At 61.6% G+C, this 57671-nt stretch carries 51 protein-coding genes and 2 pseudogenes (2 of these 53 cut by a window edge); 27 read left to right on the top strand and 26 right to left on the bottom strand.

What is annotated here, in order from left to right; genetic code table 11:
* Both LMTR3_RS28830 and LMTR3_RS28825 read left to right on the top strand, forming a co-directional pair.
* Positions 1-1606: the 3' portion of an ABC transporter ATP-binding protein gene (locus LMTR3_RS28830; RefSeq protein ID WP_065748350.1), read on the top strand. Its footprint begins 2 nt before the window's first position; the window shows 1606 of its 1608 coding nt (coding positions 3-1608); its start codon straddles the left edge of the window (only 1 of its three bases is visible, at position 1); the stop codon is at positions 1604-1606.
* Between the two features lie 30 nt (positions 1607-1636).
* A complete protein-coding gene (locus LMTR3_RS28825; protein WP_065748349.1) occupies positions 1637-2572 on the top strand; it encodes a 2-hydroxyacid dehydrogenase in 936 nt (311 codons plus the stop codon).
* A gap of 367 nt (positions 2573-2939) precedes the next feature.
* Here the strand turns inward: LMTR3_RS28825 and LMTR3_RS28820 are convergent.
* The 5 genes and pseudogenes from LMTR3_RS28820 to LMTR3_RS28800 form a co-directional block, all read right to left on the bottom strand.
* Positions 2940-3615 (bottom strand): annotated as a pseudogene (locus LMTR3_RS28820) (SDR family NAD(P)-dependent oxidoreductase).
* 273 nt (positions 3616-3888) lie between these two features.
* On the bottom strand, positions 3889-6711 hold the full coding sequence (locus LMTR3_RS38985; RefSeq protein WP_065748348.1) for a patatin-like phospholipase family protein: 2823 nt from the start codon (positions 6709-6711) through the stop codon (positions 3889-3891).
* 36 nt (positions 6712-6747) lie between these two features.
* Positions 6748-7434, bottom strand: coding sequence for a hypothetical protein (locus LMTR3_RS28810; RefSeq protein WP_210184735.1), 687 nt, complete (start codon positions 7432-7434; stop codon positions 6748-6750).
* Positions 7435-7740: 306 nt separating this feature from the next.
* Positions 7741-8622 (bottom strand): alpha/beta fold hydrolase, encoded by an 882-nt coding sequence (locus LMTR3_RS28805; RefSeq protein WP_065748346.1) that lies wholly within the window; start codon positions 8620-8622, stop codon positions 7741-7743.
* Positions 8623-8651: 29 nt separating this feature from the next.
* Positions 8652-9701: a hydroxyacid dehydrogenase gene (locus LMTR3_RS28800; RefSeq protein WP_065748345.1), complete on the bottom strand. Its 1050-nt coding sequence runs from the start codon at positions 9699-9701 to the stop codon at positions 8652-8654.
* A 325-nt stretch (positions 9702-10026) separates the two neighbouring features.
* On the opposite strand from LMTR3_RS28800, the gene LMTR3_RS28795 reads away from it, so the two are divergent.
* From LMTR3_RS28795 to LMTR3_RS28785, 3 genes are all read left to right on the top strand, one after another.
* Positions 10027-10611, top strand: coding sequence for a thiamine pyrophosphate-binding protein (locus LMTR3_RS28795; protein WP_065748344.1), 585 nt, complete (start codon positions 10027-10029; stop codon positions 10609-10611).
* Between the two features lie 8 nt (positions 10612-10619).
* A complete protein-coding gene (locus LMTR3_RS28790) occupies positions 10620-11234 on the top strand; it encodes a thiamine pyrophosphate-dependent enzyme (protein WP_065748343.1) in 615 nt (204 codons plus the stop codon).
* Between the two features lie 75 nt (positions 11235-11309).
* Positions 11310-11663 (top strand): VanZ family protein, encoded by a 354-nt coding sequence (locus LMTR3_RS28785; protein WP_065748342.1) that lies wholly within the window; start codon positions 11310-11312, stop codon positions 11661-11663.
* Positions 11664-11722: 59 nt separating this feature from the next.
* On the opposite strand, the gene LMTR3_RS28780 is transcribed toward LMTR3_RS28785, so the two are convergent.
* The 5 genes from LMTR3_RS28780 to LMTR3_RS28760 form a co-directional block, all read right to left on the bottom strand.
* A complete protein-coding gene (locus LMTR3_RS28780) occupies positions 11723-12106 on the bottom strand; it encodes a DUF1236 domain-containing protein (protein ID WP_065748341.1) in 384 nt (127 codons plus the stop codon).
* A gap of 129 nt (positions 12107-12235) precedes the next feature.
* Positions 12236-13123, bottom strand: coding sequence for a 2-hydroxy-3-oxopropionate reductase (locus tag LMTR3_RS28775; protein WP_065748340.1), 888 nt, complete (start codon positions 13121-13123; stop codon positions 12236-12238).
* Between the two features lie 27 nt (positions 13124-13150).
* On the bottom strand, positions 13151-13936 hold the full coding sequence (gene hyi, locus LMTR3_RS28770) for a hydroxypyruvate isomerase (RefSeq protein ID WP_065748339.1): 786 nt from the start codon (positions 13934-13936) through the stop codon (positions 13151-13153).
* Positions 13937-13953: 17 nt separating this feature from the next.
* Complete coding sequence (gene gcl / locus LMTR3_RS28765) at positions 13954-15753, bottom strand: glyoxylate carboligase (RefSeq protein ID WP_065748338.1); 1800 nt, start codon at positions 15751-15753, stop codon at positions 13954-13956.
* Between the two features lie 194 nt (positions 15754-15947).
* The gene (locus LMTR3_RS28760) at positions 15948-16199 is read right to left on the bottom strand and encodes a PepSY domain-containing protein (RefSeq protein WP_065748337.1); all 252 of its coding nucleotides are present in this window, start codon (positions 16197-16199) and stop codon (positions 15948-15950) included.
* Positions 16200-16370: 171 nt separating this feature from the next.
* On the opposite strand from LMTR3_RS28760, the gene LMTR3_RS28755 reads away from it, so the two are divergent.
* Positions 16371-17789 (top strand): APC family permease, encoded by a 1419-nt coding sequence (locus LMTR3_RS28755; RefSeq protein WP_065748336.1) that lies wholly within the window; start codon positions 16371-16373, stop codon positions 17787-17789.
* Positions 17790-17803: 14 nt separating this feature from the next.
* On the opposite strand, the gene LMTR3_RS28750 is transcribed toward LMTR3_RS28755, so the two are convergent.
* From LMTR3_RS28750 to LMTR3_RS28740, 3 genes are all read right to left on the bottom strand, one after another.
* The gene (locus LMTR3_RS28750) at positions 17804-18865 is read right to left on the bottom strand and encodes a ketopantoate reductase family protein (protein WP_065748335.1); all 1062 of its coding nucleotides are present in this window, start codon (positions 18863-18865) and stop codon (positions 17804-17806) included.
* Between the two features lie 141 nt (positions 18866-19006).
* Entirely contained in the window at positions 19007-19852 is an 846-nt protein-coding gene (locus LMTR3_RS28745; RefSeq protein WP_065748334.1) for an IclR family transcriptional regulator, read from the bottom strand.
* A 157-nt stretch (positions 19853-20009) separates the two neighbouring features.
* Positions 20010-22175: an acetate--CoA ligase family protein gene (locus LMTR3_RS28740; RefSeq protein ID WP_065748333.1), complete on the bottom strand. Its 2166-nt coding sequence runs from the start codon at positions 22173-22175 to the stop codon at positions 20010-20012.
* 219 nt (positions 22176-22394) lie between these two features.
* Between LMTR3_RS28740 and LMTR3_RS28735 the strand changes: the two genes are divergently transcribed.
* The 5 genes from LMTR3_RS28735 to LMTR3_RS28715 all read left to right on the top strand — a co-directional run bounded on the left by LMTR3_RS28735 (position 22395) and on the right by LMTR3_RS28715 (position 28212).
* Positions 22395-23090: a GntR family transcriptional regulator gene (locus tag LMTR3_RS28735; RefSeq protein WP_057847679.1), complete on the top strand. Its 696-nt coding sequence runs from the start codon at positions 22395-22397 to the stop codon at positions 23088-23090.
* A 66-nt stretch (positions 23091-23156) separates the two neighbouring features.
* Positions 23157-24887: an oxalyl-CoA decarboxylase gene (gene oxc / locus LMTR3_RS28730; RefSeq protein WP_065748613.1), complete on the top strand. Its 1731-nt coding sequence runs from the start codon at positions 23157-23159 to the stop codon at positions 24885-24887.
* Positions 24888-24946: 59 nt separating this feature from the next.
* Entirely contained in the window at positions 24947-26224 is a 1278-nt protein-coding gene (gene frc, locus LMTR3_RS28725; protein ID WP_065748332.1) for a formyl-CoA transferase, read from the top strand.
* 400 nt (positions 26225-26624) lie between these two features.
* A complete protein-coding gene (locus tag LMTR3_RS39505; RefSeq protein WP_245320031.1) occupies positions 26625-27233 on the top strand; it encodes a hypothetical protein in 609 nt (202 codons plus the stop codon).
* A gap of 202 nt (positions 27234-27435) precedes the next feature.
* Positions 27436-28212 (top strand): response regulator transcription factor, encoded by a 777-nt coding sequence (locus tag LMTR3_RS28715; protein WP_065748331.1) that lies wholly within the window; start codon positions 27436-27438, stop codon positions 28210-28212.
* 32 nt (positions 28213-28244) lie between these two features.
* Here LMTR3_RS28715 and LMTR3_RS28710 read toward each other — a convergent pair whose 3' ends face one another.
* From LMTR3_RS28710 to LMTR3_RS28690, 5 genes are all read right to left on the bottom strand, one after another.
* Positions 28245-29591, bottom strand: coding sequence for an HlyD family type I secretion periplasmic adaptor subunit (locus LMTR3_RS28710; protein WP_502686678.1), 1347 nt, complete (start codon positions 29589-29591; stop codon positions 28245-28247).
* A gap of 212 nt (positions 29592-29803) precedes the next feature.
* Positions 29804-31567, bottom strand: a complete 1764-nt coding sequence (locus LMTR3_RS28705) for a type I secretion system permease/ATPase (protein ID WP_245320029.1) — start codon at positions 31565-31567, stop codon at positions 29804-29806.
* A gap of 148 nt (positions 31568-31715) precedes the next feature.
* Positions 31716-32231, bottom strand: coding sequence for a hypothetical protein (locus LMTR3_RS28700; protein WP_065748329.1), 516 nt, complete (start codon positions 32229-32231; stop codon positions 31716-31718).
* Positions 32232-32500: 269 nt separating this feature from the next.
* The gene (locus tag LMTR3_RS28695) at positions 32501-33742 is read right to left on the bottom strand and encodes a hypothetical protein (RefSeq protein WP_065748328.1); all 1242 of its coding nucleotides are present in this window, start codon (positions 33740-33742) and stop codon (positions 32501-32503) included.
* 290 nt (positions 33743-34032) lie between these two features.
* The gene (locus LMTR3_RS28690) at positions 34033-35244 is read right to left on the bottom strand and encodes an MFS transporter (protein ID WP_065748327.1); all 1212 of its coding nucleotides are present in this window, start codon (positions 35242-35244) and stop codon (positions 34033-34035) included.
* 57 nt (positions 35245-35301) lie between these two features.
* On the opposite strand from LMTR3_RS28690, the gene LMTR3_RS39890 reads away from it, so the two are divergent.
* The 9 genes and pseudogenes from LMTR3_RS39890 to LMTR3_RS28655 all read left to right on the top strand — a co-directional run.
* Positions 35302-35427: a hypothetical protein gene (locus tag LMTR3_RS39890; protein ID WP_283809330.1), complete on the top strand. Its 126-nt coding sequence runs from the start codon at positions 35302-35304 to the stop codon at positions 35425-35427.
* Positions 35428-35636: 209 nt separating this feature from the next.
* Complete coding sequence (locus tag LMTR3_RS38715; RefSeq protein ID WP_176722016.1) at positions 35637-35774, top strand: hypothetical protein; 138 nt, start codon at positions 35637-35639, stop codon at positions 35772-35774.
* A 539-nt stretch (positions 35775-36313) separates the two neighbouring features.
* Positions 36314-37324, top strand: coding sequence for a Bug family tripartite tricarboxylate transporter substrate binding protein (locus tag LMTR3_RS28685; RefSeq protein WP_065748326.1), 1011 nt, complete (start codon positions 36314-36316; stop codon positions 37322-37324).
* An 80-nt stretch (positions 37325-37404) separates the two neighbouring features.
* On the top strand, positions 37405-37902 hold the full coding sequence (locus LMTR3_RS28680; RefSeq protein WP_065748325.1) for a tripartite tricarboxylate transporter TctB family protein: 498 nt from the start codon (positions 37405-37407) through the stop codon (positions 37900-37902).
* 33 nt (positions 37903-37935) lie between these two features.
* On the top strand, positions 37936-39438 hold the full coding sequence (locus tag LMTR3_RS28675) for a tripartite tricarboxylate transporter permease (RefSeq protein ID WP_065748324.1): 1503 nt from the start codon (positions 37936-37938) through the stop codon (positions 39436-39438).
* A 206-nt stretch (positions 39439-39644) separates the two neighbouring features.
* A complete protein-coding gene (oxlT, locus tag LMTR3_RS28670) occupies positions 39645-40937 on the top strand; it encodes an oxalate/formate MFS antiporter (RefSeq protein WP_065748323.1) in 1293 nt (430 codons plus the stop codon).
* A 271-nt stretch (positions 40938-41208) separates the two neighbouring features.
* Positions 41209-41640: a CBS domain-containing protein gene (locus LMTR3_RS28665; protein WP_065748322.1), complete on the top strand. Its 432-nt coding sequence runs from the start codon at positions 41209-41211 to the stop codon at positions 41638-41640.
* Between the two features lie 159 nt (positions 41641-41799).
* Positions 41800-42855, top strand: coding sequence for a ketopantoate reductase family protein (locus LMTR3_RS28660; RefSeq protein ID WP_065748321.1), 1056 nt, complete (start codon positions 41800-41802; stop codon positions 42853-42855).
* Positions 42839-43182: pseudogene (locus LMTR3_RS28655) on the top strand (fumarylacetoacetate hydrolase family protein); the annotation flags it as partial. The gene LMTR3_RS28660 and the pseudogene LMTR3_RS28655, both read left to right, overlap by 17 nt.
* 198 nt (positions 43183-43380) lie before the next feature.
* Here LMTR3_RS28655 and LMTR3_RS28650 read toward each other — a convergent pair.
* Positions 43381-44316, bottom strand: a complete 936-nt coding sequence (locus LMTR3_RS28650) for an alpha/beta fold hydrolase (RefSeq protein WP_065748319.1) — start codon at positions 44314-44316, stop codon at positions 43381-43383.
* 372 nt (positions 44317-44688) lie between these two features.
* Positions 44689-44964: a DUF3303 domain-containing protein gene (locus LMTR3_RS28645; protein ID WP_065748318.1), complete on the bottom strand. Its 276-nt coding sequence runs from the start codon at positions 44962-44964 to the stop codon at positions 44689-44691.
* Between the two features lie 392 nt (positions 44965-45356).
* On the opposite strand from LMTR3_RS28645, the gene LMTR3_RS28640 reads away from it, so the two are divergent.
* From LMTR3_RS28640 to LMTR3_RS38710, 6 genes are all read left to right on the top strand, one after another.
* Positions 45357-46502 (top strand): fructose-1,6-bisphosphatase, encoded by a 1146-nt coding sequence (locus LMTR3_RS28640; RefSeq protein WP_065748611.1) that lies wholly within the window; start codon positions 45357-45359, stop codon positions 46500-46502.
* A gap of 21 nt (positions 46503-46523) precedes the next feature.
* Complete coding sequence (locus LMTR3_RS28635) at positions 46524-47711, top strand: 6-phosphofructokinase (protein WP_065748317.1); 1188 nt, start codon at positions 46524-46526, stop codon at positions 47709-47711.
* 13 nt (positions 47712-47724) lie between these two features.
* The gene (locus LMTR3_RS28630) at positions 47725-48081 is read left to right on the top strand and encodes an Mth938-like domain-containing protein (RefSeq protein WP_065748316.1); all 357 of its coding nucleotides are present in this window, start codon (positions 47725-47727) and stop codon (positions 48079-48081) included.
* A 293-nt stretch (positions 48082-48374) separates the two neighbouring features.
* On the top strand, positions 48375-49370 hold the full coding sequence (locus LMTR3_RS28625; protein WP_065748315.1) for an NAD(P)H-dependent flavin oxidoreductase: 996 nt from the start codon (positions 48375-48377) through the stop codon (positions 49368-49370).
* A 31-nt stretch (positions 49371-49401) separates the two neighbouring features.
* Entirely contained in the window at positions 49402-50370 is a 969-nt protein-coding gene (locus LMTR3_RS28620; protein ID WP_065748314.1) for a zinc-binding dehydrogenase, read from the top strand.
* A 459-nt stretch (positions 50371-50829) separates the two neighbouring features.
* Positions 50830-50988 carry a hypothetical protein gene (locus tag LMTR3_RS38710; protein ID WP_176722015.1) on the top strand — a complete coding sequence of 53 codons (159 nt, stop codon included), beginning with the start codon at positions 50830-50832 and terminating at the stop codon, positions 50986-50988.
* Between the two features lie 46 nt (positions 50989-51034).
* On the opposite strand, the gene LMTR3_RS28610 is transcribed toward LMTR3_RS38710, so the two are convergent.
* The 4 genes from LMTR3_RS28610 to LMTR3_RS28595 form a co-directional block, all read right to left on the bottom strand.
* Positions 51035-51445: a hypothetical protein gene (locus tag LMTR3_RS28610; protein ID WP_141686856.1), complete on the bottom strand. Its 411-nt coding sequence runs from the start codon at positions 51443-51445 to the stop codon at positions 51035-51037.
* Between the two features lie 228 nt (positions 51446-51673).
* Positions 51674-52672 carry an aldo/keto reductase gene (locus LMTR3_RS28605; RefSeq protein WP_065748311.1) on the bottom strand — a complete coding sequence of 333 codons (999 nt, stop codon included), beginning with the start codon at positions 52670-52672 and terminating at the stop codon, positions 51674-51676.
* Between the two features lie 233 nt (positions 52673-52905).
* On the bottom strand, positions 52906-53748 hold the full coding sequence (locus LMTR3_RS28600; protein WP_065748310.1) for an amidohydrolase family protein: 843 nt from the start codon (positions 53746-53748) through the stop codon (positions 52906-52908).
* Positions 53749-53857: 109 nt separating this feature from the next.
* Positions 53858-54715, bottom strand: a complete 858-nt coding sequence (locus tag LMTR3_RS28595; RefSeq protein ID WP_065748309.1) for a J domain-containing protein — start codon at positions 54713-54715, stop codon at positions 53858-53860.
* Positions 54716-54775: 60 nt separating this feature from the next.
* Between LMTR3_RS28595 and LMTR3_RS38040 the strand changes: the two genes are divergently transcribed.
* Positions 54776-54955: a hypothetical protein gene (locus LMTR3_RS38040; protein WP_141686855.1), complete on the top strand. Its 180-nt coding sequence runs from the start codon at positions 54776-54778 to the stop codon at positions 54953-54955.
* 38 nt (positions 54956-54993) lie between these two features.
* Here the strand turns inward: LMTR3_RS38040 and LMTR3_RS38035 are convergent, their stop codons facing one another.
* A complete protein-coding gene (locus LMTR3_RS38035; protein ID WP_141686854.1) occupies positions 54994-55488 on the bottom strand; it encodes a hypothetical protein in 495 nt (164 codons plus the stop codon).
* Positions 55489-55685: 197 nt separating this feature from the next.
* Positions 55686-57671, bottom strand: partial view of an adenylate/guanylate cyclase domain-containing protein gene (locus tag LMTR3_RS28585; RefSeq protein WP_084029868.1) — the 3' portion only. It continues 1329 nt past the right edge of the window; only the last 1986 of its 3315 coding nucleotides appear in the window; the start codon falls outside the window, past its right edge; the stop codon is at positions 55686-55688.

Raw genomic sequence — 57671 nt, 5'->3', positions numbered from 1 at the left:
GACCGTCGCGATCAAGAACCTGAAGCTGGCGCTGCCGCCCGGCGGCGACCGCGCTTACGCCGTGGATGGCGTGTCGTTCGAACTATCAGCCGGAAAAATCCTCTGCGTGGTCGGCGAATCCGGCTCCGGCAAATCGATGTGCGCCCATGCCTTGATGGGGCTGCTGCCGGATACGGTGACGGCAGAATCCGGAGAGATTCTGTTCGAAGGAAAGAACCTCTTGTCGCTCAGCGCGGCGGAATGGCTGGCGTTCCGCGGGCATGGCATCGCGATGGTGTTCCAGGAGCCGATGACGGCGCTCAATCCATTGATGCGCATCGGCGAGCAGATCGCCGAGATGTTCGAGGCGCATGGCCTATTGACGCCGAAGGAGCGGCAGCAGAAAGCCCTCGCCTTGATCCGCGAAGTCGGCCTGCCTGATCCCGAGCGCGCGGTGCGTGCCTATCCCCATCAACTGTCCGGTGGCCAGCGCCAGCGCGCCATGATCGCGATGGCGCTGGCGCTCGAACCCGCTGTGCTGGTGGCGGATGAGCCGACCACCGCGCTCGATGTCACGACGCAGGCGCAGATACTCAAATTGATCCGCGATCTGCAGCGCCGCCGCAACATGGCCGTCATGTTCATTACCCATGATTTCGGCGTCGTCGCCGAGATTGCCGATCGCGTCGTCGTGCTGCAGCACGGCAAGGTCGTCGAACAGGGCACCGCTGACGACGTGCTGCTCCGCGCGCAACATCCCTATACCCGTGCGCTGCTCGCCGCCGTTCCCACCCTGCAGCCGCCACAGCGGACGCCTCTGCTCGATCGCAGCAAGGCGGTGGAAGTGATCGGCCTCGGCAAGACCTATGTCAGCGGCGGCGGCTGGTTCCGCAGCGAGCGCCGCGTGCAGGCCGCCAAGGACGTCAGCTTTGATATCTACCGCGGCGAGACGCTTGGGCTGGTCGGCGAATCCGGTTCGGGAAAATCGTCCGTCGCCCGACTCGTCATGCGCCTGATCGAGCCGGACGCCGGCACCGTCCGCATCGGCGATGTCGATCTCACCCGGATCGGCGGCAAGGCACTGCGTGAGCAGCGCCGCCGCATCCAGATGGTGTTTCAGGATCCGTTCGCCTCGCTCAATCCGCGCCGGAAAGTCGGCAACATCATCAGCGACGGGCCGATTGCGCATGGCGTCGATCCCGCGACAGCGCGAAAGCGCGCCGGCGAGCTGCTCGGCCTCGTCGGGCTCAATGCCGGCGCGATGGAGCGCTTTCCGCATGAATTCTCCGGCGGGCAGCGCCAGCGCATCGGCATTGCGCGGGCACTGGCGCTCGACCCGGAAATCCTGGTCGCCGACGAAGCGGTGTCGGCGCTCGACGTCTCCGTGCAGGCGCAGGTTCTGGACCTGCTGGAAGATCTGAAGGCCCGCCTTGGCCTCTCGATGCTGTTCATTACTCACGATCTGCGCGTGGCCGCGCAGATTTGCGACCGCATCGCCGTGATGCAGCACGGCGCGATCGTCGAGCTCAAATCCGCATCGCTCCTGTTCGCGTCCCCCGAGCATGCCTACACGCGCGAGCTGCTTTCCGCGGTACCCGGGCAAACGTCGTCGTCCAAGGCTGCATAACAAGGCAGCATGAACAAGGCCGCTTGAACGATGCGTTGTGTTCTCGTCAGCAAGAGCCTCGATCTCCGTGGCTATCTCGGCCCGCAATTCATGCGCGCCGCCGACCGCATCGAAATCGTCAGCCATCCCCACGACGGTCCGGCAACGGACGTGCGGCTGGCGGTGGCCTGGCATCCGCCGGATGACGCCTTCGAGCGCTACCCCAACCTGCAGGCCGTGTGCTCGATCGGCGCCGGCGTCGACAACATTTTGGCGTGTCCCAGCCTGCGGCCCGACGTGGACGTGATCCGTGTCGTCGATCCGGCGCAGGCGCAGATGATGTCGGGCTTCGTTACCTGGCACGTGATCGGACATCAGCGGCGCTTTGCAACCTATCAGGCGCAGCAGCGCGAGGAACGCTGGCAGCGTCTCGGCCAGCGCCGGGCGCAGGACGTGCCGGTCGGCATTTTGGGCTTTGGCGAAATCGGCCGCCGTGTCGCCGCCGATCTTGCCTTGCTTGGCTTCCCTGTCATGGCATGGAGCCGGACCGCGAAGCAGGCGCCGCAGGGCATAAGCGGCTTCGACGGCGCAGCGGGCCTCGAAGCCATGCTCGGCCAGACCGAGGTCCTCGTGAACCTGCTGCCACTGACGCCGGAGACAAAAGGCATTCTCAACCGCAAGACATTCGCCCGAATGTATCGCGGCGGCTACCTGATCCAGGTCGGCCGCGGCGAACATCTGGTTGAAGCCGATCTGCTTGCCGCGCTGGAGGGCGGGCAATTGGCCGGCGCTGCGCTCGACGTCTTCGCTACCGAGCCACTGGCGCCGCGCCATCCGTTCTGGCGGCATCCTCGCATCGTCGTCACGCCACACGATGCCTGCGAGGTGAGCGTGGAAGCGATCGGCGCGACGTTTCGCGCGACGGCGGAAGCGATACGGGCCGGCCGTCGGCCGCCGCACTCCATCGATCGCGAACGGGGCTATTGAGGACCTGCTCGTCCAGCCCCTCGATCAGGCGCTGACAGGGTTAGACGTGATCTCGGAGCAGTGAAGGACGCCCGCGCCTCAAGCGCCGGCAGCCGGCAGGCTGGCGGCGGCAATGGCTACGATCTGGGAAAGCCGGCGCCCGATCCGGGAGGAGGCGCTGCTCAGCAATGAACGAACCTGTCGCATCTCTTCATCTTCCATGTGCGCCGGGAAGCAAGGCGCATAGGGAAAATGGTCCCAAGCGGCAAACCAGTCGAGATATCGGGGAAAATAGCAATACGCGCTTTGTCCCGGCGCCCTTTGGCGGTGGATTTATTGCTCCGATCGCGCCCGCCGCGAAAGAGATTTTCTCCGCGGATTCTGCCCCTCAAAGCCCGGTGATGCCGCTGTCGACCGCCAGCGTCTGGGCGTTGACGTAGACGCTCTCGTCAGAAACGAAAAACAGCGCCGCATAGACGACCTCCCAGCCCGTCGCCATCCGGCCAAACGGGATGCCCGAGGCGGTGCGCGATGGGCGGCCGGCGCTGGCGTGGCGGCCGAGCGGCGTGTCGACCAGACCGGGACAGATGGTGTTGGCGCGGATGCCACGCCTGGCGTCCTCCTTGGCGACGTTGCGCATCAAGCCGCCGAGCGCTGCTTTCGACGCGTCATAGGCGACCAGCCGTGAGCCGGTTCGAAGAGCTGCGATCGACGAGATGAACACGATCGAGGAGCCCTCGGCGATGTGCTTGAGTGCCTTGCGGCAGCAGAGCATCGGTCCGGTCAGATTGAAACGTATTATTCCACTCCTTGAGATCTACGCTGCCGAGGTCAAGCGCGCCAAGCCCAATGCCAACATTGAGCACCATGCCGTCGAATCCGCCGAGTCCCTCGATCGCCTCATCGACCATCCGGTTCACATCGTCTTCGCGCGCGATGTTGGCCTGGATCGAAAAGGCTTGACCACCCTCAGCGACGATGCGCTGCACGGTGTCCTCGGCGCTGGCCCGGTTCATGTCGGCCACCGCGATATGGGCCCCTTCCCGCGCGAACAACAGCGACATCGCCCGGCCGTTGCCGATCGGATCGGTAGCGGCGTCGAACGCGCTGCCCTCCGCCGACGACCAGTATCCTGCGGCCCTGAAGGCGCCCGCGGCCCGGCGCGTCGCCTGCCGATTCCGGACTGAGCTGGCGGATATGTTGAATCTTGTCGGACATTGTTGTCTCTCTCGCGCGCGATGTTGGACGCCGGACCGCTCCCCTCCCCGACGGTGGGACGCACGCCGCGTTCTTATTCCTTGTTATGCGATGTTGCCGGAGCGCCGTCGGCGGCGCAATCACGTGATGTCGGCTCTCGCCGAGGCGCAGTATTCATCGGCGATTTCCTGAGGCTTCGCGATCGTCCTGGCCAGCTTGACCTCGTCGATCATCGTCCTCGCGCTTTCATAGCCGAGATAGCGGTAGGCATCGAACTGAATGGGATCGAAGAACTGATCGACCGTAGATTGATGGGGAAATTCGGGGTTTGAAGCCAAATAGCCCGCCGTCGTGAAGTCCATCTGCCGGATCAACGTCGATTTGATGTAGATCAGGAAGCCCTCCTTCTCGGTGTCGTGGTTGTAGGTCAGCTTCCCCACCAGGAACGGCGCTTTGGCGTAGCGTACCGCCTCCGGATAGCCGGCCGCGGCGCGCATGATGAGCCGCTCAGGCCCGAGATCCGGATAAAATTCCAACGTGGCGCCGAAGTCCTCCTGGATTCGCCTCGTTGCGGACACTAGGGAAGCCAGGCTGATGTTGGGGTCCGCCTCGCCGTCCACGATCAGAATGACCTTCAACCTGCGGCGCACCAGTTCATACAAGGCAAGGTTTTCAAAATGGCCGCCATCGGTCAACTCGATGAACCTGCTGTCATGGGCGTGCGCCCTGCCCAGAATTCCGGAGAGCAAGCCGGGATTCCAGAAAGTCGGGATTGATCTCACCTTGCGCGCTTGCTGGTGAAACGGGTTGCCGACCCACAAGCCAAGCCGCACATTCAGCAAGGACATCACGGCGGACACCAGCGTATTCATCGTGATGCCGGTGCCGATATAGCCAGCGCTCGCGGATGCCGCCGCGCCCGACGCAGCCATGGCCGAAGGCAGCGTCAGCGGACCGTTCATCTTGATGTACTCGCCGGTTTTCTGCCAGTCGGTCGCGCTGCTGCCGACGAACAGCGGCGAGATGATAAAATTGTCTCCGCCCCGCGAGGCATATTTGCGATTGAGGTCGTTGATCAGGATGACGTTGGCGTTGATCAGGGGATACGGCAAACCAAGGGACGACGTGTTCCTGAGCGCATCGATCGACAAACTGTCCGCGGCAGGCGAATAGTTGACGTTCGTCGCCGCAACCGATGCTTCGGACGGCATGAACGCTTCCATCAGGCGGTCCCGATAGAAACGGTGCAGTCCGATAAAATTGATGTTGGCGCGAAACGCGATAATCGCGGCCAGGGGTATCGAGCCGAGCGCCAGGATCGCTATAACGTGAACGAGCGTCTCGGAAGTCGCACCGGAAATGAACTCGGTAGGGTAGACCATGACGACGGAGAGCGTGTAGGCGACCACAAGCGTCATATAGATATAGAGCACAGCGCCGACGGTGGCGACGATGTGACCCACGAGGCTTGGCACGATGTTTCGCAAGAACGTGTAGTAGCCATATAGCGCCGAGGCAATGCCCCCGACGAGGCCGATGGTGCCGGTCAGCGTTCCGGTCTTCGACCACCCGCTCATGACATAATAAGGAATGATCGGAATGGTGCTTACCGCAAGCACGGTGATGGTCGGAATGAAACTTATCCCGAGAAAGACTTCGAGCTTGCGTCTCAGCCAGTAGCTCGGATTGAGCGATGCATCCGTCAGCAGATCGGCGGCGATCGTGACGACCGCGACGAGCAGGAATATGATTCCTGCCAGGATGACGACCAGGAGCGACGGATCCCGGCTGCTGAATGTCAGAGCTATCCCGATAAGAAGACCCAGCACGCAGGCCGCACCGAGGATTCGTCGCTCGCGATAGGAAGGCGCATCCTGAGGTGAACGGCTGATCAGTGCGAACAGCACCGCCGCACTCACGAACGCTGCGGACATCACATAAAACCCGTAGAGCAGCACGGCAAAGAACGCGGGATAGCGAAGTCGGCTTAGCGGCACCGCAAAAGCTTGCTCAGCGACCAGCGCCGCTCCGATCTTCTGCAGGCAGGACGGCATCTGCCACTGATTGCATTCCGGAATGCTCCGGCGGAGGGATGCTGGCGCAATATCGGCGCATTTGCGCAACTCGACAAGCTTTGCCGTGTCGGGCTTTTGCGCAGCGTCGGGAACGTAGTCAGCGTCCTTCAAACATTTGTCGAGCCGAGCTGGCAGCGGTTGGGTTTCGTGCCAGGCGTCGGGTACCAGCTTGCCGATCGGAGACCAAAGATCGAGCTTATTGGCAATCGGATTGAGGACGAAAACGTTCGCCGCAAATACCAGGAGCGCCAGCAGGGTCAGAAGCGGCAGCCACGTCAGGAGGCTTATGACGATGGTGCGGAACAGCACCCCGAACATCGACCATAAATTGAGGCCATTGCCGGGTACCAGAAACGAGCTATGCGAGCGCAGGAATGCAAGGTTATCGACGCCACGCTGTGTCGGGGTGGGGTTTGAGCTGTTGTTGCCCCGCCCGGGCTTCGGCCGCGCCGATCCATAGGGAAAATTTGTGGGACTGGTTCCGAACAGCGTCTGCGAATCCGGCCCTTCGTTGACCTTCGAACCGCCGGTCTCGCGCCCGCGTGACCACCACCATTGCAGCGCTGACGCAACGTAGCCGCCGCCGGAGACGCTCGAGATGTACTGAAAGCGGCCCAGCAATCCGGCCTCGGCCAGGGCCTGCAGGACGCCGAGTGCCAGGGATGCCGACCGGATACCGCCGCCGGAAAGGCCGATGCCGCACCAGATCGTCTCTTGCGCTTGCTCGCCGGCGGGAACGATATGGTTCCTCTCCGCCTTGATGATCTCTTCGGCTCGCTCACGCATTCGCTCATCATGGTCGGCGGTCGATTCCGGCTCGGCTCTGGAGTTGTGCTGACGAATGAAATCCGACAGTGCAGCCTTACCGATCGCGCTCTTGCTGAACATGCTCTTTTCGCCAGACAGATTGACAGGGAGATGTTCTCAGGGAGACGACAACAGCCATCTCCGCTCCGGCGCGCGCACCGGCCCCTGATACCCTCCGCTCGAAAGGCCTTCCAGATCGTTGATCCGCAGGAAACCCGCACGTGCCGGAACCTTGTGCCGGAAACGGATGCAGGACGGTTGTCCCCACGCGACCCGGTATTGCTTGGTTTCCACGCTTTGGTCCTGGAGATTTTCCGAACTCGCAAGGGCGGTCGTTATTCCGACATAGAGCAGCGGCTGCCAATAGGTTCCTCGATCGACTACATCCATATCGAACGAAAACTGCCCCCGATTGCTGCGTGATCTAAAGCCGATTGAGTCTCCGATCCTGCTATTGGTCTCGCGGCAACCGCCTCGTCGCGCGGCGTAAGTGAAGTGAAAGCTCCCGAGCGTTGCGTCCTCATCGCCGGATTTTCCGGCATCGTGGTAGTCGTCGTAGTTCTTGGCGGAGACCGACTCCCCGCCGAACGCAGGCGCGGCCCGGCAGGTACCGTTGTCAAACGGCACGGTGTAACGCAGGAGACGCACCCTCTTCTGGCTGCGATCCACCTGGGGTTCATCCGGCTGCCGCGTGCGGCCGAATTTCAGGATGACGACGCCGGCGCGCTGATCTTCGATCGTCTCGCTGACCACGTAGGCGAACGAAGTATGTTGTCCGGCCAAATTCACGCCGGCTTCGGGCATCTCCGTCCAACTGCCACTGGCGGCGGTGCGATAGAAAAGCTGGCCATCGCGCAATGAGGTGCCAGGCGGCAAAAAGTTGCAGACCTCCGCACAGGCCGTCGCGACAAGCAATAGCGAAAGGGTGGTCGTTACGCAGAGTAAAGAAGCAGGACGAGGAAGATACACTTGGCTCCTCCCAATATAATGAATCCCAATCGCGTGATGCCGTGGAAAATAAGCGAGCTCTCAATCGACAGGAGCAGCATACATGGATCAACCGTCAGTTGAAAGCCCGATTCGGGACGGTCCTGTGGATGTTCGGATAGTCTAGGGGCGAGCGGCCGCTTTGCCCGCTCCGAGCGGGGCATCGAGAAACCGTCGCAGCGACGCCAGGACTACATCGAGCCGGTCGTGATGCAGCCAGTGTCCAGCGCCCGCGACCTTCTGCAGTTCGGCAGTCTTGAAGTGCGCGAGCAGGCCGGCGGGATCGGGAAGAAAGCTTTCCTCGCCCCACATCAACAGGGTCGGACAGGTGATGCGCGACCACAGGGCGGCATAGTCATCCGGCGACAGCCGGTATGGTGCCCTCGCCCGCTGATAATGATCGAACTTCCAGCGATAGAGTCCGTCGGCGCCTTTCCGAACGCCATAGCTGGCAAGATGAAGCGCCAACGCCGGCGCCAGCCGCTTGTTGCGCGCGAACAACCGCTTCGCGGCCTCCTCGATCGTCCGGAACGTGCTCGGTTGGTACTCCGCGATACGGTCGAGCTGGTCGATCCAGCGCGACATCTGCTCGTGGATCGGCGCCGCCTGCGAGCCCAACAGGAAAGCACCGTCCAGCACCACCAGACGCGAGACGCTCTCTGGATAGGTACCGGCATAGGCCAATGCGACCATGCCGCCCATCGAGTGGCCGACAATCGCCGCGTCCTGCAGCCCCGCAAAGCGCATCAGCCGGGTGAGGTCATAGACGTTGTCAGTGAGGCTGTAGCTGCTTCCCTTCGCCCATTCGGAATCGCCGTGGCCGCGCAGGTCCGGCGCCATGATATGGAAATGCGGCTGCAGGTCTCGCGCTATCGCATCCCAGTTGCGGCAATGATCGAGCCCGCCATGGACAAGGATCAAAGGCGGCGCTGATTCATTGCCCCAGTCGACATAATGCAACCGCAGCCCCTGCGACTCGTAAACGCGATCTGCCGGCTCGGCCATCGTGGATCGTCCCTCGCGGAGGTGATGGCCTATTTCGGCGCGAATCCGAACGTCCGTTCGAAGCGCTTGGCGTAGTCGGGCCACACCTCGGGATTGACGATGCGCGGCGGCCGCTTGCCGTCGAGCGCATCGAGAATTTGCTCGGCGGCGATCCGGCCCATGTTGATGCGCGCTTCCTTGGTCACTCCGGCCGTGTGCGGACTCGCCAGCACATTGTCGAACTGCAGCAGCGGGTGCTCCGGCGGCGGGGGCTCCTTGTCCCAGACATCGAGGCCGGCCCCGGCAATGCGTCTGTCGCGCAACGCCTCGTACAGCGCTTCCTCGTCGTGAATGAAGCCGCGCGCCGTGGTAATGAAGAAGGCGTGCGGTTGCATCAGCGCGAACTCGCGGGCGCCGATCATGCGGCGATTCTCCTTGGTCAGGGGACAGGAGATCGAGACGAAATCCGAAAGGCGCATCAGATCGTGAAGCTCGACCTTTTCGCCGCCGCGGGCGGCGATTTCTTCCGCGGTTATATAGGGATCGTAAGCGATCACCTTCATATGCAGCAGGCCGTTGCAGAGCTCGGCGATACGGCGACCGACATTGCCGATCCCGACGATGCCGACCGTCTTGCCCTGCACCTCGTTGCCGATCAGCGCGTTGCGGTTGACGTTGGCCTGGCGGCGCAGCGCGCGGTCGGATTCGAGGATGCGCTTGGACAGCGTCAGCATCATCCCCAGCGCATGTTCGGCGACCGAGTTGGCGTTGCCGCCGGACTGGTTGACGACGAGCACGCCGGCCGCCGTGCAGGCATCGACGTCGACGGGATCGAAGCCCGCCCCGTTCGAGGACACGATCAGGAGGTTCGGCGCCCGCCGCAACAGATCCTGATCGACATGGAAATGCCTGGCGATCTCGTCACGCGCCGCGCCGACCTGGTAGGCATGCGCCGCCGACAAGATCGGCGCTGCGATCGTATCCGGGCTGTCATTCTCCAGTCGGTCGAGCCGCACGTCGGCACGCGCTTTCATGATATCGACATAGATCTCGTGGGCGAGGTATTTGACGTAGAACACGCGCTTGTTGTTGACGGTCATTTTCCTTGGCAACTTTCGGTTCGGAAGAGCGTAGGCTTGTTGGGCTTGGCGGGAGCCGATCAGGGAATTGGTCTGGGCGGAAGGACGGGCGGCCCAGGTGCGGCAGCCGACGCCGCGTCGGCGGCAGTCCGGACGAATCTAGCCATGGGCATCCCCTCTCGAAATCTTTTCTTGCTTATCTCACATCGTCGCATGCCCGATGTAGCGGCGCGCGGCGCAGAGCAGGATACGATCGGAACATGTTGACAATCTCGCTCACGGCGTCAAGTTTCGCCGCTCCAAGGATGAACGCCAGCGAAAATCGGCGCGGCAAAGGGAGACCAAAATGGCGGTTGCAGAGGAAAAAAACTCGCCAGGTACTTCCGAGAAAAGCACTTCCGAGAGCAGCACCTCTGAGAAGAGCTGGCACGGTATCGTGCTGCAAAGTCTCAAGCGCAACGACATTCGCCTGGTCCCCTATGTGCCCGACCGCGTCCTCACGACGCTGATCAGGAACCTGCACGCCGATCCTTTCTTCACGACCTTCCCCGCGGCACGCGAAGAGGAAGCAGTCGGCATCGTCTCCGGCGCCTGGATGGCCGGCATGCGCGGCGCAGTGCTGATGCAGACTTCGGGGTTCGCCACGCTGGCGAACGTGCTGGCGTCGCTGGCCGTGCCCTATCAGATCCCGCTGATCATGTTCGTGTCCGAACGCGGCACGCTCGGCGAATTCAACTACGGCCAGTCGCTGGTGTGCCGCACCATGCGGCCGGTGCTGGACTCGCTCGCGATGGAGCATCACACCGCGACGAGGCTCGACGAGTTCGAATTCATCGTCGACCGCTCCATCAAGCAGGCCATCGCCACGCAGGCACCGGTGGCGCTGATCCTCTCGCCGCTTCTGACCGGCGGCAAAGTCTTCGACAAGTGAGCGGTCCCATGAACAGCGCCAACGACACCCCTGCCCGCAACACCAAGGTCATGAACCGCTTCGACCTCACCTCGCGGTTGATTGCGAAGTTGAAGAACGAGGAAGCCGTGATCGGCGGCATCGGCAACACCAATTTCGACCTGTGGGCCGCCGGCCACCGGCCGCAGAATTTCTACATGCTTGGCAGCATGGGTCTCGCCTTCCCGATCGCACTTGGCGTCGCGCTCGCGCAACCGAATCGACGCGTGTTTGCACTCGAAGGCGACGGCTCGCTGTTGATGCAACTGGGATCGCTCTCGACGATCGCGACATTGGCGCCCAAAAATCTCACCATGATCGTGATGGACAACGGCATCTACCAGATCACCGGCGCACAACCGACGCCGGGGGCCGCCGTGGCCGACATCGTCGCTATCGCGGTGGCGTGCGGCCTCGCCAACAGCGCCTGGGCGGCGGACGAGGAGGACTTCGAGCGCCTGATCGAGCAGTGCATGTCGGCCGCGGGCCCGGCGCTGATCGGCGTCCGCATCGACGACAAGCCAGGCGTCGGCACCACCCGCCGCGATCCCGTCCAGATCCGGGAGCGGTTCATGCACGGTATGGGCGTACGCGAGCCGCTCTAAGGCCAATTAACCACAGACACCGCCAGTTCCGCATGCATGGGATGGCCAGCACGGAATTTGTGCTATGCCGTCCCGATGATGATCATCCTTCGACTTATCGCCTTGGGCCTTGCCGCCTCCATCGCCTTCGCGACGCTCGGGCCGGCGGGACAGCGGCCCCACTTGAACCTGGGACAGAACGGCGAGCACGCGCTTGCCTTCGTGCTCCTCGGAATCGCCTTCGGGCTGGCCTACACGCGCAACCGGTCACGCACGGCGACCTTCGTCATTGCCTTCACCGGCCTGATCGAAATTCTGCAATTCTGGGCGCCCGGCCGGCACGCACGGCTGGAGGACTTTGTGGTCGACGCGCTGGCGGCATCCCTTGGTCTTGCGCTTGCTGCAGCGCTCGACTGGAAGATCAGGCGATCTCGTCACAGCGCATCCTGACAAGAAAAATCCTCGCGGGACGATCGCCCGCGAGGATGGCTCAGTAAAAGCTGCGTTCGTTAGTCGAGAACCCTGACGACGCGACGCGTGCGCGGCTCCACGATCACGCGGCGATCGTTGACCACCGCATAGCGGTATTCGGTGTATCGCGGCACTGGACGCAGCTCGACGGTCGGCGGCAGCGGCTCGCCCACCACCACATGCTCACGAACCACGACAGAACGGTCTCGCGGGACCGAATTGATCACGGCGTTCGGAATTTCCACGGCCGCGCCGAGCGCAGCCCCCACTGTGCCGCCGACGATCGCGCCGACCGGGCCACCGACTTCAGCGCCCGCGGCGGCGCCGTCCGCGGCACCTTGCGCGGTTGTCGATTGAGCGAATGCCGCGCCAGAGGTCAGCAACGAAGCGGCAATTAGTGAAACTGCCAAACGATTATTCATCACGTGCTCCAGTAAATTGATGATGTGCCTCAACCACGGGAGGCGCAAGAAAGTTCCGGTTCCAATGCGGCAGCAAAAAGGGCCGCGCCGAAATTTCGGCGCGGTTCCAGTCACAGGGAGAAAAGAGATTCAGGCTTTGGCGATTTCGTGGCTCGCCATCATTTCGAGCGCGCGCACCATTCCCGAATGGTCCCATGCCTTGCCGCCATGAGCGGTACAGGAGCTAAACAATTGCTGGGCGACCGCCGTGCTCGGCAAGGAAAGGCCGAGCGCACGCGCGCCCTCCAGCGCCAGGTTGAGATCCTTCTGGTGCAGCTCGATGCGAAAGCCCGGCTCGAAATTGCGCTTCACCATGCGCTCGCCATGCACTTCGAGAATGCGCGACGATGCGAAGCCGCCCATCAGCGCCTTGCGCACCAGCGCCGGATCCGCGCCGGCCTTCGATGCAAACAACAGCGCCTCGCCGACCGCCTCGATCGTCAGCGCCACGATGATCTGGTTGGCGACCTTGGTGGTCTGCCCGTCGCCATTGGCGCCGACGAGGGTGACGTTCTTGCCCATCTTGTCGAACACGGGCTTCATCGCGTTGAACGCGCGCTCCGGTCCGCCGACCATGATGGTGAGGCTCGCCGCCTTGGCGCCGACCTCGCCACCGGAGACCGGTGCGTCGAGATAATCGGCGCCGAGCGCCTCCACCTTCCTGGCAAACTCCTTGGTGGCGAGCGGTGAGATCGAACTCATGTCGACGACGATCTGCCCCTTGGAGAGCCCCTCGGCGACGCCGTCTTTCCCGAACAACACCGCCTCCACATGCGGCGTGTCAGGCACCATGATGATGACGACGTCGGCCTTCTCGGCGACTTCCTTGCCCGATTTGCAGACCTCGCCGCCCGCCGCAACCAGCTCTGGGGCAATGGGTCCGACATCGTGCAGGAACAGGCGATGGCCGGCGGCCTGCAGATGGCCCGCCATGGGGCGCCCCATGGTGCCGAGGCCGATAAAGCCGATATCGATCATTTCAACTCCCCTAGTTTCGTTTCTTGTTCAGGTATCGGCCGTCAGCGCCGCGTGCCAGCCAAGGCCCTCGACCGTCGTCGTCCTCGGCTTGTATTCGCAGCCGATCCAGCCGCGATAACCAATAGCGTCGAGATGGCGGAACAGGAAGGGATAGTTGATCTCGCCGGTGCCCGGTTCATTGCGGCCGGGATTGTCGGCGAGTTGCACATGGGCGATGCGCGGCAGATGCTTTTGCAAGCTTCGCGCGATGTCGCCCTCCATCACCTGCATGTGGTAGATGTCGTATTGCACGAACAGATTGCTGGAGCGCACATCGGCAATGAGCTGAAGCGCCTGTGCGGTCTTGTTCATGAAAAAGCCGGGGATGTCGATCGTGTTGATCGGCTCGATCAGGAGCTTGATCTGCTGCTTGGCGAGCGCGTCTGCCGCGAAGCGAAGATTGCCGATCAATGTCTCGTTGAGATCGATCGCATCAGCGCCGTCAGGCGCGATGCCGACGAGGCAATTGAGCAGGCGGCAATCCAGCGCCTTGGCGTAATCGATGGCGCGTGCGACGCCGTCACGAAATTCGTCGACGCGATCAGGCAGGATGGCGATGCCGCGCTCGCCGGCCGTCCAGTTGCCGGCGGGGAGATTGTGCAGCACCTGCGTCAGCCCGTGCTGGTGCAACTGCTCGCGCAGATCGGCCTTGTCGAAATCATACGGGAATAGATACTCGACCCCGTTAAATCCCGCCGCCTTGGCGGCGGCGAAGCGATCGAGGAACGGCTGCTCGCCGAACAGCATGGTGAGATTGGCGGCAAATTTCGGCACGATTCATTCTCCTCGCGTTATGCCGGCAGCAGCTTGCCGGATTGCGGCGCGCTCGCTTTGGCCGGCGTGTCGTCCAGCGGCAGATCGAGCACCTCCTCGAATTCGATGATGTTGTCGATCTCGGTGCCCATCGAGATGTTGGTGACCCGCTCGAGAATGAACTCGACCACGACAGGCACCTGGAATTCCGCCATCCATTCGCGCGCGGTCGCGAACGCCGCCTGCGCATGGTTCGGATCGGTGACGCGGATCGCCTTGCAGCCGAGCCCCTCGGCGACGGCGACGTGGTCGACGCCATAGACCCCGATCTCGGGCGCGTTGATGTTCTCGAAGGAGAGCTGGACGTGGTAATCCATGTCAAAACCGCGCTGCGCCTGGCGGATCAGCCCGAGATAGGAGTTGTTCACGACGACGTGGATGTAGGGCAGCTTGAACTGGGCGCCTACCGCGAGCTCCTCGATCAGGAACTGGAAATCGTAGTCGCCCGACAGCGCGACGATCTGGCGCGAAGGATCGGCCGCACGCACGCCCAGCGCCGCCGGCAATGTCCAGCCGAGCGGGCCGGCCTGCCCCGCATTGATCCAGTTACGCGGGCCGTAGACACCGAGGAATTGCGCGCCGGCGATCTGCGACAATCCAATCACGCTGACGTAGCAGGTATCTCGCCCGAACGCCTTGCTCATCTCCTCATAGACGCGCTGCGGCTTGATCGGCATGTCGTCGAAATGGCTCTTGCGCAGCATCGTGCGCTTGCGGTCCTGGCACGCCGCCGGCCATGCCTGCCGCTCCTTCAGCTTGCCGGCCTTGCGCCACTCCCTGGCGACCGTGACGAATAATTCCAGCGCCGCCTTGGCGTCGGAGACGATGCCGAAATCCGGATTGAACACGCGTCCGATCTGCGTCGGCTCGATGTCGACATGCACGAACTTGCGGCCCTTGGTGTAGGTCTCGACCGAGCCGGTGTGCCGGTTGGCCCAGCGGTTGCCGATCCCGAGCACGAAGTCGGATTGCAGCATGGTCGCGTTGCCGTAGCGGTGGCTGGTCTGCAAGCCGACCATGCCGGCCATCAGCACGTGATCGTCGGGGATGGCGCCCCATCCCATCAGCGTCGGCACGACAGGTACGTTGACGGTCTCGGCGAAGGCCACCAGCAGTTCGGATGCGTCGGCATTGATGACGCCGCCGCCCGCCACGATCAGCGGCCGCTCCGCCGCATTGAGCATGTCGAGCGCCTTCTCGATCTGCTTGCGGGTCGCCGCGGGCTTGTAGACCGGCAGCGGCTCATAGGTTTCGTCGTCGAATTCGATCTCCGCAAGCTGCACATCGAGCGGCAGGTCGATCAACACGGGACCGGGACGGCCCGAACGCATGATGTGAAACGCCTGGCTGAACACGCGCGGCACCAGCGCCGGCTCGCGCACGGTCACCGCCCATTTCGTCACGGGTTTTGCAATCGATTCGATATCGATCGCCTGAAAGTCTTCCTTGTAGAGCCGCGCGCGCGGCGCCTGCCCGGTGATGCACAGGATCGGGATCGAATCCGCGATCGCCGAATAAAGCCCGGTGATCATGTCGGTGCCGGCCGGACCCGAGGTGCCGATGCAGACGCCGACATTGCCCGCCTTGGCGCGGGTATAACCCTCGGCCATGTGCGAGGCACCCTCGACGTGGCGCGCCAGGATGTGCCCGATCGAGCCGCGCTTCTTGAGCGCGGAGTAAAGCGGATTGATCGCAGCACCCGGAACGCCGAAGGCGATGCTGACCCCTTCCTTCTCCAGAATCCGTACGGCTGCATCGACTGCTCGCATCTTCGCCATTCTCGCGCCTCGCTCAAACAGTGTTGGCTCTGGCGGCGATCTTCGCGGCGGTGAGGCGCGATCTCAACGCGGGCGATTTTATTTCCCGCGGAGTGGGAGGGGGTTAGAAAATACGCGACAAATCAGGCGCTTGGCTCACGAACGCGGTGGAAGGCCTGTGAGGACGCCGTTGCGAGGAGGATTTGCGTCGGAACTCAGTCCAGATTCTTCCGCTTCAACTTCATTTGCATATCGAACTTGAGGTCATACTTCTTGCCGTCCGCGCAGACGGCATCATCGACCTCGAACTGCTGGTCGTCTTCATCCATTTCGAACTTGCCGCCCGAACATCCCTCGGCCTGAGCCGCAGCGACAAGCTTTGCGCGCTCGTCTTCAGTGACCGCGCGATCGGCGAGCGCAGGAAGCGTCGACAGGACCAGTATCGCAGTTGATGTGATCACTCGCATGATCCAAGTCCTCCTGAGATCCGCTTCGAGCTAGCCAGTTGAATGCCCGTGACTGGCAATGGTTCCGGATTTCAGCCAATTCGCACCGCCGAACCCCAGGCAGAATTATTGCACGAGGCCTTCAACTACCAGTAGACTGCACAGGCGTCACCGAGAAAAAGAGGACGTGCGATGACCGATGTCCCCATGAACGCCGGTACTCAATCAATCGCCGCCGAACCGAGCCTTCGCAGGGTCATGGGCCCCTGGCTGCTCTTGCTGTTCATCGTCGGCGACATTCTCGGCACCGGAATTTATGCGCTCACAGGCCAAGTGGCGAAGCAGGTCGGCGGTGTCGTATGGCTGCCTTTCGTGGTTGCGTTTGTGGTCGCCCTTGTGACCGCGTTCAGCTATCTCGAACTGGTCACGAAATATCCAAAAGCCGCGGGCGCGGCGCTCTACACCCACAAGGCTTTTGGCATCCATTTCGTGACCTTCATCGTTGCATTTGCGGTGATGTGCTCGGGTATCACCTCGGCATCGACCGCTTCCCGGGCTTTCGCCGCGAACATGTCGAACGCAATGGGCCTTAACCTATCGGCCTTTGCCATCACGATCACCGGTCTCGCTTTCATGGCAGTCGTTGCTGCGGTCAATTTCCGCGGCGTTGGCGAAAGTGTGAAGGCTAACGTCATTCTCACCTGCGTGGAGCTGACGGGACTTCTGATCATCATTGTGATCGGCCTTTGGGCGATCGGGTTGGGCCAGGGCGATGTCTCGCGTGTCCTTCAGTTTCGTTCGACCGCCGACGGCGGCATGTTCTGGCCGGTGATTGCCGCGACCACGCTCGCATTCTTTGCCATGGTAGGCTTCGAGGATTCGGTCAACATGGCCGAGGAATGCAAGGATCCAACGCGTCACTTTCCGAAGGTGTTGCTCGCAGGCCTTGTGATCACCGGTCTGATCTATGTTCTTGTCTCGATCTCGGCAATCACGCTGGTGGCGCCTGAGCAACTGGGCGAAGGCGAAACACCCCTTCTGAAAGTCGTCCAGCAGGGCGCGCCAAATTTTCCGATTTGGATATTTGGATTCATCACCATGTTTGCCGTGGCCAATAGCGCGCTCATCAACATGCTCATGGCCAGCCGCCTTGTGTACGGCATGAGCCGCGAGCATGTGCTTCCGCCAGCTCTCGGGAGAGTACACAGGACGCGGCGGACGCCTTATGTCGCCATCGGCTTCACGACCTTGCTGGCGTTTGCCCTGATCACGTTCGTCGGTGAGGTGCCGGCACTCGGAGGCACCACCGCGCTTCTCTTGCTATGCGTGTTCACGGTCGTGAATGTTGCGGTCCTGGTGCTTCGGCGCGATTCCGTAAGTCATCAGCATTTTCGCACACCGATCATTCTGCCGATCCTGGGCGCTGTGTTTTGCGCTTTCCTCGCCAGTCCCTGGACCGGCCGTGACCCCGTTCAGTACCGGGTCGCCGGCGTCCTGATCGGGGTGGGCATCGTTCTTTGGCTCATCACGATCATGGTCAACCGGATGACCGGGATAACGAGAATAGAGCCAGATATGGAACATTTGGGTCGCGGCGGGCCCGTCAACTAGACGACGCTGGCCGCTCAGTTCATCCGCAGTTCCGTGATGTGCCGCGGATCGGGGCTCAATTCGCCACGCTCCACACGCTTGACGATATCGGTCAACGCTGCGTTTGCAGTGCATGCGATGCCGAGCTTCTCGCCCTCTCGCACCACAAAACCGTTGAGGAACTCGATCTCCGTGCGGCGGCCCTTCTGCATGTCCTGACCCATCGAGGGGCGTTGCTGGGAAGACGTGCGCTTGCCGTCCTTGAAGCGCTGATCGTCGCAGATGCGCATGGCTTCCTCGTCGCCCTCGCCGGCGCGCGCGATCGCCTCAGGCGCAAGATGCAATATCTCTTCCAGTTGATAGCCGTGCGCCTGTCCGACGCGGATCGCTTCGCTGCCGAGCCGGGTGGAGAACCGGCGCAGCGGCTCGCATTGCAAAATTTCTGCGCCCGGCAGGCCGGTGCAGGCGGAGAGCCCGTTGCCCATGACGTTGGCGACCAGCTTCGACCAGCGCTCGCCCCAGAGATTCTCGGTCACCTTGGCGCTGTCGGAATAGCCGACCAGGCGGCAGACTTCCTCCGCCCGCGGCGTGATGCGGCCGTGCACTTCGCCGGCGCGAAACACCGTGTGCGCCGCGCCGCCCTTGCCGGCGCCGCGGTGGATATGGCCGGGCTCCGGCAGGTTCACCGTGATGCTGCTCGCAATGCAGCCCAGCGTCTTGCCCCAGCCGACGATGCCGGCAATCGTTTCCTCGTTCATGCAGTTCTGCAGCGATACGACATAGCCGTCTGCCACCAGATATTGCTGGATCAGCATGGTGGCCCAGGCGGTGTCGTAGGATTTCATGCAGACGAAGGCGATGTCGACCGGCTTCTCCTTGGCGAGCCGCTGCGCATCCGTGACGTGAAACGCGCGCACCGGCACCGAGAATTCCGCGACATCCATCGCGTGGGTGACGCGCAGCCCGTGCTTTCGCATGTGCTCGACATGCTCGGGCCAGGGATCGATGAAAGTGACGTCCTCCCCCGCCTGCACCATATGCGCGCCGGCATAGCCGCCGACGGCGCCCGCTCCGACGATTGCGATTCTGCGCGCCATGCTTCCCCCTGATCTTGTTTCCGTTGGAGGACAGTCTAGCGGATCGGATATTTCGGCCAAGTGGCGGCTCTGTATCAAAAGCGGAGCCGTGCCATGCGGCAATCATGGACTGCCTGTGGCTGCGCCACCCGCGGCCAAGGCTCAGCCGGCCTTCGCCCCCGGCATCACGCCGCCGAGAGCGACCGTCAGCTCCGCCGCCACTTCCCTCACCGTCTGCCCCAACATCTGCAGCCGCTCGTCGGTCAGCCGGCTGGTCATGCCCGAGACAGAAATGGCAGCCAGCGGCTCGGCGCAGTCGTTGTAGACGACGGCGGCGATGCAGCGCAGGCCCATGCAGGCCTCCTCGTCGTCGATCGCAAAACCCTGGCGGCGGATTTTTTCGAGCTCCTTGAACAGATCGCTCGGCCGCACGATCGATTTTTCGGTCAACCGCGGCATGCCGTGATGATGGATGATCGCGCTGACGTCTTCGTTGGAATAGGTCGCGAGCACCGCCTTGCCGACGCCGGAGGCGACCATTGCGACACGGCCGCCGACCTTGGTCAGCGAACGCATGATTTCGCGGCTTTCCATGCGGGTCAGCACGATGATGAATTCGTCGTCGACGACGGCGAGATTTGCCGTCTCCCGCGTCAGGTCGCGCAGCTTGCGCAGGTATGGCATCGCCTGCGCCGTAAAATTGCGGCGGCGGGCGAAGGTTGCTCCCACCGTGAAGGCGCGCGTACCGACATGCCATTTCGATTCGGTGCGGTCGAACTGCACGAAGCGGCGGCTTTCCAGCGTCCCGAGCAGTCGGTGCACGGTTGAGGTCGAAAGTCCCGTGCGGATGGCGAGATCGCTTAAGCGATAGCCTTCGTCGTCTTCCGCCAGCGTTTCGATGATCGACAGCGCGCGATCGACCGACTGGACGCCGCTGTCGCGAACGTCGGCCTCGTCTGGACTCGATTTCGGCTCGATGGTCTTGCGCCGGATCACGTCTTTTCTCATCGCGACCTGCCGCTTTTGCGTTCGTCATTCCGGGATGGTCCGAAGGACCAGTCCCGGAATCTCGAGATCCCGGGTTCGATGCTTCGCATCGCCCCGGGATGACCTAGAGAAATGCCGCTCCGGGTCGCTCCGAAGCGGCATTTGTCGTTGATAAATCTTACAGCAAGCCCGCGCCGCGCGCCCACTTGTACTTGGCCCCCAGCACCTCGACCGGCAATTCGGTCGAATAGGCATAGGCCGGGATGCCGTTCTGGTAGAGATATTCAGCGGCTTCCTCGACTTCGACGTCGCCGGCGAGCGAGGCGACGATCGGCTTCACAAAGCCCTTGGCCTCCATCTCCTTCTTCACCTCGACCATATTACGGGCGAACACCATCGGCGGTGTCACGATCGTATGCCAGTAGCCGAGGATCAGCGCGTGGATGCGCTCATCCGACAGGCCGAGCTTCACCGTGTTGACATAGGTGATCGGCGGCTCGCCGCCGGTGATATCCACAGGATTTCCGGCCGCGCCGAACGGCGGGATGAATTTTCTGAACGCGGCATCGAGGTCCGGCGGCATCGTCATCAGCGACAGGCCGTTATCGACCACCGAGTCCGACAGCAGCACGCCCGAGCCGCCCGCACCGGTGATGATCAAAATGTTCTCGCCCTTCGGCGTCGGCAGCACCGGCACGCCGCGTGCGAATTCGAGCAATTGCCGCAAGCTGCGGGCGCGGATCACGCCGGACTGCGCGAACACGTCCTCGTAGATCTTGTCGTTGCCGGCGAGCGCGCCGGTATGCGACGAGGCCGCCTTCGCACCAGCCGAGGTGCGGCCCGCCTTCAGCACCACCACCGGCTTCTTCTTGGCGACGCGCTTGGCAGCCTCCGCAAAGGCGCGACCGTCCTTCAGGTCTTCGCAGTGCTGCGCGATGATCGCGGTGTTCGGATCCTGCTCGAAGAAGGCGAGCAGATCGTCCTCGTCGATATCGGACTTGTTGCCGAGGCCGACGATCGCGGAGACGCCCATCTTGGCCGAGCGCGAAAAACCGATGATCGCCATGCCGATGCCGCCGGACTGCGACGACAGCGCTGCCGAACCCTTGACGTCGTAGGCGGTGCAGAACGTGGCGCAGAGATTGGCCGGCGTATAATAGAAGCCGTAGATGTTCGGCCCCATCAGGCGGATGTTGTACTTCTTGCCGACCTCGACGATCTCGGCCTGCAATTCCGGCGCGCCGGCTTCGGCAAAGCCCGACGGAATCAGCACGGCGCCTGGAATTTTCTTCTCGCCGCATTCGGCCAGCGCGCCGGCAACGAATTTTGCGGGGATCGCGAACACTGCGGTATCAATTACGCCCGGAACATCCTTGACGCTCTTGTAGGCTTTATAACCAAGGATATCCGCCGCCTTCGGGTGGATCGGATAGATCTCGCCCTTGTAGCCGCCGTTGATCAGGTTCTTCATCACGGAGTTGCCGATCTTGCCGTCCTCGGCGGAAGCGCCGATCACTGCAACACCCTTCGGCTGCATGATGCGGTTCATCGCAGTGACGATTTCTTCGGTCGGGCGCGGCGCCGGACGCGGCTTGTAGTCGAAATCGACGACGATGCGCACGTCGGCGGCAATCGCGTCCTTCTTGGTGGCAAATACCGGATTGAGATCGAGTTCGACGATTTCGGGAAAATCGCTGACGAGCTGCGAGACCTTGACGATGACGTCAGCCAGCGCATCGCGGCTGACCGGATCGCCACCGCGCACGCCCTTCAGCATGTCATGGGCCTGGATGCCGTCGAGCATCGACAGCGCGTCGTCCTTGGTCGCGGGCGCCAGGCGGAAGGTGATGTCCTTCAGGACCTCGACCAGCACGCCGCCGAGACCGAAGGCGACGAGCTTGCCGAACGAACCATCGGTAATGGAGCCGACGATGACCTCGGTGCCGCCGGCCAGCATCTGCTGGACCTGGATGCCCTCGATCTTGGCATCGGCCTTATACTTCTTCGCATTGGCGAGAATAGTGTCATAGGCCTTCTCGGCATCGGCCGCGGTCTTGACCCCGACCATAACGCCGCCGGCTTCGGTCTTGTGGAGAATGTCCGGCGAGACGATTTTCATCACCACGGGGAAGCCCATGCTGGATGCGATCTTGGATGCATCAGCGGCAGACTTGGCCACGCCCTCTTTAGGAACCGGGATGCCATAGGCATCGCACACCACCTTGCCTTCCGGCGCGGTAAGGCTCGTGCGCTTCTCGGCTTTCACCGTATCGAGCACCCGGCGGACAGCCTCTTGGGCGCTGGGCTCGGCGATCTTGCGGGCCGCATCTGCAGAATTTGACATTGGCTTCCTCCTGGGGCTAGTTTTATGGCATTTGGTATGCCAGAGATTAGATTGTCAAGACAAACTATCGAGCGGAAACAGCGAAAACACGGGCATCTTGACATCCTGGTATTTGGTATGCCAAAAATCTTCGGGTGTTTCTTCTGCTAAGAAGACGTCTCCAAAACAGGGAGGAGACGAGTCGTGCCCGCACGTAAACAAACCAAGGCGCCGCCTGTCATGGCTGAGGCAGATATCGCAATCGTCCGGATTGCGCCTGAGACGAGCTTCAAGAACAAGGCCTATGAGGCCTTGAAGGAAGCTATTCTCAAGATGGATATCTATGCGACACCCGAGCAAGTGATGCTCGACGAGCGCGCGCTGTCCGAACGCCTCGGCGTAAGCCGCACCCCTATTCGCGAAGCCATCGCGATGCTGGAACAGGATGGCTTCGTCAGAACCGTGCCGCGTCGCGGCATCGTCGTGGTCCGCCGCACCAAGACCGAGATCGTCGACATGATCCGCGCCTGGGCCGCTCTCGAGAGCATGGCGGCGCGCCTGATCACGACCACCGCGCGGAAGAAGGACATCACCGCGCTGCGCGATTTCTTCAAGGATTTTGGCAAGGACCGGCTGCCGCAGGATCATGTCGAGGAATACTCCAAGGCCAACATCGCGTTCCATCAGGCGCTGATCTCGCTGTCCGAGTCGCCGGTGCTGGTCGACTTGACCAACGATCTCCTGCTGCATGTGCGCGGCTACCGGCAATTGACCATCGGACGCAAGGATCGCACCGCGACCTCGCTGCCCGAACATCTTGCCATCATCGAAGCGCTGGAAGCACGCGACACCGAACTCGCCGAGAAGCGCGCGCGCGACCACACGCTGGGCCTTGCCGCCTACGTCGAAGCGCACGGGCAGGAACTTTTTAGCTAGACGAACCTTCGCACCAGAAGACGACGAAAAATCGTCCGAACCAAAACGATCAGGGAGATGAAGCCCATGCTGAATACCGCGACCAAGTCCGAAGCACCGGGCACCGAGCAAGAGCTGACGGATGGCTTTCATCTCGTCATCGACGCGCTCAAGCTCAACGGCATCAATACTATCTATGGTGTGCCGGGCATCCCGATCACCGACCTCGGACGCATGATGCAGGCCGCGGGCATGCGCGTATTGTCGTTCCGCCACGAGCAGAATGCCGGTTACGCGGCCTCGATCGCCGGCTTTCTCACCAAAAAACCGGGCGTCTGCCTCACGGTCTCGGCGCCTGGCTTTCTCAACGGCCTCACTGCGCTGGCCCACGCCACCACCAACTGCTTCCCGATGATCCTGATCTCGGGCTCCTCCGAGCGCGAGATCGTCGACCTGCAGCAGGGCGACTATGAAGAGATGGACCAGCTTGCGATTGCCAAGCCGCTCTGCAAGGCAGCGTTCCGCGTGCTGCATGCCGCCGACATCGGCATCGGTCTCGCCCGCGCGATCCGTGCCGCAGTGTCGGGACGTCCGGGCGGCGTCTATCTCGACCTGCCGGCGAAGCTTTTCGGCCAGGTGATGGACGCCGGCGCAGGCGCAAAGTCGCTGGTGAAGGTGATCGACGCAGCCCCCGCCCAGATCCCTGCCCCGTCGGCCGTCAAGCGCGCGCTCGACGTGTTCAAGGGCGCCAAGCGCCCCCTCATCATTCTCGGCAAGGGCGCGGCTTACGCGCAGGCCGACAACGAAATCCGCGCCTTTGTCGAAAAGACCGGCGCGCCGTTCCTGCAGATGAGCATGGCCAAGGGCCTGCTGCCCGACACGCACGCGCAGTCGGCCGGTGCCGCGCGCTCGACCGTGCTGAAGGACGCCGACGTCGTGATGCTGATCGGCGCCCGCCTCAACTGGCTATTGTCGCACGGCAAGGGCAAGACCTGGGGCGATGCGCCGAAGAAATTCATCCAGGTCGACATCGAGCCGAAGGAGATGGATTCCAACGTCGAAATCGCGGCCCCCGTGGTCGGGGATATCGGCTCCTGCGTATCCGCTTTGCTTGAGGGCATGGGCGGCAACTGGCCGGCCGCGCCAGCCGACTGGGTCTCGACCGTCAACAAGAAGCGTGACGACAACGTCGCCAAGATGGCGCCGAAGCTGATGAGCAACGCCTCCCCGATGGATTATCACGGCGCGCTCGGCGCACTGCGCACCATCATCAAGGAGCGGCCGGACGCCATCCTCGTCAACGAAGGCGCCAACACGCTCGACCTCGCCCGCGGCGTCATCGACATGTACAAGCCGCGCAAGCGGCTCGACGTCGGCACCTGGGGCGTTATGGGCATCGGCATGGGCTATTCGATTGCAGCCGCGGTCGAAACCGGCAAGCCGGTGCTGGCGGTCGAAGGCGACTCGGCGTTCGGCTTCTCCGGCATGGAGATCGAGACCATCTGCCGCTATCAGCTTCCGGTCTGCATCGTCATCTTCAACAATGACGGCATCTACCGCGGCACCGACGTCAATACGGGCGGTTCCGATCCGGCGACGACGGTGTTCGTCAAGGGCTCGCGCTACGACAAGATGATGGAAGCCTTCGGCGGCGTCGGCATCAATGCCACCTCGCCCGACGAATTGAAGCGCGCCGTCAATGCGGCGATGGATTCCGGCAAGCCGACGCTGATCAACGCCGTGATCGATCCGGCGGCAGGCTCGGAGAGCGGCCGCATCGGCAACCTCAATCCGCAGAGCGTCCTGAAAAAGAAGTAACCGACTTCCATCCATTCAATCTGCATCACGCAGTACAGACACAGTACGGAGCAATGACGATGACAAAGGCGCTCACGGGCGTTCGTATTCTCGATTTCACCCACGTCCAGTCGGGCCCTACCTGCACGCAATTGCTGGCGTGGTTCGGCGCCGACGTGATCAAGGTCGAGCGCCCCGGCGTCGGCGACATCACGCGCGGTCAGTTGCAGGACATCCCGAACGTGGACAGCCTGTATTTCACCATGCTGAACCACAACAAGCGTTCGATCACGCTCGACACCAAGAACCCGAAGGGCAAGGAAGTCCTCACCGCGCTGATCAAGAGCTGCGACGTGCTGGTGGAGAACTTCGGCCCCGGCGTGCTCGACCGCATGGGCTTCCCCTGGGAGAAGATCCAGGCCATCAACCCGAAGATGATCGTGGCCTCGATCAAGGGCTTTGGTCCCGGCCCGTACGAAGACTGCAAGGTGTATGAGAACGTCGCGCAGTGCACCGGCGGCGCCGCCTCGACCACCGGCTTCCGCGACGGTCTGCCGCTCGTCACCGGCGCGCAGATCGGCGACAGCGGCACCGGGTTGCATCTGGCACTCGGTATCGTCACCGCGCTCTATCAGCGCACCCACTCGGGCAAAGGCCAGCGCGTCACCGCAGCGATGCAGGACGGCGTGTTGAATCTTGCGCGCGTAAAGCTGCGCGACCAGCAGCGCCTCGCCCATGGCCCGCTCAAGGAATACAGCCAGTACGGCGAAGGCATTCCGTTCGGCGACGCCGTGCCGCGCGCCGGCAACGATTCCGGCGGCGGCCAGCCCGGCCGCATCGTCAAGTGCAAGGGTTGGGAGACCGATCCCAATGCCTACCTCTATTTCATCACCCAGGCGCCGGTGTGGGAGAAGATCTGCGACGTGATCGGCGAACCCGGCTGGAAGACCCATCCGGATTACGCCAAGCCGCCGGCCCGGCTGTCGCGCCTCAACGAGATCTTCGCCCGCATCGAGCAGTGGACGATGACCAAGACCAAGTTCGAGGCGATGGAGATCCTCAACAAGGACGACATCCCCTGCGGCCCGATCCTTTCGATGAAGGAGATCATCGAGGACCAGTCGCTGCGCGCCACCGGCACCGTGGTCGAGGTCGATCACCCGACCCGCGGCAAGTACATCTCGGTCGGCAATCCAATCAAGCTGTCGGACTCACCGAGCGAGGTGACGCGTTCCCCGCTGCTCGGCGAGCACACCGACGAGATCCTGCGCCAGGTGCTAGGCTTCAGCGATCACCAGGTCGCCGAAATCCACGACTCCGGCGCGCTCGAGCCGCCACGCAAGCAGGCGGCGGAGTAACGACGTCATCCGAACAGCACGAAAGGCCGCCGGTTTCGGCGGCCTTTTTGTTAGGGCGAGAGGAAGTCAGGTTGGATCGGTACGGCGGCCACCCGCCACGTCTCCCGCTCGGCAGGGAGGTCGCATCGAGGACCCGCCAGGGTCGGACATGCGACATACGAATCGATGCCGACGCTCGCAGCTACCTCTTGGGACCAGCAGCGCTCTCCATCATCGCAACGCCCACCCACCGCGAAACCGTGTTGCTCCGGAATTAACGATGCTGGCGCGCGCCGCGGCGAAGGATGGGCGTTTAACAAGCAGTTAAGACTTTTGCGCGAATGATAGACAACCAGCGCAACATTTTAGATCGCCGCAAGAATTGCGAGCGGACCTCAGGCCCCTTTTATGAGGGATTAGCATGAGAACGCTTCTCATTGGTGTTCTGGCTGCGACCCTGGTTGGCTGTAGCTGCCTCTTACCGCCGCAAGCAAGCATGGAAGCATGCACGGACGCGAGTGGGTCCGGCTGTCTCAACGGGATGGCGGCCAGCCGGCCGATTGAGCCGGCGCCAACGTCATCCAAAGCGCATTCCGCGGCACCAAGAGTCAAGTCCGCAATCGCGACAAAGGCGCAAGAGCCGTCGATTGCCCACATCCGCGACAGGCCTCAACTCGCTGAGAAAAAGGCGAAGCCCACCACGGTCGAAGCGAAAGTCGAAGCTCCGGCATCTGGTCGGCCCGCTGAAGCGTCCGATCCGGTCATTGTCAAGGCGAAGACCACGATTGCCGCGAAGTTGGAGGAGCCGGCGTCTGCCGAGTTCGGTGAAATGAAACGGGCCATCCGCAAAAATACGCTCGGGCGGTCCGTCGACACGATTTGTGGACGTGTCAAAGGTAAAAAGCCGTCGGGCGAAGATACCGGCGATAGGCCGTTTTTGTATCTCGTGACGGAAGATGAAGCATTCGTCGTCGATGGTCCCGCGAATTCAGCGGCGGCGAGCGCGTATCGCAATATTTGCAGTAGTTAGCCTGGAACGACAGAACCGTTGCCAAGATCTGTTGTGACGGACCAGAAGGTCCTCTGACGACGCTCCCACGAATTCGAAAGTCGGAAGCAACGTCGCGATCGGCAGCAAATTCGCTGCAGAGTGTGTGGGGCAGATTTGCCCCATGGAAAATGGAAATCAAAACTTGTGGAGTGACAGCTAATCTCTGAATTTCGGGGAAATCATGGACGATTTTTCTAATCCCGCAGAACTTGCTTTGGTATCACAAAACTCGCCGGTGCTCGTGATCATCGAGCAACATGTCCTGGCGCGTACGTGCATCCTCAATATACTCAAGAGAGAACTCACTGGATTCGAGATCGTCGAGATGGCAACGGCTGGCGGCCTGAACTGGCTATCCGGCAGAGACATCCGCTTGATTGCGCTGAATATCGGGCACAAGCAGATCACTGACCCTTCGATCGAGGAGAGCCTCGCCCTCCTTGCAGAAACCTGCCCCAAAGCGTCCGTTGCCGTGTTGTCAAATCGCGACGACGATGCGACGGCTTCGGCTGCGATGCAACGCGGAGTGCGTGGCTTCTTTCCGACATCGATCCCGGTCGAAGTCGCTATTGCCGGATTACGCCTGGTCCTTGCCGGTGGGGTCTACCGACCCTTACCGATCGTTGGGCAAAATGGAGCGTCGAGCAAGGCGACATCGGGATGCGCCGACGCGTCCGAACTAATCGTAACGAACGAGGATAACGGCGGCACCAGGATTGTGCCGGAGAAGGCGATGGGTGACCTTACGCCACGCGAACAACATGTGCTCGAGGCGCTGCAGCTCGGCCTTCCGAACAAGTTGATTGCCGTCAGGCTCAACCTTTCGGAAAACACTGTAAAAATGCATATACAACGTATCATGCGAAAATGCTCCGCGCATAACCGCACCGAGGCGGTCGTTCGCTGGAGCCGGGCCAACGGTCATGCGCAGCCCTCACGCGTGCGGTCATCTTCTTGAGAGCTGCCAGAGCTCGCCGTTCTGATCGCAGCTCAATCCTCGCGGAACGCACCGTGGAAGCTGTCGAGCAGGGGCCGGAGAGCGTAGAGCGCCACGGTGCCGCGGCCCGTCTTGATGAATACCTGGGCCGGCATTCCCGGAACAATCTGGACGCCATCGATCCCGGTGCTTGCCGGATCCTGCACTCGAATCTTCGTTGCGTAGTAGGGCTGATCGGTACGCTTGTCGACCAGACGGTCGGCAGAAACGTGCGTCACAGTCCCATGGAGCCGCGGTACGCGGCGCTGATTGTAGGGCAGAAGATTCACGTCGGCGCTCAGTCCGGGACGGACCACATCGATGTCCTCGGGCCTGACACGCGCAATCACGATGAGTCGATCCTGCCGAGGAACCAGATCCATGAGAGGTGCGCCGGCGCCGATCACGCCCCCTGGCGTATGGATCTTCAGGTCGGTTATAACGCCGTCCTCGGGCGCCTTGACTGCTGTACGCGAGAGCTGGTCGTTGGCCGCCTGCAGTCGCTCGCGTAGCTGAAAAATCTGATTTTGCACGTCGCGCAGCGACTGCGCTATCTCGTTATGACGGTCATTCTCCATCTTGAGCAGAACTGCCTGCGATTCGTTGATGACCTGCTCGGCGCGCGATATCTGCGCAACAATCTCACCCCGCCGTCCCTCGATGTCGGCAACTTCCCGCTCGAGGTTCAGAAGCCTCGGTCGCCGCTCAAGTCCCTTGTTGACGAGCATGGCGACGGTTACCGCTTCTTCGCGCACGATTTCGATGCGCCTCGACGCCGCGCTTTCCTGCGCCCTGAGGCCCTCGATCTCCTTTTCCACCTGCGACCTTTTTTCCCGGTTCACGGCGACTTGCGATTGAAAGACCTGCCGGCGCGTCTCGAAGATGGCTTGCTGGCCAGCAAGGATATCCGCGACCGACGAACTGGTATTCTGCGCCGTCTCCAACCTGGGCGGGAACGACACCCGCCAATCGCCGTGCTGTTCGGCCCGCAGCCGCGCCTCTCGTGCCACCGCCTCCCACAACTGGCCTTGCAGACTCTGGGCTTCGGCGCGAGCCTTGGTGTCTTCCAGCGAGAGCAGCGTCTGTCCGGCGCGGACAACGTCGCCGTCCGCGACCAGAATTTCCCTGATGATGCCACCTTCGAGGTGCTGAATGGTCTTGCGGCTCGACTCGGATTCGACGGTGCCGACAGCAATCGCGGCGCTCTCGAGGGGGGCATAGGTTGACCAGGTACCGAGACCAACGACAAAGCCGAAAGCCAGCACGTTTCCTGTCCAGGTGATACCGCGAAGCCGGTCACGGAGCGCCGGCGGCGCCGATCTCAACCACCGCGGGACCTGCCAGATCTCGGCGTGAGCGATTGCCGTTTTCAGACGATGCCACCCTCTTCGGGCCCGGAGACCCAGGAAATGCCTGATACGGATCGAGGTGACACCGCGAAGCCGGTCGCAGAACGCTGGCGCCGCCGATCTCAACCACCGTTGAACCGCCCGGATGTAGAGGTGAGCGAATGAAATTCTCATGAGATCCCATTCCCCTCGGGCAAAGCGATGGTGAGGACGTTTGCCGCGGATCATGGCAAGCTCGGCTGCGGCCAGGCGCCGACGCCGCCTTCGTACTTCTGATCGGAACGACCCGGCACGGGTTGTGTGGCGACCTGGGGACGGGCCAGGCACCTCTCGAAAATTTCCCTGCTGTCGCCGAATGCGCTGACAGCACCGTCCTGCATGATGGCAATCTTGTCCGTTGCGCCGAGGATGCCGATCCGGTGGGTGATGATGATGACAGTCGTGTTGGCGGCCTTCATCCATTCAATAGCGTCGAACAGCATGCGCTCGCCGAGCGCGTCAAGGCTGGAGTTAGGCTCGTCGAGGACCACGAGGTGCGGATCGCCGAAATATGCCCGTGCAAGGCCGAGGCGCTGGCGAAACCCGCGCGGCAGATTGGCGCCTCCGCCAACGACGATCGTGTCGTACGACTGCGGCAGCCGGATGAGCGTCTCGTGAATGCCGGCCAGCTTTGCTGCTTCAATGACCTTTTGCAAATCGGCGTCGTCCAGCCGCGCAATGATGTCCTTTACGGTTTCTCCGAAGAGATCGATATCCTGCGGCAGATATCCAAGCCGCCGGCCGCCGCCCAAATCGCGCACGGCTGAAATGTCGATGCCATCGAGCAGCACCGAACCTGCCGTTGGAGCCGAAATTCCAGCGATGAGCTTGCCGAGCGTGGATTTGCCGGAGCCCGATGGACCGATGATGCCAAGACATTCACCTGGCGCGAGACGAAACGACACGCCCTTCACGAACAGATGGTTCGATCCCGGCAGGGCGGCGCCGACATTGTTGACGGTGAGGTCGCCCTTCGGCCTGTCCGGGAGAGTCCTGACGCTCGCAGCCGGGGCGACTGCGGACATGATGTCGTTGAGCCGGTGGTAGGCGGCGAGAGCCATCGCGAACGCCCTCCAGCCCGCAATCGCCCCTTCAATGGGCGGGAGCGCGCGTCCGAACAGCATACTCGCGGCAAAGATGATGGCGGGATTTCTGTCCTGCTCGAGAACGAGCCAGGCGGCAGCGCCCATGATCACGACCTGCGTCAGCGCCCGCACGGGTTTGGAGATCAGCATGATGGTTTCGTGGCGGCGCTGAGCCACCTCTTGCTCGCTCCGAGCATCCTGCGCAGCCTGACGGATCAGGCGTGTGGCGCCGTCGAGCATTCCCATGGCTCTGATCACGTGGAGGTTTCCGACGGCCATGCCGAACCATCCCTGGCTCCTCGTCAGCGCAGCAGCCGATCGCACCAGCGGGCCTTGCGTGAGACGGTCTCCGGCAAGCCCTAGAGCAAGCAGGAACAATGCGCTGAGTGTGCCGACTACGCCCAGCAAGGGATGCACGAGGAAGAGAACGCCGAGGAAAAGCGGCGTCCAGAGCGCGTCAAACAGCGTAGAGCATGCTCCAGACTGCGCGAACTGACGCAAGGTCGCAAGATCGCGATAGGCTTCCGATGCCCGCGCCCGATCGGCCTCATAGGCGTATTTGAAGCACGCGGAGAGCGCTGCCGGGTGGAGTTCTTCTTCAAGCCACTCGCCCATCCGGCCCAATGCAGCGCGGCGCAGTGCGTCAAGCACGCCGCCAACCACGACGGTAAACGCAACGATCAACGTCAGCATCAGGAGCGTAGCGCCGCTGCGACTCGACAGGACGCGATCATAGATCTGAAGCAGATAGATCGAAGGCGCGAGGAGAAGGAGATTGTAGCTGCAGCTATATGCGAAAACGAGCCCGAGCGACCCTGCGCAGGCCCGCAAGGCCGCTTTCAACGGCGTCCGCGCTGGTGACATTGTTTGCAGCCGTAGCGGTGGCGTCAGCATTGCGTTCCCGCCAGTGTTCTGAAGTCCGACGCTTCCCGTCCCATTGTTCGCCGACTTTGCAGCGAAGTGAGAACCGGCAGCCCCCGCCGCCGGTTCTCTGCCCCTCCAGAGTCGCCGATCAGCCGTGCGCCAACATGCCTGAATCGTCGATATAGTAGGTTTCGTGGCTGTTGAGCGAGTCGTTCACTATCTTGATGTCAACGTCCCCGCCTTCCGCCTTGTTGCCGTTTCCGCCGTCGCCGCCAATGCCGGCCCACACGTTCTGACTCATGTCCGCAGAGAGGTAGTTTTTCTGGTAGGCCGAAGTGTTGGCATCCACGTCGGACTTATTGTGACCGCTGTCCGATTCCTGGTCGCCATTCGATACGGCTTTGCCGCCCTCTGCTTTCGAATGCTTCTCCGCCTTCGCATTCGCGCCCCCGGCGTCCCAGTAGGCCTTCTGATGAACCTGATCGCCGGTCTTGACGTACACGTCGGCGCCGTCAGCCTTGTTGTACGGGTTGAACTCGATACTGGGCTTGCTGCTGATATCACCGGTATTGACGCCGTCTCCGCCGTTTCCTGCGCTGTTGCCGCCGGTCGAAACCTTCAACGCGATCGTGTCGGAAGGAAACAATGCCTTTGCCTTTGCCATGTCAGTCTCCCTGGGCTGGTTTGCACACTGTGTGTCCCAATGTGGACAGCACGAGTTTTGGATTTCGATGCCGGATTGGCTAGCCGTCAAAGCTGATGCCACCCTTTTCGAACCCTGTACGCCCGAAGTGCTACCGCTCGTTGCCGAGCCCCCGTGAGCTCCAATGCCGCCCGAGCGTTTTCAAACGAAGTGGATAGCGGTTCGCGTGAAGGAAAACGCGTCAAATAGAAATCCAGCGCTTCGTTTCGATAGATCGAAACGGCGAGGCTCTAGGCGTGATCCAGCAAGTGAAGGTCCGACAACAGTTGCATGGCGAAATCGCCGCCAAGCGCAGCGTTGCCGTGGCCGCCGTCACCGCCGATTCCGGCAATCTGGATCGTGCTCTGATCGAACACGACATTGTTGCTCTGATGAGCCTCGGCTGTTGAGTTGTAGCCGGCGACTGCAATGTTGATCGGCACGTAGATCGCCACGTCGATGTCGATCATGCTTCCCGAGAAATGGCCGTTGCCGCCATTGCCGGCGCCGTTGTTGCCGGTCGCGATAACGTCAGAGCCGATCAAGTCGAAGATCGAAGAGAAGATGTCCGCAGTTCCGCCAATCGCGTGATTGCCGTTGCCGCCATCGCCCCCAACACCGGCCATCTGAAACGTGGATTGATCGAACACCACGTTGTTTGTCTGTTCGGCGTTGGCAGTGGAATTGTATCCCGCCACCGCGATGTTGATCGGGTAGTACAACGCAAACGACGCGTGAACGATGCCCCCATAGAAGTATCCGTCCCCGCCATTGCCTGCGTGGTTATCCCCGCTCGCGATCACATTGGAGCCCATCCCGCCGTGGGCAGGGCCCGACCAGCCGATCGGCTGGTGGGGCCCGTAGCCAGTTTCGGAGACCGACAGACCTCCACCGATCGCGGCATTGCCGTTCCCGCCATCACCCCCAACGCCGGCCATCTGAAACGCGGATTGATCGACCACCACATTGTTTGTCTGATCAGCGTGAGCGCTGGAATTATATCCCGCCACCGCAATGTTGATCGGGGCATAGACCGCGACGGGAGCGTGCACCATTGCTCCAAAGAAGTAGCCATCGCCACCATTGCCGGCGCTGTTGCCACCGGTGGCGATCGCGCCGATGCCGACAGACCCGAACGCGGCGACGCCTCCGCCCAATGCGGCATTCCAATTGCCGCCATCACCGCCAACTCCCGCGATCTGGGTTGCGGACTGATCAAAATACGCGATGTTCGTCTGATGAGCGAGGGCTGTCGCATGGACGCCCGGCCACGCGACGTTGAGCGGCTCGAAACCAGCGTAGCTGCTATTGATCAGGCTCCCGGCAAAATAACCTCTGCCGCCATTGCCGGCGCTGTTATCTCCCGTGTGGGTCGGGAAGCGTGACCATGAATCCACGGAATGCCACAACGAGCCTGGCAGATCGTGCCCGAACAGATCCTTGCGGTCGAGGGGAACGCGGTGAACGGGGTCCGGTACACTCCGATGATCCATGACTGTTGCCCTACCGAAATTGCCTCGCGCCGACCGGACGGACGCCTCCCTCACTCAAGAGAGAATGTCACCTCGGCAAGCCAAAAGCCGAGTCGTCAATTCGGATCGCAAACGTTCGGGCGATAGACACGATATCAGTTACACCCGTTCGGGTGTGGCTCGTACCTCCTCCCCGTTACGCACAACAGGCAAGAAGACCAAGTTCGAGGCGATGGAGATCCTTTCGGCGGCCTTTTTGTTTGGGCGAGAGGAAGTCAGGTTGAATCGGCATCGGCAAGGCGGCCTAGGCGTCATCTCCGCAATGCAATAGCGCAGGCGAAAGCCAGCGCCCCGCCGAAGGCTAAAATGCCAAAAGCCAGCCCCCACGATACAGAAGCGGGTGTCATGTCGAGCGCCATGCCGAACGCAATGGGCGACACGGAACCCGCCCCAACGCCCAAGATTGATCGCAGGCCAAGTGCCCGGCCCAGTTGCGACGCCGGTACTGCGTCAGTCATGGCGGACGAAAGCACCGACGAGTCGCCAATGATGGCAAAGCCGTAGATCCAGACCAACGCAAGCAGTAGCGCGACATTTAGCTCATTCAGCCAGCCTATGACGAGGGAACACGCGGCGCCCACCAATGCGAAGCCCACCAGGACCGGCTTTGCGCCGAAGCGATCGGCTGCGTATCCAGACAGGAAGGAGCCAAAGAAGCCCGAAACGTGGAGCGTGACCGCTATCCAAATGCCAATCTCCACGCCGGTCAATCGACCTTGTGATAGCAACGACGCGGTCAGAAACGCAGGGATCCATGCCCACGCTCCGAACAGCTCCCACGTATGTCCAATATATCCGAGTGTAAGTAGCCGGGCCTGACGCTTCCAAGGACTATCAGACGACGTCTGGCCCAGGTCAATTTGCACGACCTGATCGCGTGCATTCCAGGTGGCGGCGATGCTGAGCGCCGAGCCTACAACCGCGACGCCAGCCGTTACGGCAAAGGCCAGTCGGTAGTCTGCGGTCGCGAGCATCGCGTTCGCAAGAACTATGGACAGCACATAGCCGGCCGACATGCCTGCGAGGACCCACCCGACGGCCGAAGCCTTGCGATCTGGTGGCGCGTTGGTCGAAACAAGCATGATGGCAGGCGTGTAGGTAGCACCCTGCGCCAGCCCCAGAAGCGCCATGCATGCAAGTGCACTCTCGAAGGATCGTGCGAACGTAGCAAAGAAGAGAGCTGACGCAGCGCACGAAATAGCTGCCCAGGCGAACACGCTCTTTGCGCCGAACCTGTCACACAGAAAGGAGACGACGAGTAAGGAGACGGCAAACGAAGCTGTGAATGCCCCCTGAACCAAACCGGCCCGGGTTGCTGTCATTTGCCAAGCGTCCATGAGCCAACTCAGACACGCGGGATAAGTCATAAATACCGCGGTCGTGCATGCCCGAGCCAGGACAAGCAACGGCGTGTTTACGGAAGACGGTGGTCCCGGCGAGAACCGTTCGAGTTCATGGGTCATGGATGCTTAAAGCCGAACCGCACGGTCAGGATCAATTGTGAGTTTCGCGGCTCTCGGTTGCTGCTGCTCGGTGAGCACACCGACGAGATCCTGCGCCAGGTGCTCGGCTTCAGCGATCACCAGGTCGCCGAAATCCACGATTTCGGCGCGCTCCCGATCCCGCCGCGGAAGCCGGCCGCCTGACAAGCAGTCTGGGATTCTGGGATGCAACAGCCGCCGGCTTCCGGCGGCCTTTTTCATTCTGGAGTGCCAGCACCGCGACTCATTGCTGCAATGCAAACGTCCGATTGCTGCTATGCAAACAAAGCCGTTGCTGGTGGTATCTGGTATACATAAAGTCTCCCCGTATAACGAAAGCGGAGCTCCTCCGCCACTTCAGAAAGGGGACATCCATGTCCAAGACTGCATCCATCGGCGTCCTGCCCTCCCCCACCCTGTTCGGCCGCCTGATGGCTTCCATCGACCGTCTGCTGATCGCGAGCAGCCGTATTGCGGTTCGCAACGGCGATCTCCCCCCTTTCGGGCTCTGACGCTTCTGCAGTAAGGGCTTTTTTGCGCGGTACCTCGCGAAATCCCACAGCAACCATAGGTTACATTTCGGTCAACGGCCCCGGTTTCCGGGGCCGTTTTCGTTCGCCGCTCACCGACTGCCTGTTTGGGCGCCACCTGCGACAAATTGGCCTAGGCTCCCATCGAAACCAAAAACCAGTTGCATCGTGGCATATCATATACAACAATTCTAAAAACGCCCATACCAGAACAAGGGCGCATACCAGGGGGGAGCTAGGCCGTGCAGTCCGCAAGGGACAGCGAAGGCGATATCGCAAGGAACGGGCAGCGTGAGCATGCCTACCCCTCTTCTTGCGCCTCTCAGACTCACAATTGGCCGAAAGGAGCGGATGCCGCTCGATCAGGCCCCTCGTACAATTCGAACCTGCGGGAGTCGCGTTGAGGCAATCATTGCGGCGCGACGATCATGGGTGCATGAAGACCCGAAACGTTTGATCGGGAATGAACTTACCAAGCCGGCAAAGACCGGCGTAACCACAGTTCAACGGGAGTGAAGCAAATGAGGCGTTCTACACATCTTGCATTGGGAGCGATTGCGGCGCTGTGCACGGGCGGGGTCACGGTTCCCGCAACGGCGGCTTGGGAGCCGGTACGGCCCGTTGAATTCATCGTCCCCGCGGGCACGGGCGGCGGCGCCGACCAGATGGCGCGCACGATCCAGGGCATCGTCACCAAGCACAGTCTGATGAAGCAGCCGCTGGTCGTCATCAACAAGTCCGGCGGCGCCGGCGGCGAAGGCTTCCTCGACGTCAAGGGATCGGGCGGAAATCCGCACAAGATCATCATTACGCTTTCCAACCTTTTCACCACTCCGCTTGCCACCGGAATTCCGTTTAGCTGGAAAGATCTCACGCCGGTCGCGATGCTGGCATTGGATGAATTCGTGCTGTGGGTGAACGCCGACAAGCCGTACAAGACGGCCAAGGAGTACATCGATGCCGTGAAGGCCGCTCCCGCCGGCTCGATCAAGATGGGCGGCACCGGCTCGAAGCAGGAAGATCAGATCATCACTGTTGCCGTGGAAAAAGCCGTCGGCACCAAGTTCACCTACATTCCCTACAAGGGCGGCGGCGAAGTCGCCGTTCAACTCGTCGGCAACCACGTCGACTCGACCGTCAACAATCCGATCGAGGCGGTCGCGCAATGGCGCGGCGGCAAGCTGCGTCCGCTCTGCGTTTTTGATGCAAAGCCGATGGCCTACGATGAGCCGATCGCGGACGGCAAGGGCTGGAAGGACGTTCCGACCTGCAAGTCGGCAGGTCTCGACATGGAATATCTGATGCTGCGCGGCATCTTCATGGCGCCCAGGGCCACCAAGGACCAGGTCGAGTATTATGTCGAACTGTTCAAGAAAATTCGCGCCACGCCTGAGTGGCAGGACTTCATGAAGAGCGGTGCCTTCAACACGACCTTCCTGACCGGCGCTGAATACGCCAAATGGGTCGAGGCCGAAGACAAGCGTCATCAGACTCTGATGAAAGAGGCCGGTTTCCTCGCTCCGAGCAACTGACCGAGAAGCACTGATCGATTGGGGTAGCAACGCAGACGGCGGGCTCGGTTTCCGCGGGCTTGATTGCGCATGGAGTTTCGATGACAACAGGCAGTTCGAGCAACACCGGCCCGACCCACAAGCTCGTGGAAGCAGGCGTCACCCTACTGATCGCTCTGTTCGGAGTGATCGTGATCGCCGGCAGCCTCAAGGCGGGGATCAATTGGGGCGCTGAGGGCCCCCGCGCCGGGTTCTTCCCATTCTATATCGGACTTTTCATCGTCGCTTCCAGCGGGATCAATCTGTGGCACGGGCTGCGCGAAGACAATGACGGACTGTTCGCGGAGTGGGGACAGCTTCGTCAGGTTCTGAGCGTCGTCATTCCCACTGGCATCTATGTCGGCTCCATGCCGTTCATCGGGCTGTACGTCGCTTCGATCGTTTTCATCGCATGGTTCATGCGATGGCTGGGCAAATACAACTGGATCACCGTCCTGGCGGTGGCATTCGGTATGCCCATCGTCACCTATTTGATTTTCGAGCGCTGGTTCATGGTCCCGCTTCCAAAGGGACCCGTGGAAGATTGGCTCGACCTGTAAACAACGACGCACAGTCAAGATTGGATTATCGGGATGGAAGAACTCGTCAATCTTTTTCACGGCTTTGCGGTCGCGCTGCAGCCGTACAACATCATGCTGATGGTTATCGGCATCGTGCTCGGTGTCATCATCGGCGTGCTGCCGGGACTGGGCGGCGCCAATGGCGTCGCCATCCTGCTGCCGCTGACGTTCAGCATGTCGCCGACGTCGGCCATCATCATGTTGTCCTGTATTTACTGGGGCGCGTTGTTCGGTGGAGCGATCACCTCGATTCTCTTCAACATACCGGGCGAACCATGGTCGGTGGCCACGACGTTCGACGGCTATCCGATGGCGCAGCAGGGCAAGGCCGGCGAAGCACTGACCGCCGCCTTCACCTCCTCCTTCGTCGGCGCGCTGTTCGCCGTGGTCATGATCACGCTGGTCGCTCCCCTGGTCGCCAGCTTTGCGCTGCAATTCGGACCTGCGGAAAAGTTCGCGGTGTATTTCCTCGCATTCTGCAGCTTCGTGGGCTTGAGCAAGGAGCCGCCGTTCAAGACCATTGCGGCCATGATGATCGGCTTTGCGCTCGCCGCGGTCGGACTTGATTCCATCACCGGGCAGTTGCGGCTGACGTTCGGTGTCACCCACCTGCTCAACGGCTTCGACTTCCTGATCGCCGTGATCGGACTGTTCGGCATCGGCGAAATCCTGCTGACGATGGAAGAAGGGCTGGCCTTCCGCGGTGGCAACGCCAAGATCAACTTGCGCGTGGTGCTGCAGACTTGGAAGGAACTCCCCGCATACTGGATGACCTCGTTGCGTTCCTGCTTCATCGGCTGCTGGATGGGCATCACGCCGGCGGGTGCAACCCCAGCCTCGTTCATGAGCTACGGCATTGCCAAGCGCGTCGCGAAGAAAGGCAGCAATTTTGGTAAGGGCGAGATCGAAGGCGTCGTTGCGCCGGAGACCGCGGCGCATGCTGCGGGTACAGCGGCGCTGTTGCCGATGCTCTCGCTCGGCGTGCCGGGCTCTCCGACGGCTGCAGTGTTGCTCGGCGGCCTGTTGATCTGGGGCCTGCAGCCCGGACCGATGCTGTTCGTCGAACAGAAGGAATTCGTCTGGGGCCTGATCGCCTCGATGTATCTCGGCAATATTGTCGGCCTGCTCGTCGTGCTCACCTGCGTACCGATTTTCGCAGCTATCCTGCGCGTGCCTTTCAGCATCATTGCACCCCTTATTCTGGTGCTATGCGCGATCGGTGCCTATTCGGTCCATAGCAGCACGTTTGACGTCATGCTGATGCTGGTGTTCGGCGTGATCGGTTATCTGCTCAAGAAGTGCAACTATCCCCTCGCCCCGCTGGTGCTGGCGATCGTGCTCGGCGACAAGGCCGAAGAGGCCTTCCGCCAGTCGCTTCTGGGATCCCAGGGCTCGTTTGGAGTGTTCCTTTCCAATCCGCTGGTCAGCACGATCATGATCCTGGGATTGATCGCGCTGTTCTGGTCGGTCATTCAGGAAGGCTACAGCCGCCTCCGATCCGCGGCGACCGCATGATTAAGCTCTAAGCAAAGCAATAGCTTAAGACGCTTCCAACGATTGGGCCGCGCAACTGCGCGGCCCTTTTTGTTTGTGCAGCCTTTCACCGGCCCGGGGAATTCTTAGAACATGTGCAAATTTTTCTCTTGTCTACTGGCATAACATATACCACACTCGCGCCGAGCTGTCGGGCAACGATAGAACAGCAGCCCTTTGGAGGAAAAATGACGGATACAGTGCACGGAGCAGCCCCCGTCGCGGAGGCGCGAGTGAGCGATGCCTATCGCTGGACTCAATTGGCCATCGGCGTCGCCGCGATGGTGATGATCGCGAACTACCAATATGGTTGGACGTTCTTCGTCCCCGACATCCAGCAGAAATTCGGATGGGATCGCGCCTCGATCCAGTGGGCATTTACGCTGTTCGTGCTGTTCGAGACCTGGCTGGTGCCGGTCGAGGGATGGTTCGTCGATAAATACGGCCCGCGCCTCGTCGTCCTGATCGGCGGCATCCTCTGCGCCATCGGATGGGCGATCAACGCCCACGCGACCACGCTCAACGGCTTCTATCTCGGCATGATCATCGCAGGCATCGGCGCGGGTGGCGTGTACGGCACCTGCGTCGGCAACGCGCTGAAGTGGTTTCCCGACAAGCGCGGCCTCGCCGCCGGCATCACCGCCGCCGGATTCGGCGCAGGCTCGGCGCTGACCGTTGCGCCGATCCAGGCGATGATCAAGGACTCCGGCTTCCAGACCACCTTCCTCTATTTCGGTCTCGGCCAAGGCATCATCATCGTCATTCTCGCCTTCCTGATGTTCTCGCCGAAAGCGGGACAGGTGCCGACGGTGCAGAACAGCAACGTGATCCAGACCCGGCGCAACTATCAACCCACCGAAGTGATCCGTCAGCCGATCTTCTGGCTGATGTATTTCATGTTCGTGATCGTCGGCGCCGGCGGATTGATGGTGACGGCCAACCTCAAGCCGATCGCCGTCGACTGGAAGGTCGACAGCGTGCCGGTGACGCTGATGGCGGTGACGATGACGGCGGTGACGTTCGCGGCCACCATCGATCGCGTGCTCAACGGCCTGACCCGTCCGTTCTTCGGCTGGATCTCCGACATGATCGGCCGCGAGAACACCATGTTCATCGCCTTCGGCATGGAGGGCATCGGTATCTGGGGCCTCTACATGCTGGGCCATGACCCGGTCTGGTTCGTGCTGCTGTCGGGCTTCGTGTTCTTTGCCTGGGGCGAGATCTACTCCCTCTTCCCATCGACCTGCACGGACACCTTCGGCGCAAAGTTCGCCGCCACCAATGCCGGCCTGCTCTACACGGCAAAGGGTACCGCGGCGCTGTTGGTGCCGGTGGCGAACTACATGCAGCAATCGTCGGGCACCTGGGACACCGTGTTCATCGTCGCGGCCGGCGCGAATATCCTGGCCTCGCTGCTGGCGATCGCGGTGCTAAAACCCTGGCGCAAGATGGTGGTCGCCAAATCGCAGATTGCGGCCTAGCCACACCGCTCCACCGCATGACAAAGGCGCGCTCACCCTCCGGTGGGCGCGTTTTCTTTTGGCGAGCAGGAGGCCCTGGCATACCTGACGCCATTTGGGACCGAGCAACTCGAGAGCCCCTCTTCCTGGAATGTCACGGCACTTTCCAGAAATGTCAATAATACTGCCTATTTATCTCGACCTCGGCTGCGAGAATTCCACATTCCGCGTGTTGACAATTGGCATTATGTATACCAGACTTGAGCCAATAGTTCACCCCAAGGAGGTTGCCATGCAAGTCGGAGATATCCTGCGCAAGAAAGCCGCCCGTGTCGCAACGGTCCGCATGAACGAGACCGTCGCCATTGCCGCGCAACTGATGCGCTCCGGCAATATCAGCGCGCTGGTCGTCAAGGATGTCGTCCGCACCGAAGGCAACACGGCGGTCGGCATGTTCACCGAGCGCGACGTGGTTCGCGCGATTGCCGAACACGGCGCAGCCGGCGTGAACATGCGCGTCTCGCAATTCATTTCGGTGCAGCAGCTCGTCTCCTGTACCTCGGCGGATACGCTCGAGCATGTCCGTCACCTCATGAGCAAGCATCACATCCGCCACGTGCCGGTAATCGACAATTACAGCCTGATCGGCGTCATCAGCATTCGCGACATCACGACCGCGTTCGACGACGAAGCAACGCCCTACAAGCTGGTCGCGTCGGCCTGACCGGTCGCTTCGAACTCCGCCGGCATTTCCTGGGCCCATCCCAGGGAAGCCGGCGGTATCGCACCGAAAATTTCGGCTTAACTCCTGTCGCAAAGCAGGCGCTCGCAAATTTGCGCCGGAGTAGTGGCGCGCCGGAAAGCATTATCTGTGGGAGGGCGCATGGCGCGCAACATTCTGATCCTTGGAGCCTCGTATGGCTCATTGCTGGCGACAAAGCTATTGATGGCGGGTCACAACGTGACCCTGGTTTGCCGGAAGCAGACGGCCGAACTCATCAATCGCGACGGCACCGAAGTTCGCATCAAGCTGCGCGACGAGGCGGCGCACCGGCCGATCTTCTCGCGCGACCTGCCTGGAATCCTGGACGCGGTCGAGCCCGCCGGCGTCGATCCTTCCCGTTATGATCTGGTTGGTCTTGCCATGCAGGAACCGCAATACACCAACCATGCGATCCAGGCTCTGATGATCAAAATCGCCGAGGCGAAGCTGCCTTGCCTTTCGATCATGAACATGCCGCCCTTGCCCTATCTCAGACGGATCCCGGCGCTTGCGAAGATGGAGCTGGAGCAGGCCTACACCAACGCCGCGGTATGGGAACAGTTCGAGCCGGGCTTGGTGTCGCTCTGCTCCCCCGATCCGCAGGCCTTCCGCCCACCGGAAGAGGCGGCGAATGTTCTTCATGTCGGCCTGCCGACAAACTTCAAGGCAGCGTCATTTGCGGATGAGAAACATAATTTGCTGCTTCGAGAGCTGGAAGCCGACGTCGATGCGGTGAAGCTGGATGGCCAGGACGTTCCGGTGAAGCTCAAAGTGTTCGATTCGATGTTCGTCCCTCTGGCCAAATGGTCGATGCTGTTGACGGGGAATTACCGCTGCATCACGCCGCAGGAGCCGCAATCGATCCGCGACGCGGTGCACGGCGATATCAATCTCTCGCAGTCGATCTACGACCATGTCGATGCCATCGCCCAGCGCCTGGGCGCCGATCCCACCGATCAGGTACCTTTCGAGAAATACGCCAAAGCCGCGGAAAGCCTTCTCAAGCCCTCGTCGGCGGCCCGGGCGGTCGCTGGTGGCGCGCCTTCCATCGAGCGCGTCGACCTGCTGGTCAAGCTGATTTCGCATCAACTTGGCGTACCCAATGCCGAAATCGACCGCACGGTCCAGATCGTCAATCAAAAACTGAATGAGAGCGTCGCCACCGTATCTCTCTAAAGCCACCACCAGTGTCACCGCGCCGGCGTGATCGAATGCCCCCCCTCCTATGCGACCCCTCTCCTATGACGGCAAGACCACCTATGAGGGCGAGCCCGGCATCGTCATCGGCAAGCCCTGCACCAACGTTTCCATTGATGAGGCCGATGACTTCATCTTCGGCTACACCTGCGTCAACGACGTCAGCAAGATCTCGCATGACATAACACTGTCCGGTGATCTGATCGCCTGCGGCACATCGGTCGGCGTCATGTGAAAGAGCCGGTCAACACGGTGACGGTGGCGATCGACGGCATCGGCGAGCTGACCAATGAGTTCAGGCAGTAAGCGGCGTAATCTGAGACCTATGGCGTGAACCCATTAGTTTTCGGACTGGTCGGCCGATGTCCGCATTGGCGCGCATTACGAACTCAAGTCGGTGCACAAAAACGGAAGTTGGGTGGGCCGCAGCCGTCCGGAAGCGCTCGACCGCCCGCCGGGGCTCCCGGAAAACGGCATCAACGATCGTGAACGAGATACAACAGTTCAGTGCTTTGCAATGAATGCAAGCACCTTCTCATTGAAGGCTTGGGGGTTCTCAACCTCCATCTGATGAGATGCTGCCGGAATCGTTGCACGTTCTACGCTCGGCAAGCAGTGTTCCAGTCTGTCGTTGATGAGACGGAACATCTTGGGACTGCGCTCCCCGTCGAGGAGCAATGTTGGCGCTTTCACCTTCTGCACATCCTCGCATGTCGTGGGTGGATGGAGGTTTCGCGATGAGACCTCGCCCTTTAGTTCTTGGGCATTGTCCATGAGGCGCTTCAGAACGGGAGGTGGGAGTTTCTCGTACGACCCCTCGCCCAACACGCCATTCACAAATCGACGCACTCCTTCTTCATCATTCCCCTGCTTGAATGCTTCGCTCGTAGCGATTGATCTCGTGATGGCGGCGGTAAGAAGAGCATCTCCTTCAGGTGTATTTTTTAGTAACGGCATTACAGGCGGTTCGCCCAGCGTCAGACTGCGAATGACCTCCGGGTGATCTCGTGCGACTAGGAAAGCAATAAACGCTCCATACGAATGACCAATGAGATGAAGCGGGGGTAGATTAAGTGCCTTGATGAAGGCAGCCAGGTCTCTCGCATGTATCGTCACAGAAAAATCTGTTGAGTCTTTGGGCCATTCATTTGGATAGTGATACCGACGACTGTACGAGATTAGTCGATATCTGTTCGAGAACGCCTCAAGCTGTCCATCCCACGTGCGGTAATCCTCCAGTGTGCCGTGCACCAGCACCACTGGAGTTCCTTGCCCGAGCTCAATGTAATGCAGTGTAAGGCCATTAATTTGCACCTCTCTTGTTTGCATCTCAGAAGAGGATGCGCCTTTCTGCTGCGCGAATGACGGACTCGCGACGAAGAACATGGCTGCCAGCGATACGAGAACAATGTGTTTCAGGACGAGCGTTCTCGGTTGCATATGACTCTCCTGGTGTTGTGATACGTGTCGGGCGCTGGCGCGCACACGACCCCTGCGATTGATGAGTCACATCGGCAAGAAGGAGACGTCGATTAATCGAAGTGCGATGCCCGCTGACGGTGCGCTAGCTACCCGCTGTCCCATGCAAAGACTTCGGCACGTCCGCTTCCGGAGCTAGAGCCAAATCTAGCCGATTTCACCGGCCTGAGGAATGGTTCTCTCGGCTCGACCAATGTCCCAAATGGGTCAAACGCGCTGCTTTGACTGACGGCCAGTCACTTCCGGTCTTCCTCGATCAACAGACATTCTGAGCCTGCTTCGGCATGCCACCGCCGCCGAACCCGGCGGCGGTGGCTGTGATCGTATTGAAGGTCAACGCTTGGGTAGCGACGCCATCACCTCGCCCGCGTCTGCGTCCTCTAGGCAAGGCGCGACGGTCAACGGGAGCAGGTCAGACCATTGGGCGACCCAACGATACATGGCCTTTGGATCACTCGATTCGGAGATCGCAAATCCCTGACCGTTCATGCCATGCCAACGCCCCAACATCTTTACGCCCTCGGGTGGTGCGCCGCCGGTTTCCAGGAAGCGTGCGACTGCTGCATTGAAAGTGCCTTGAGGTACAGTCCAAGATACTATGAACTTCATGCGAGTCTCCCATTCGCAATTAATGGGTGAATGTCGCGGCTTCGCCGCTTGCGCACGATAGCGCCTACGAATCGAATAACAATGGCGAATGGATGGGCCTGCTGGTTCATTCAAGGGCGCTGTTTTGGACGGCAACGCACAAATCGTTATCGAAATGTCGCATTGGGGCCAACGGCGGGCTCGTACACCGCTGCAACTCCCATCGCTCTTGGCATGATCCTTACGGTGATCGATGATCCCGGCTACCGGATGAGCCCGAGCTTTTCGAGAAGGGCATTTGTGGAACCTAACGAAACTTCAGACGTTCTGTGTCGCGAATGAGCAGCGCCGTCGCCCCGGCGCAGCAAGCGCAGACGCCGAGGCGGTGCGCTGCGCTGTCGGAGGGAACGCTCATGAAACTCACCCTTTCGGTCATCAAGGCTGACATAGGCTCGGTCGGCGGCCACACGAAACCGTCCACACGCATGATGGCGGCTGTCGAGGGCGAGGTCGCGAGGGCCATCTGCGATGGCCTGCTGATCGACGCTTTCGTCTGCCACACCGGCGACGACATTGCGATCATCATGACGCACACACGGGGCGAAGGGAGCTCCGAGGTGCATCAACTTGCCTGGAAGGCGTTCCTCGCGGCCACCTCGGTCGCGAAAACCTCCGGGCTTTATGGCGCCGGGCAGGATCTTCTCGTCGACGCACCGTCCGGAAACGTCCGCGGCGCCGGCCCGGGCGTCGCCGAGCTCAGCTTCGACCACAGCCTCTCGGGCACGAGACCTGCAGAGTCCTTCATGGTGTTCGCCGCCGACAAATGCGGCCCCGGCGCCTACAACCTGCCGCTCTACCTCGCCTTTGCCGATCCCATGTATTGCGCCGGGCTGATGCTGCCCCCGATGATCAAGGGATTCCGTTTCCATGTCATCGACATGGACAACACGGCCGGCGACAGCGTGATCGAACTCGACGCGCCCGCGGATGGCTACCACATTGCCGCGCTGCTCCGCGACAACGAACGCTTTGGCATTGATCGCATCGTTTCCCGGACCCATGGCGAGGTCGCCGTCGCCGTTTCGGCGCAGCGTCTTCACGCGATCGCCGGCAAGTACACCGGCAAGGACGATCCGGTCGCGATCGTCAGGAACCAGGGGATTTTCCCGGCGCCCGAAGAAATCGTCTCGCCGTTCGCGAAGGCGCACTTCGTAGGCGGCGATGCGCGCGGCTCGCACGTGATGCCGCTCATGCCGGTGCCAATTAACACGCCGGTGACAGGCATGTACTGCCTGCCGATCGTTTCCTGCGCCGGCTTTTCGATCGACAAGGACGGCCGTTTCTCGGAGTCCTATACCGATTTCTTCGACAACCCGGCGTGGGACGAGGTCCGCCGGCGCGCCCAGCGCAAGGCCATCGAGATGCGCAGCCAGGGCTGGTCCGGTGCCGCGATGCTGCCCTATTCCGAGCTGGAGTATGGAGGCTTCCGCGACACCGTATCCTCACTGCTGAAGCGCTTTAAGGTGCACAAGGAGCGCAAGCCGGAAGCGGCCGAGTAAGGGACCGCCTGCGAGGTGGGTATGGCAAAACGGCGTATCGGCATTCTCACGGGCGGCGGCGACGTTCCCGGTCTCAACGCAGTCATCAAGAGCGTGACATATCGCGGCAGCGAGAACGACATCGAGGTCGTCGGTCTCCGCCGTGGTTGGGAGGCCCTCACGCACGTAAACCTCGAGGACCCGGCCTCTAGGTCCCACTACATCATCCCGCTGAACCGTGACAACACGCGCACCATAGATCGGAGTGGCGGCACCGTGCTGCACTCGAGCCGCACTAATCCATCCAAGATGAAGAAGCTGCCGGATCATCTCGCCGGCAACGACTTTCCGGCTTCGCTCAGCACCAAGGGCGGCATCGCAACCAGGACATGGGACGTCACCAGCCAGGTGCTGGCGAACCTCTCGGGGCTCGGCATCGAACATCTGATCGCCATCGGCGGCGACGACACGCTCAGTTATGCAGCCAAGCTCAACGACGTCGGCGTCAAGATCATCGCCATCCCGAAGACGATGGACAACGACGTCCGCAATACCGAGTACTGCATCGGCTTCTCGACCGCGATCACCCGCGCCAGCGACGCCATCCAGCGGCAGCGCACCACTGTCGGATCGCACGAGCGAATTGGCATTTTCCGCGTCTTTGGCCGCGATGCCGGATTTACAGCGCTCTACACCGCATACGCCACCTCGATACGGTGCGTCATACCGGAGTACAAGGTCGATCTCGACAAACTGATCCAGTTGCTCGTCGAGGAGAAGCGCGCCAACCCAAGCAACTACGCGCTCGTCGTGCTCAGCGAGGGCGCCGCGTGGGAGGGCTACGAGGTGCAGGAATACGGCGAGCCCGATGCCTACGGCCATCGCAAGAAGGCGAGCGTGGCGGAATCGTTCGCCGACGAGATCAAGCGGCGCGCCGGCGAGGAGACGATCACATCTGACCTCACCTACGACCTGCGATCGGGCAATCCGGACTTCATGGACAAGCTCGTGGCCCTGACTTTCGGTAACATGGCCTACGATGCCATCCTGGAAGGCAAGACGGGCCGCATGTCGGCGCTGGTGGAGGGGCGCTACGACCTCGTGCCCATCCCTGACGCCAAGCTCGGGCCGCGCAAATTGGACGTCGCCAACACATACAACACGGAGCGCTACCGCCCCATCTACGGCAATAAGCGAGGGCTGCCGATCTTTCTCACCCGCGCGTCATAGGTGGAGACAGGCCATGGAGATCGAACGCACGACTTTCGGCACCATCACGATTGACGGAAAGACCTATGAACACGACGTGATCATTCGTCTCTCCGGCGAAATCGCAAGGCGGAAGAAAAAGCTGTCGAAGAAGTACTACGGCACCTCGCATGTCCTCTCGAAAGACGAAGCGAAGTTCATCTATGAGGACGGATGCGAGCAGCTAATTCTTGGCTCGGGCCAGATGGGCAATGTGCACCTGTCGCCGGAAGCAGAGACGTATTTTGCGAAAAAGGGTTGCGCGGTCCTGTTGCAGCCGACCCCCAAAGCGATTCATACGTTCAACAACTCGCATGCAAAGAAGATCGGCCTTTTCCACATTACCTGCTAGATCGGGCCGGCGGAGAACATCGTGTGTGCTGACCGGTGGCGGAAACCAGAGTCGGCTCAAAAGCGTCGATTTAGCATGCCTGCAGCATGTCCGGTTTTGCGGGTGATCTCGGAAGATGCCGGACTCCATGCGGAATTGTTCGCACTGCGGAAACAAGCCGCGCTTTTGCATGATGGCGTTGCCCTGACCAGCGCCCGCTCCCGGTAGACTTTTGCAGGGGGTGACGGCATCCTGCCCTCGAAATCTCACAAAAGACGCGCGGGCCGTCCCGCCGGGGAAACCAGAGGGCAGACATGATCAAGACGCGATTCACCGAGCTCGTCGGCGTCGAGCACCCGATCGTCCAGGGCGGCATGCAATGGGTCGGCCGCGCCGAGCTGGTTGCGGCCGTTGCCAATGCCGGCGCGCTCGGGCTGATCACCGCGCTGACGCAGCCGACGCCCGAGGATCTGACCAAAGAAATCGCGCGCTGCCGCGACATGACCGACAGGCCGTTCGGCGTCAACCTCACCATCCTCCCCGCGATCAAGCCGCCGCCTTACGCCGAATACCGCCAGGCCATCATCGAGGCCGGCATCAAGATCGTCGAGACCGCCGGCAACAAGCCGCAGGAGCACGTCACCGAGTTCAAGAAGCACGGCATCAGGATCATCCACAAATGCACCAGTGTCCGCCACGCGCTGTCGGCAGAGCGGATGGGCGTGGACGCGATCTCGATCGACGGCTTTGAATGCGCCGGCCATCCCGGCGAGGACGACACGCCCGGCCTGATCCTGATCCCGGCCGCCGCCGACAAGGTCAAGATTCCGATGATCGCATCTGGCGGTTTCGGGGACGGCCGCGGCCTGGTTGCCGCGCTCGCGCTCGGCGCCGAGGGCATCAACATGGGCACGCGTTTCATGTGCACCAGGGAAAGCCCGATCCATCAGCTCGTCAAGGAGCGCATCGTCGCCAATGACGAGCGCGAGACCGAATTGATCTTCCGCACCATGCGCAACACCTCGCGCGTCGCCAAGAACGCGATCTCGACCAAGGTGGTGGCGATGGAGAGGGAAGGCGCAAAATTCGAGGACGTGCGCGAACTCGTCGCCGGCGCCCGCGGCAAGATGGTCTACGCCACCGGCGATGCCGATGAGGGCATCTGGTCGGCCGGCCAGGTCCAGGGCCTGATCCACGACATCCCGACCTGCGCCGAACTGGTGTCGCGCATCATGCGCGACGCAGAAGCCATCATCCGCAGCCGGTTCGAAGGCATGTTGTCGGGCGCGCAGCGGCAGGCAGCAGAATAAAGGCGGTCTCCGCCAACAACGAGAAGAGCCCATGAAAGCCTATGTCTACGGCGCCAACGGCGCCGAAATATCGGAGGTCGCAAAACCTTCGCCGAAGGGCACGCAGGTGCTGGTCAAGGTCCATGCCTGCGGCCTCAACCGCGCCGATCTCGGCATGACCAAGGGCCATGTACACGGCGCGGCCGGCGGCGTCGGCACCGTGCTCGGCATGGAATGGGCGGGTGAAGTCGCCGAGCTCGGGCCTGACGCAAAAGGCGTTGAGGTCGGCGACAAGATCATGGGCTCGGGCGCAGCCGCGTTCGCCGAATATACGCTGGCCGACCACGGCCGGCTGTTCCGCGCGCCCTCCAACATGAACTTCGAGGAAGCCGCCACCCTCCCCGTCGCGCTCGCCACCATGCACAATGCTGTGGTGACCAACGGCGCGCTGCAGCCGGGCCAGAGCGTGCTGATCCAGGGCGCCAGCTCCGGCGTCGGCCTGATGGCGATGCAGATCGCCAAACTGAAGGGCGCAAAACTCGTCATCGGCTCGTCGACGGACGCGATGCGCCGCGGCCGCCTGAAGGAATTCGGCGCCGATCTCGCGATCGATTCCGGCGATCCCGGCTGGGTCGATCAGGCGCTGAAAGCCACGAACGGCGAAGGCGTCGACCTCATCGTCGACCAGGTGTCCGGCAAGGTCGCCAACCAAAATCTCGCCGCCACCAAGGTCAAGGGCCGCATCGTCAATGTCGGCCGGCTCGGCGGCACCCACGCCGATTTCAATTTCGACCTCCACGCCGCCCGCCGCATCCACTATATCGGCGTCACCTTCCGCACCCGCACCATTGAGGAAATCCGCGAGATCTTTGACGAGGTCCGCAAAGACATCTGGCCGGCCGTGGAATCCCGCAAACTGCAATTGCCGATCGACAAGGTCTATCCCTTCGCCGAGATCGGAAAAGCGTTCGAGCACATGGAAGCCAACAAGCACCTCGGGAAAATCGTGGTGGCGTTCTAGCTGCGTGTCCCGGACGCGGTGCAGCGTCCCCCGGCGATGCGAAGCATCGTCCGGTGCGCTGCTCCGCGCGTCGCCGTCCAGCAAGTTATCTTACGGCAGCGACCCTCTCAGGTCTGCGACACCAATATCGAGGGTTGCTCGGCCACCGTTCTCGGGACTGGTGCGCGCGCGGACCTCACTGCGTTCGGACACCGTAGTGACACGGGCACCTTTCTCAGCCAGTCCGAGACTTTGAACGGCGATCGCGCCAAGCACAAGCAGCGCGACCATGACCAGCCCGCTCAGGGCGGGAGTTAGATGTAGATCGGACCTAAAGCGCATCATCGCTGCACCCATACGCATCGCCCGCGGCCCACTGCAACAAGCATCGTTGAGTCGTTAGGCGATTTGGTGGCCTGACGGTGGCGATCCGGCGCTCACTCTCTTCCGCGCACCGTACAATTCAACCGAAGCACACGGATGGATGAGGCCGAGCATCCTGCACCGACGCCAGTTCGGATGAGAGTCGGCATCGTGTTACATCGCGAGGCGGAGAAAAATGCTGGCTCGCCCTGCGCGCTGATCGAGGCGTTGCGCGCGATTGAGCAAGCCGAGAAGGAGGGCCCGACGGCGACGTGATCTTGGCCTCAAGGAGCAGTGTCGGCCAGCGACGCGCGCGCCGCTGCTACCCGACGCGGCTGCGTTGCTCAATATTGGCCGCCGGTCCTCCCGCGCGGACACCGCGAGTGCCGGATGGCGGCGGTGTTTGCGAGCCCGCGATACTCTTCCACGGACTGATCGTTTCGACGATGATGTTAATTCCGGCCAACGCGCTGTCGATCTGGTGCTGCACGTTGTTGACTTCGGCCTGCAGGAAGTCCTGCATTTTCTGGAGCTCGGAAGCCAACCCCTGAAGTTCGCCTATCGAATTTGAGGTCAACCGGGCAACGGAAGAGTTGATTCGTTCGGCGCTGATCTCCAGAGCGCTGGAGGGTTTCGACTTCTCTTGCGTTTCCGATTTACTGAGTTGTGTCGCCAAAGCCAATTCCGACGGAGGCGTTTTTTCGTCGGGTGCGGCAGACGTTGGGGTATCCATCAGGTGCTCCCTTGGTGCCGGTTGGTCGCGACGCCAATCCCGAACCAGATTGGTTAATAATCCGTTAACCCGGATGCAGATTGGTTAATAATTCGGTAAGGGGGAAGCCGGAGACCGTCGTTTCCGTTACATATCAACGACGATGCCGCGATGAGCCAACGGGTCGCGCGAATGCGCGCCCGATGACAGGCTCCGCAACATCCGGGCAAGTGCGGAAACCTGGGGCGATCACCGTGGTTCGCCGGAGAATGACTGCCGCAGTGCTGACAGCCGGTCGAGTGTCGCCTGCGACAGCGGGCCCTTCTCCACCGCGGCGAGTGCATCTTCAAACTGTTGCGGCGTCGCCATGCCGACCAGGATCGTGCCCATCGCCGGATGCGACAGTGCAAACCGCGTGGCGGCCTCGGTCAGGCTGGCGGCAAATCCCTCATCCACCAATGGCATCAGACGGCGCGCGCGATCGACATCGGCATCGTAGCTCATGGCAGAGCCGATCGGCTCCGGCGCGGCACCCGCAATCGGATGCCGCTCGGCCGAGCCCGATAGCGCGCCGCCGGCCAGCACGCGGATGCCGACGACACCAACGCCGGCAGCCTCCGTATGATCGAACAACCGTCCATAATCCTGCGCCGGATAGTTCGCCGGCAATTCGCCGGCCGCAGACGGATTGAGCATGTTGTAGACGACTTGCGCGCTATCGAAGACGCGCGCATCGATCACCTGATGCAGCGCCGCCGTATCGCCGAGCGCCGTGATCCCGAGAAACCGGATCTTTCCCTGCTGCCGCAACCGCTCGAACGCCGGCACCACCTCGTCGAGCACCTGCCGCACGCTCAGCGCAGGCCCGCCGCCCTGCGCGGTAATCGGATTGTGCAGATGAAGGATATCGACCCGATCAAGCCGCAGCCGCGCCAGACTGCCTTCGAGCGATAGCCGCACCGCCTCATCAATCCGGCCACGATCGCCAGGCGGCAACCTCACCTTCGTGGCGACGACCACGCCGGCCGGTTTCAACTTCTGCAGAACCCGGCCAAGGTTCTTTTCCGACTCGCCATCGCCGTACTGCACCGCCGTGTCGAAGTAATTGACGCCGGCCGCTATCGCCCGCGCGATGGTCCGTTCCTGATCGGCAGCATCGCCGCGCACCATCAATCCGCCGACGGCGCCACAGCCAAAGCCGAGGATCGAGAGCTGCATGCCCGTGCGGCCAAAGGTTCGAAATTCCATCGCCGTTCCCTCCCGAGCGGTTACTGCGTTATAAGCTCCTCATGGTGAGGAGCACCAACGGGTCCGCGCTTAGCGCGGCCCGATGACAGGCTCCGCGCGTCTCCGGACGATGCTTCGCATCGCCGGGAGAACCATGAGGCCCCGTCTGTGGCCTACATCCTTCGAGACGCCCGCTTCTCGCGGGCTCCTCAGGATGAGGGTATGACACCGCAAAAACAAATCCGCCCTGGGCCCTAACCTTTCTTCGGCAACCAGCCATAAGCCTTGATACAGGCGCCGCCCATCAGCATGGCCCGCTCGCTGTCGCCGAGGCGGCTGGTCCTGAGGAACGGCTCGACCGCCTGCTCGTAGTTGACGACGGCGAACGCCCGCGTCCAGTCCGTGCCCCACAGGCAGCGCTCAAAACCCCAGGCATCGAACACGCGGGCAAGCGGGTCCCAAATATCTGGGAAAGGATACGGCTCGCGGGACAGCGTGCAGGCGCCGCTGATCTTGATCACGGCGTTCGCCCGCCTGGCGAGTTCCAGCACCTTCGGAAGCTCGGCCCATGGCTCGGGCGGCGCCGGCGGCACGCGCGGCTGCAGGATGCCGAGATGGTCGATGATGAATCGCGTGTCGGGATGGCGATCGATCAGCGCCCTACCCGCGTCGAGATTGTCCCAGCAATGGAGGTTGACCGGAAATTCATGCCGAACCGCCGCGCGCGCAATCCGGTCGAGCCCGGGATCATCAGGCGCGCGCTTGGCCTCCTTGGTCAGCATGATGCGGATTCCGACCGCGCCCGGCGTCTTCTTCCAGTCGGCGACGACGTCCGCCACATCAGGATCATCCGGGTCAACCGGCTTGACGATGGCGAACCGGCCGGGATGAGCTCGCTGCACCTCCACGGCATAACTGGCGTCGTAGCGGTACAGCGAAAAGGCGGAGATGAAGATCGCGCCGTCGACGCCGACCTTGTCCATCGCCGCCACCATCTCGTCGCCCGTGACGTGATCGGGCCAGTTCGGCACACTGTGCCAAGGCCGCTTCGGACTGTTCGCCTCGTAGGCATGGACCTGGGAATCGATGATGGGCATCGGGGCCTCCGCTCTTCACCAGGCGATTTTGGACAATGCGGCCGGCCCGTGTCCAGATGCCAAGGATGCCGCGCTGCAATGCGTGTGGCGGCGCGCAGGTGTGGACTCGCTAGCGCGCGCTTGCGTCGGAAAGGGTCTTGTTTCGCTTCAAGGCATCAATGCGCTTGGCCTCGGCCACGTCCGAAAATGCACCCTTTCGGTCGCCCATGCGGTGCAGGACAATCCCGCGATCAACATAGCAGTCCGAACAAGTGGGATCCTGCCGGATCGCCAGATCGAAATTGGCCAGAGCAATGTATAGATCCCCGCTGCGATACGCCGAGATCGCTCGTTCGCGGTAGTACTTGACGTCTTTGGGCCCCGACTCGGTAGCCGGGGAAACATCACTTGCAGCAGGAGCACGGCCTATCGTCACCGCAGGTGAAACGCTGGCCACCGTGGTCGGCTCTTTGAGGTCCGGCGGATTCACGTCGGGCTTCGTATGGGCTCCGACATCTTCAAGCTGGTCGCCTGGGTTGGTTCGCTCCTGCGAAGATAGTTCGGTCGATCTGACGGCCGCAGTCTGCGCCCGTTCGCTCCTGGATATCTCAGTTACCTGCGCGGAAGCGAGTGGCAGCCTGTCGACAGGCTTGAGCAGGAGGTAGCCCGCAATAAAAACTGCCGACGCAACCGCACTCGCCATTGCGTCGACGCCGAGCCTGCGGATGCCGGCGGAAAAGGCACTGCGATTCGGCTTTTGGTGCTGTTGCCGGCGCGCGGCTTCGAGCAGCCGATCATAGGCCTCTCGTTGCCGTTCATCGCTCAGAATGGCGTTGGCGCGAACGATCCGCCTGAACGTTTGTGAAGCTTCCGGATTGCCGGGATTGAGGTCGGGATGGTTCGCCTTAGCGGCCTTGCGAAATGCAACTCTCAAATCTTCCGCGTCGTCGTCGGGAAGTGCACCGATAATATCGTAAAGCGTTTTCATAATTACTCTCTAAAAAACTACTACCCCTGAACAATTCCCTCCCAGCCAAACGCTGTAAAATTGAGCCCCATCGACGAAAAACGTGAAACGGCGGCATGGCGAAAAAACGACAGAATTAAGGACGGGCGCCCCGCCATTGCCATCTGGAAGACACACGCCTTAAAGGCGCTGACAGTTGCCGTTGAATACAATTTAGAAGTGAGCGCTGCGCGCCTTTGCGCGGGTTATGCGGAGCGCTGAGACAGGGAGCCGGCGGCGGGCTCTGGCTATCTTTGGTTCTACCGGGCTGTCGTTCGCTTTCGAGCCGGTTCGATTTCGCAGATGGCGGACGCCTGCAGCAGGATCAGGCGGTCACGCGCAGCCTTCTCTGCATCCAGATAGCACTGTCGCTCGTATTCGACCTTCAAGCGGGCCCATTGATCCGGATCCACGGTTTTAAGGTCGGTTCTTTTGAACTCGCAATCGGGTGCAGGCTGCGGGGAAAGCAACGCCGGGTCCGGTCGCCGAATTCTTAGCTCCGCATATCGATGCTGTTCAGAGTGTCGGCGGATGCGCGCGACCGCACGGATGGGAGGCGCTTTGACTTCGCCCTGGGCTGGATTGAATTCACGCTGCGCCGGACTACGCGCGCAACCGGCAACCGAGATCGAGAACAGAATGGCGCAGGCGGCCAACAATTTTGGAGCGTGCGATTTCAGCCTGGCGGCATGCAGCCGCCGAGTTGCGAGCCCGCAAAGATCCCGAGCACGAAGCGCTGCACCAACGATCGCCATGATAATGATTCCGTATCAACGCGAGCCGTGTTGGAGCTGCCGATCAAAATGGAATTCCGCGAGAAACGCGGCGATCATGGACGCAAGATTTGAATTGAACTCTAACAATTACAATGAATGAAATCTAAATCGTCCGTGACGACGTCGGCCACGCCGGAATCATCAGGAGCGACCGGCTTGACGATGGTGAGGCGCCATCAACGAAGCTCAGCGAGCAAGGCCTTTGCCCTTCGCAAATCGCTTGTGTCAAATCCTTCGGTGAACCACTCGTAGATGGGCGCGAGAAGGTCACGTGCCATCTTCCGTTTGCCCTGACAGCTCAGGAGCCTCGCCGAACTGGTGGCTGCGCGCAATTCCCACGACTTTGCATGCTGCGCTCGCGCAATCGTCAGGGAATGCTCGAAATACGTTTGCGCCTTCGCCTCGTCCCGCTGCGGCGACTTGAGCGCTATTTCGCCGGCAACGCGATGAGCCTCGGCCTCGCACCATCTTTCCTTGGTTGCCTGCATTGCTGTCATTGCGTTGCCGATGCAGCGCCAGGCGTCATCGAACTGGCCCGAGTCCGCATGGGCGATTGCCAACATGAACTCCTGCTCCGGTGTAAATATCGTCGATCCGGCCGACCGCCATAAATCAACACCCGCCGTGACGATCTCGACGGCTTTCGCGGCTCCCGTGAGGGTCAGGATATAGCCCCGCCGCAACACGCCTTCCGCTTTTCGGAACGTGGCACCTTTCTCCGCCGCTAACGCGACAAGCTCTTTGAGATGCTCGTTTGCCGCGCGGTAATTCCCGCAGTAGGTATTCACAAGAATTGGGAAATTCAGCGTAAACATCAAAGTGGCAGCATGATCAATCTGGCGCGCTTCCATTAGCGCGCAGTCTGCGTCGTTCAGCGCAGCTTGGGGATAACCGAGCAGCCACGAGGCCATTGAACGAAAGGCCAGGCACGTTACCCGAAGGTCCTGGCCAAATCGCGTCATCAATCGCCGGTGCTCGGCGGGGCGATAGAGGGCGAGGGCTTCATTGTAGTGCGCCTTGGCCTCAACCAGGTCCCCCCTCAACGCGAGCGTGCTCGCCATGGTACGGTGTCCAATCATGAGCGGGACCGCCGCTCCCTCCTTCTCGCCGAGCTCCAGGAACCGCGCTGCTAGCTCGCGCGCAATGTCGCCATTGAAGTTTATGAAATTGACGATCCACTGGCCAAACAGGGCTGAGAGGAGCAGCGAAGGGTCGTCGGGGGACTCGCCAAGCTGTTCCGCTTGTTCGATAAACGCCCTCGCCTGCGCTACGGCGGTCTTGGTTTCGGGAGCGCCATATCCTTTGACATGCATGAGCGTGTTCAAGAGCGCGACTTGCAGGATGATCTGCTCGCGCCGCAGGTTGGGCGCGCTGGGCAAGGTTGCTATCTGCGCCAGAGCCTGGCCAAGCTGTTCTGCCGCTTCGACCAGCGCCGAGCGCTCCTGTGACCGCAGTCCTGCCTTGCCCCACAGGCGCGCCGACTTCTCGATCAGGTCGGCCTTTGTGTAGTGACGCGCGAGCAGTTCGGGTTGGCTCTCGGCTGTTTCCGGGAACTGGCTTTCAAGGATTTCGGCGATGCGCGCATGCAGTGCGCGCCGCGGCTCCCGCAGCAGCGTGCTGTAGGCTGCGTCCTGCACAAGCGCATGCTTGAACAGGTAGCTCGCATGTGGCGGGATGCCGTCTCGAAACAACAAACCCGCCGCAATGAGCCGGTGGAGGTCGGCATCCAATTTCGCTTCCGGCTTTCGCGCGACCGCAGCCAGCAACATGTGAGGAAATTCCCGGCCGATCGCCGCGCCGACCTGCGCGACGTCTTTCGCTGGGCCGAGCCGGTCGAGCCGCGACATCAGCGAAGCCTGCAGGCTCGCCGGAACCGCTACGACAGGTGTTGGTGCTCCTGCGCAGACCCGCTGCACATCACTCTCACCCTCTGCGTCCAGCACCGCCTTGGTCATCTCCTCAGCGAACAGTGGAATGCCGTCGGTGCGCTCGATGATGTCCTGGCGGATGCCCGCCGGCAACGATCGGTTGCCGACGACTCCCTCGATCAGGGAATGGATGTCGCAAGGCGCCAGCCGGTTGAGGGTCAGCTCGCTCACGTGCGGCCGCCCGATCCAGGGCGGGCTGAATTCCGGCCTGAAAGTAACAAGTATCAAGAGCCG

Source organism: Bradyrhizobium sp. LMTR 3 (assembly GCF_001693485.1).
Classification (GTDB): domain Bacteria; phylum Pseudomonadota; class Alphaproteobacteria; order Rhizobiales; family Xanthobacteraceae; genus Bradyrhizobium.
The sequence above is the reverse complement of the archived record's forward strand: the minus strand, read 5'-3'. Positions and strand labels throughout refer to the sequence as shown.

Excerpts from the sequence above, each read along its gene's own strand:
- LMTR3_RS28775 (WP_065748340.1), bottom strand. The coding sequence starts at position 13,123 with ATGATCGATATCGGCTTTATCGGCCTCGGCACCATGGGGCGCCCCATG.
- LMTR3_RS28680 (WP_065748325.1), top strand. The coding sequence starts at position 37,405 with ATGACAACAGGCAGTTCGAGCAACACCGGCCCGACCCACAAGCTCGTG.
- LMTR3_RS28660 (WP_065748321.1), top strand. The coding sequence starts at position 41,800 with ATGGCGCGCAACATTCTGATCCTTGGAGCCTCGTATGGCTCATTGCTG.
- LMTR3_RS28645 (WP_065748318.1), bottom strand. The coding sequence starts at position 44,964 with ATGAAGTTCATAGTATCTTGGACTGTACCTCAAGGCACTTTCAATGCA.
- LMTR3_RS38715 (WP_176722016.1), top strand. The coding sequence starts at position 35,637 with ATGTCCAAGACTGCATCCATCGGCGTCCTGCCCTCCCCCACCCTGTTC.
- gcl (WP_065748338.1), bottom strand. The coding sequence starts at position 15,753 with ATGGCGAAGATGCGAGCAGTCGATGCAGCCGTACGGATTCTGGAGAAG.
- LMTR3_RS28600 (WP_065748310.1), bottom strand. The coding sequence starts at position 53,748 with ATGCCCATCATCGATTCCCAGGTCCATGCCTACGAGGCGAACAGTCCG.
- LMTR3_RS28610 (WP_141686856.1), bottom strand. The coding sequence starts at position 51,445 with ATGGATACCCCAACGTCTGCCGCACCCGACGAAAAAACGCCTCCGTCG.
- LMTR3_RS28635 (WP_065748317.1), top strand. The coding sequence starts at position 46,524 with ATGGCAAAACGGCGTATCGGCATTCTCACGGGCGGCGGCGACGTTCCC.
- LMTR3_RS28620 (WP_065748314.1), top strand. The coding sequence starts at position 49,402 with ATGAAAGCCTATGTCTACGGCGCCAACGGCGCCGAAATATCGGAGGTC.
- LMTR3_RS28625 (WP_065748315.1), top strand. The coding sequence starts at position 48,375 with ATGATCAAGACGCGATTCACCGAGCTCGTCGGCGTCGAGCACCCGATC.
- LMTR3_RS28810 (WP_210184735.1), bottom strand. The coding sequence starts at position 7,434 with ATGCCCGAAGCCGGCGTGAATTTGGCCGGACAACATACTTCGTTCGCC.
- LMTR3_RS28640 (WP_065748611.1), top strand. The coding sequence starts at position 45,357 with ATGAAACTCACCCTTTCGGTCATCAAGGCTGACATAGGCTCGGTCGGC.
- oxlT (WP_065748323.1), top strand. The coding sequence starts at position 39,645 with ATGACGGATACAGTGCACGGAGCAGCCCCCGTCGCGGAGGCGCGAGTG.
- LMTR3_RS28665 (WP_065748322.1), top strand. The coding sequence starts at position 41,209 with ATGCAAGTCGGAGATATCCTGCGCAAGAAAGCCGCCCGTGTCGCAACG.
- LMTR3_RS28650 (WP_065748319.1), bottom strand. The coding sequence starts at position 44,316 with ATGCAACCGAGAACGCTCGTCCTGAAACACATTGTTCTCGTATCGCTG.
- LMTR3_RS28630 (WP_065748316.1), top strand. The coding sequence starts at position 47,725 with ATGGAGATCGAACGCACGACTTTCGGCACCATCACGATTGACGGAAAG.
- LMTR3_RS28785 (WP_065748342.1), top strand. The coding sequence starts at position 11,310 with ATGATGATCATCCTTCGACTTATCGCCTTGGGCCTTGCCGCCTCCATC.
- LMTR3_RS38710 (WP_176722015.1), top strand. The coding sequence starts at position 50,830 with ATGGATGAGGCCGAGCATCCTGCACCGACGCCAGTTCGGATGAGAGTC.
- frc (WP_065748332.1), top strand. The coding sequence starts at position 24,947 with ATGACAAAGGCGCTCACGGGCGTTCGTATTCTCGATTTCACCCACGTC.
- LMTR3_RS28745 (WP_065748334.1), bottom strand. The coding sequence starts at position 19,852 with ATGAGAAAAGACGTGATCCGGCGCAAGACCATCGAGCCGAAATCGAGT.
- LMTR3_RS28750 (WP_065748335.1), bottom strand. The coding sequence starts at position 18,865 with ATGGCGCGCAGAATCGCAATCGTCGGAGCGGGCGCCGTCGGCGGCTAT.
- LMTR3_RS28695 (WP_065748328.1), bottom strand. The coding sequence starts at position 33,742 with ATGGATCATCGGAGTGTACCGGACCCCGTTCACCGCGTTCCCCTCGAC.
- LMTR3_RS28780 (WP_065748341.1), bottom strand. The coding sequence starts at position 12,106 with ATGAATAATCGTTTGGCAGTTTCACTAATTGCCGCTTCGTTGCTGACC.
- oxc (WP_065748613.1), top strand. The coding sequence starts at position 23,157 with ATGCTGAATACCGCGACCAAGTCCGAAGCACCGGGCACCGAGCAAGAG.
- LMTR3_RS28755 (WP_065748336.1), top strand. The coding sequence starts at position 16,371 with ATGACCGATGTCCCCATGAACGCCGGTACTCAATCAATCGCCGCCGAA.
- LMTR3_RS28805 (WP_065748346.1), bottom strand. The coding sequence starts at position 8,622 with ATGGCCGAGCCGGCAGATCGCGTTTACGAGTCGCAGGGGCTGCGGTTG.
- LMTR3_RS28825 (WP_065748349.1), top strand. The coding sequence starts at position 1,637 with ATGCGTTGTGTTCTCGTCAGCAAGAGCCTCGATCTCCGTGGCTATCTC.
- LMTR3_RS28715 (WP_065748331.1), top strand. The coding sequence starts at position 27,436 with ATGGACGATTTTTCTAATCCCGCAGAACTTGCTTTGGTATCACAAAAC.
- LMTR3_RS28605 (WP_065748311.1), bottom strand. The coding sequence starts at position 52,672 with ATGGAATTTCGAACCTTTGGCCGCACGGGCATGCAGCTCTCGATCCTC.
- LMTR3_RS38035 (WP_141686854.1), bottom strand. The coding sequence starts at position 55,488 with ATGGCGATCGTTGGTGCAGCGCTTCGTGCTCGGGATCTTTGCGGGCTC.
- LMTR3_RS28800 (WP_065748345.1), bottom strand. The coding sequence starts at position 9,701 with ATGACCGTCAACAACAAGCGCGTGTTCTACGTCAAATACCTCGCCCAC.
- LMTR3_RS28675 (WP_065748324.1), top strand. The coding sequence starts at position 37,936 with ATGGAAGAACTCGTCAATCTTTTTCACGGCTTTGCGGTCGCGCTGCAG.
- LMTR3_RS28700 (WP_065748329.1), bottom strand. The coding sequence starts at position 32,231 with ATGGCAAAGGCAAAGGCATTGTTTCCTTCCGACACGATCGCGTTGAAG.
- LMTR3_RS28685 (WP_065748326.1), top strand. The coding sequence starts at position 36,314 with ATGAGGCGTTCTACACATCTTGCATTGGGAGCGATTGCGGCGCTGTGC.
- LMTR3_RS28690 (WP_065748327.1), bottom strand. The coding sequence starts at position 35,244 with ATGACCCATGAACTCGAACGGTTCTCGCCGGGACCACCGTCTTCCGTA.
- LMTR3_RS39505 (WP_245320031.1), top strand. The coding sequence starts at position 26,625 with ATGAGAACGCTTCTCATTGGTGTTCTGGCTGCGACCCTGGTTGGCTGT.
- LMTR3_RS28795 (WP_065748344.1), top strand. The coding sequence starts at position 10,027 with ATGGCGGTTGCAGAGGAAAAAAACTCGCCAGGTACTTCCGAGAAAAGC.
- LMTR3_RS28735 (WP_057847679.1), top strand. The coding sequence starts at position 22,395 with ATGGCTGAGGCAGATATCGCAATCGTCCGGATTGCGCCTGAGACGAGC.
- LMTR3_RS38985 (WP_065748348.1), bottom strand. The coding sequence starts at position 6,711 with ATGTTCAGCAAGAGCGCGATCGGTAAGGCTGCACTGTCGGATTTCATT.
- LMTR3_RS28760 (WP_065748337.1), bottom strand. The coding sequence starts at position 16,199 with ATGCGAGTGATCACATCAACTGCGATACTGGTCCTGTCGACGCTTCCT.
- LMTR3_RS28790 (WP_065748343.1), top strand. The coding sequence starts at position 10,620 with ATGAACAGCGCCAACGACACCCCTGCCCGCAACACCAAGGTCATGAAC.
- LMTR3_RS28705 (WP_245320029.1), bottom strand. The coding sequence starts at position 31,567 with ATGTCACCAGCGCGGACGCCGTTGAAAGCGGCCTTGCGGGCCTGCGCA.
- LMTR3_RS28740 (WP_065748333.1), bottom strand. The coding sequence starts at position 22,175 with ATGTCAAATTCTGCAGATGCGGCCCGCAAGATCGCCGAGCCCAGCGCC.
- LMTR3_RS28595 (WP_065748309.1), bottom strand. The coding sequence starts at position 54,715 with ATGAAAACGCTTTACGATATTATCGGTGCACTTCCCGACGACGACGCG.